Below are 56,693 nucleotides of genomic sequence, written 5' to 3'. Positions count from 1 at the left end.
GTGCGCCCGCACGGGCAGCCAGGCACGCCAGCACATGATACAGAACGCCGCGCGATCGGGCCGATGGCCCGCGTCGCAAACCGGCGCACAAAAAAAGACGCCCATCCGCCACTCGGCGATGGGCGCTTCAACAATTGATCCATCGGGGTAGTGGATCAACTGACAGCACAATTTCGCGGCGCCCGCCATGCCGCGGCCGGCGAACGCTTCCCCTGGACTGCATGTATTCCGCGGTGCCGGACACATCGATGCGCTGCCGGCTTTCCGGTGCGACACGGTGCGTTCCGGTTCGGGCCCGTCGCGCCGACGCGATACGCGGCGCACGAACACCTGCGCCGCGCGACGACTCGCGTTGCGCGCGCCAGCATGACGATCCGGGTTCCGGGCCGGGCCATCCACGGATATTCGAAGTTCGTCCCCGACGGCCGACCGGCACCAGTCGGCCTCGTGCGTCACACCTGCACGTCGTCGTTCAGAACAAACCCGATTGCTCGGATGGAACGGAAAGCCGCGCGCTCACGTCGCCTCGATCAACGGCGAAGCGAATACCCAGGCAGGTCGGCGATTCATGTTTGCAACACGGCATGTTGCGATTCGGTCTGTTTTCATTCTCTTGTCCCCGTCTCCGATACGTCCGACCCACTGAAGCGATCGCCGGACCGACTGCGTCCGCGACCGCGCTCACGGCACGTACAGATATGCAAGGAGCGCACCATGCTTCATGCCGCAAGGCCGCGCGGGCCGAAGCGGGGCCATCGCGGCGAATCGCGCACCGGCAAGCAGCGCGAACGTTTCGAAACTGAAACGCGTACCGGATCGGCGACCGTCGGCCGGGCATGCCGCGATGTCGTCATGCCGCGCCGGGACGGTCCGCGCCGATGCCGCGTCGTTGCATCCGCGCGCGATTGCCGACCGGCTTACAATCGCCCCACAGTGCCGCATACGCACGAACGGACGCGCGGGCCCGCCCCGGCCTGCTTCGCGCAACTCGCCGCCACCTGACGGGAGCCACCGGCCCGACCTATGCCTGACACACACGACTGGCTGGAAATCGACTACCGGACGCTGTTCCGGCTGCATCCGGATCGCCGGATCGAACGCGAGAACGATCCCGACTGCTCGCCCGGGCCCCGCTTCTGGCTCGGCAGAGGCGCAAAACGCAACCTGGCGGGCGTACGCGCCGACGTGCCCGTTCCTGTCGCAGAAAAACTGGCGCGCCTGGCCGACAGCGAAACGCCGTCGGCGGACTGCACCCAGCCCGCGCATCTCGAACGCTATCTGTCGCTGCTCGCCCCCGTTCCGCACTGGAACATCGGCCTCGTCTACGCGCTGCCGCACGCACTCGGCTTCGACACCGACGCACACGTCGAACTGATCGACGGCGACAGCGACGCGGGCCGGCATCTGCTGCACGCACTGTCGACGCGCGGGATGCCCGAAGGCCTGTTCTCGATGGGGTTTCAAGGCGCCGCCGATCTGTGGGCGCCGTGGTGCGCGGCCGTCGTCGACGGAGAAGTCGCCTCGGTCGCATTCGCCGCGCGGCTATCCGAAGTCGGTGCCGAACTCGGTCTCGCGACGGCCCCTGCATTCCGGGGGCGCGGCCTCGCGGCGGCCGTGACCGCCGCGTGGTCGCGGCTGCCGTCGCTTCGAACCCGCACGCTGTTCTACAGCACCGCCAGCGACAACCGCGCGTCACAACGCGTGGCGTCACGCCTCGGCCTCACGCTGCGCGGTACGACGCTGCGGGTGGCATAGCGCCGGGGCCTGCGCGACACCTCAACGAAAGGCCTCGATGACCTTCACGCGGCGTTCGGTTTCGCCGACGAAGCAACTGTCAACCTCCACGAGCCCGAGCGTACCGCCTGCATCGGGCTGCCGCGATTCGGCGCAGGCAGCATCCCGCGCCTTGAGCCAGCGGCGCTCGTCGTCGCGCAACCTCGCCTTGCCCTGTGCATCCAGGCTCGCCATCTTCGTCTTGTAGACGGCATTCAACCGTCGGTCGGCCTCGTCGTATTTCAGCCGCAGGCAATTGCGGATGTCGGCCGTGTAGCCCGTTTCCTCGGCGGTCTTGCAGATAGCGGTACGCTGCGCATCGTCAGCGCGCGCGCCGGACGCAACCGTGAAAAGCATCGCGCTCGCCGCCAGACCGATCACCGCGTGTTGAAGCGCATTCATCCGGATTCGCTGTTCTCGATGATTGAAGGCACCGATTATGCCCGGCCCGCTGCCCGCATGGCTCCCGTTGCCTCGACGTCACCGGTCAAGCCCGATCGGGCGCTGCGCATGCCGTGCCGCGCAGCCGGCGCGCAAACACGCTAGCATTCGGACACGCAACGTCGCGCGCCCGCTTTGCCCCGCCTCCAAGGACCCGACATGACCACGCCCGCCCCTGCCCGTCCCGACGTCGCGCATCGCGTCTTTTCGGCCGGGCAGCTGTCGATCGGCCTCACGTTGCCGCTGCTTCGCACCGGCCATGTCGTCGCCGACTTCGACGAGCAACTAGAACTCGCGGCGCTGGCCGACATGCTCGGCTTTCGCGCGCTGTGGATTCGCGACGTGCCGCTGAACAGCGCCGACTATCCCGACCCGGTCGGCCACCTCGACCCGTGGGTCCTGCTCGGCGCACTGGCGTCACGCACGCGCCGGATTGCACTCGCCAGCGGCGCGATCGTGCTGCCGTTGCGCCATCCGCTGCATATCGCGAAAGGCGCGCTGTCGGTCGCGACGCTGTCGGGCGGACGCTTCATCCTCGGGCTCGGCTCCGGCGACCGGCCGCCCGAATATGCGGCGTTCGGCGTCGACGCGGAAACGCGCCGCGACCGGTACCGCGCGCACTGGGACGTCGTCGCGGCCGCGCTCGGCGTGCCATCGCGCGTGCTGCCCGACGAAGCGCCGCCCGATGCGCCCGACTTCACGCTGCTGCCTCGCGGCGCCGACGCGGTGCCGATGCTGGCGGTCGGCTCGGGCGGTCAAAGCGTCGACTGGATCGCGCGTCACTCGATCGGCTGGATGACGTACCACCGCGATCCGGACACGCAGCGCGCACGGTATTCGATGTGGCGCGCGGCGGTTGAAAGGCTCGCGTCGCCGGCCTTTCGCGCGTTCGGCGTGTCGATGCGACTCGACCTCGTCGAGGATCCCGATGCGCCGGCTACCGCATTGCCGCTCGGTTATGCAACCGGACGCCGCGCATTGATCGACATCCTGCGGAACATGCGCGCGGCAGGCACGCATCACGTCACGCTGAATCCGGGCTCGGACCGGCCCGTGCGCGACGTCATCGAAGAAATCGCGGAACACGTCCTGCCGGTTTTTCACGACGGGGAAGCGTGATTTGGCAGGATTCCGGATGAATTCGGCGCGATGCGCGCGGCGCTCGCCGTTGCCCGCAAGCGGGCATTACGCGAGCCTTACACACCGGCAATCGAGTCGCCTCCCCCCCCTGCGTCAGCCACATGACCGCGGAAACGCGCCGCAAACGGCCGCGCCGCGTCGTGCATGCCCGATTCGAATGATCGTCGACGGAACTATTCGGTTCCGGGCGCGATCATGTTAACTTCCCGTCCATCGTTCAGCCCGGCGGGCCGCGCGCCGATGCGCGCCCGCATGCCCACTCCATGCGACATATCCTCCTCGGCTGGCTGCTTGCCGCCGTCGTCACGGCCGCTCACGCGGCCGCTCCCGCCCCGGCCGCCGCGTCGGCCGCTTCCGGCACCGCGCCGGCGCTGACGCCGCAACAGGCTCAGCAGGCACTCAACGTGCTCGAAAATCCCCGCGATCGCGCGCAGGTCGAAACGACGCTGCGTGCGATCGCGGCCGTCGGCGCGCTGAGCGCACCCGCGGTCGTTGCCAGCGATGCGGCGGCGGCCAGCGGCGCATCGGCGGCCGCGGCCCCGGGCGCGCTCACGTCGAACGGGCTCGCGTCGATGCTCGTCCGGCAGGGATCGCGCTGGGCCACCGAAATCGGCGGCGCGCTGAAGGAGTCGCTGCGCTCGCTGCTCGATGTCGGCTCGGTCGGAAGCTGGTGGCACGACAGGCTGGTGCGAGCCGACGAGCGCGCGGATCTCGCGCACGCGTTCTGGATTATCGTCGCCGTGCTCGTGCCCGCGCTCTTCGTCGAATGGTTGGCAAAGCGGTTGTTGCGACGCGCGCTGGCCGCAGTGGCCGCACGGCGTGCCGACACGTCGCCCCGCACCGCGCCGGACTCCACCTCGCCCGATGACGACGACGCGCCGCCGGACACCCTCGCCAAACCCGACGCCGCCGATCCCGCCGATGCCCCTGACACCGCCCCCGCATCGTCACAAGGCCGAGGCCACGCGCGCCGCCACACCACGCTGCTGCACCGGATGCCGCGCGCGCTCGTCAGCCTCGCGTTGCGGGCCGTGCCGCTGCTCGTGTTCGTCGGTGTCGCGAGCCTGACGATGTCGGCGATCGGAGAGACGGGCACCCCGATCGAATCCGCGCTCGAAGCGCTGATCGACATCTACGTGATCTGCCGGCTCGTCACGATCGTCAGCCGGCTGTTCTTCCAGCCCGATGCGCGGCAATTGCGGTTGCTGCACATCAGCGATGCGTGGGCCGATTTCGCGCAACGTTCGATCGCGCGGATCGTGATCGTGGTCGGCGCCTGCACGGCCGCTGTCGAGATCGCCGCGAGCTTCGGGCTAAGCGAGGCCGGTCATGTCGCCCTGCTGAAAGCCGTCGCGCTCGTCGGGCACCTGATGGTATCGGCGCTGATCCTGCGGAGCCGCCAGCCGGTCGCCGCGCGGATCCGCGCGGCCGGCGACGACCGTGCGTCCTTCGAGATGGTCGCGAATGCGCTCGCGGACGCGTGGGCCCCCGTGTCGGTATTCATCGTGATGGCGCTGTGGTTCGTGTGGGCGCTCGACGTCCACAACGGCTATCGCGTGCTGATCACGCTCGGCGGCCGCTCGATCGCCGTGATGATCGGCATGCGGATGGTCTCGATCGTCGTGTTCGGCGCGCTCGCGCGGCTGTTCCAGGGCCGCGACGAAGACCGCACGCTCGTCCACCTGCACGCGTACCGCTACTACCCGCTGCTGCGCCAGATCGTGTCGGGCGCGATCGGCATCGTGACCGTCGTGTTGCTGCTGCAGATCTGGGGGGTACCGATCTTCCGCGCGTTCGAAACCGGCACCATCGGCCACCGGCTCGCGTCGGCGCTGGTGACGATCGCGATCGCAGCCATCGTCGCGCTCCTCGTGTGGGAAGCCGCGAACATCGCGATCGAGCGCCGCCTGCAGCGGTGGACGCGCGAAGGCAATCTCGTGCGCGCGGCGCGACTGCGCACGTTGCTGCCGATGTTGCGCTCGCTGCTGTTCGTGATGATCGCGCTCGTCGTCGTGCTGACGGGCCTCAGCCAGCTCGGCGTGAACGTCGGCCCGCTGCTTGCCGGCGCGAGCATCTTCGGTGTCGCGCTCGGCTTCGGCTCGCAGAAGCTCGTGCAGGATTTCATCACCGGGATCTTCCTGCTGATGGAAAACGCGATGCAGGTCGGCGACTGGGTCACGCTCGCGGGCGTGTCGGGTACGGTCGAGTACCTGTCGATCCGCACCGTGCGGCTGCGCGCGGGCGACGGGTCGCTGTACACGATCCCGTTCAGCTCGGTGACGACCGTCAACAACACGAACCGTGGGCTCGGCAACGCCGCTGTCAAGATCAGTATTGCCTACGGCGAGGATATCGATCGCGCGATCGCGACGCTGAAGGAAATCGGCGCGGCGTTGCGCGACGATCCGAAATACCGCGACGGCATCCTGTCGGACTTCAGCTACTGGGGGATCGACCAGGTCGACGGCGCGGCACTCGCGCTGTCCGGACAGATGCAATGCACGGACGCGACGCGCTGGAGCGTGCAGCGTGAATTCAACCGGCGGATCGCGGAGACGTTCCGCGAACGCGGCATCCGGATCGCCGATCCGCAGCGCAGCGTCGTCGCCTATGCGGACGGATCGCGGCCTGTCGTCGAAGGCGAAATCGGCGGCAATGGCGGCGACGGTGGCAACAACGGCAACGACCATGCTGCAGAACCGGCGGCCCGGCCGCCGTCGCCCGCCGAACCGGAGCGCAAGCCGGGTTGACCGGCCGGGGGCGATGCCGCGCCGCGCTCAACGCGCGGCGGGCTTGTTCACGCGCCGCGTGCTTTTCGCGGCGGGCGCCGATGCCCCCGCCTTCGCCTTGACCGCACGTTTCGCCGCCGCGCCCTGCCCGCGCTTCGCGCCGGCTTCCGGATCGGCAGCCGATGCATCGCGCTGCGCATGCCATTGCTCGAGCAGCAGGCGTGTCTGGTCGGCGATCGTGTCGACCAGCAATGCCGCGCGCTCGCCCTCGAACGCCTCCCATTCGAGCAACTGCAGCGCCGAACGCTGCGCGATGTGGAACACCGTGATCTGCCCGAACAGGCTCAGCGCGCGCAATCGGGTGACGGGATCGTTGGCCGGCCGGCCCGAGATACGGCCGATCAGTTCGGCGCTCACGTCGTTGAGCGGCTTGCGCATGCGCTTCATCAGGATCTCGCTCGCGCTCGCCGGCTCCTGGCCGCCTTGCTCGCGTGCAAAGAACATCCGCTGGTTCATCGTCTTCGGCGCGGTGAACATCCGGTCCGACAGCGCGCGCAGCAGCCCGATGAAGGCGTCGATCAGCACGTCGACGTCCGCGTCCGCATCGAGCATCGCCCTCGCATGGCCGACCGACGGTGCGAACACTTCCCTGCCATTCTCCGCGATCGCCTCGACGCACGCGCGGTACACGCCCTCCTTGTTCTCGAAGTAGTACTGGAGCGCCGGCGCGTTCACGCCGGCCATCGCGGCGATCTCGCGTGTCGATGCACCCGCGAACCCGCGCTCGCCGAACAGTTCGATCGCCGCCTCGATGATCCGCTGGCGCGTTTCGTCGCCGCGGGCGTAGCCGCCCGCCGACGTCCGGCGCAGCTTCTTCGCTTCGTTCATGCCTTCCCCGTCATTCGATCGATCGATATTCTACTTGACACAATTTTATCAACTGGAATAATTCTTCCACTTGGAATAAATTGGACACCGGAATGTCGACGCCGCAAGACCCGCCACAGCAAGCAGATCGTCAGGAAAACGGAACAACACCGCGAAACGGAAGCAAATCCGGAAACGGATCGAAACGGCGCATCCTGCTTGTCGTCGCCGTGCTCGCGGCGATCGGCGGCGCCGTCTGGCTCGGCCGCTGGTGGACGGTCGGCCGTTTCATCGAAAGTACCAACGACGCGTATCTGCAGGCGGACAGCATGACTGCCGCGCCGAAGGTCGCCGGCTACGTGACCGATGTGTATGTCCGCGACAACCAGGCCGTGAAGGCCGGCGATCCGCTCGTGCGACTCGACGTCCGCCAGTACCAGGTTGCGCTCGCGCAATCGCTTGCGACCGTCGATGCACGCCGCGCGGATATCGCACGCGCCGAGGCCGACATCAGCCAGCAGCGTGCGAATCTCGAACAGGCCGACGCGCAGGCGAAGGTGTCGCGGATCAATGCGCAGCACGCCGGCGACGAATACGCGCGTTATGCGCCACTCGCGGCAACCGGTGCGGAGACGCACGAACGTGTGGCAGACCTGAAGAGCACGCGCGATCAGGCGGTCGCGACGCTCGCCGCGAACAATGCGTCGATCGCGGCCGCACGCACGCAGATCGCGTCGTTCACAGCCCAGCTCCAGCAGGCACGCGCGCAGCTCGAAGCCGCGCAGGCCAGTGCCGCACAGGCCCAGCTCGACCTCGACAACACGATCGTGCGCAGCACCCTCGCCGGCCGCGTCGGCGATCGCACGGTGCGCGTCGGTCAATACGTGCAGCCCGGCACGCGCCTGCTGACAGTGGTGCCCGTCGATTCGATCTACCTCGTCGCGAACTTCAAGGAAACGCAGATCGGCAACATGCGTATCGGCCAGCCGGTCGAACTGCATGTCGACGCCTTGCCGGACGGTGCGCTGTCCGGCGTCGTCGACAGCTTCGCACCCGGCACCGGCGCGCAGTTCGCCCTCCTGCCGCCCGAGAATGCGACCGGCAACTTCACGAAGATCGTCCAGCGCGTGCCGGTGCGCATCCGCCTCGCCGCGAACGCCCGCGCGCAGCGCATGCTGCTGCCGGGGCTGTCGGTGACGGTCGACGTCGATACACGCTCGGCCCGCGACGAGACGCATCATGGCTGAACCGTCCGCCACGATGCCCGCGGCGCCGCATGAAGGCCGTGCGAGCGTGACCGACTGGATCGCGGTCGCGGCCGGCGCGCTCGGCGCGCTGATGGCGACGCTCGACATCTCGATCACGAATTCCGCGCTGCCGCAGATCCAGGGTGAAATCGGCGCAACCGGCACCGAAGGCACGTGGATCTCGACCGGCTACCTGATGTCGGAGATCGTGATGATCCCGCTCGCCGCGTGGCTCACGCGCGTGTTCGGGCTGCGCAATTTCCTGCTGACGAACTCCGCGCTGTTCATCGCGTTCTCGATGATGTGCGGCTGGTCGCATTCGCTGCCGATGATGATCGCCGGCCGGATCGGCCAGGGCTTCACCGGTGGCGCGCTGATCCCGACCGCGCAGACCATCATCCGCACGCGGCTGCCGCTGTCGCAGTTGCCGGTCGGCATGACGCTGTTCGGCCTGATCGTGCTGCTCGGGCCGCTGTTCGGCCCGGTGCTCGGCGGCTGGCTCGCGGAAAACGTGAACTGGAGCTGGTGCTTTTTCCTGAACCTGCCGGTGTGCCTGCTGTTGATGGGGCTGCTGTGGTTCGGGCTGCCGTCCGACCGTCCGCAATGGAGCACGTTCTTCAACGCGGACTGGCTCGGGATCGCCGGCCTCGCGATCGGGCTGAGCTCGCTCACCGTCGTGCTCGAGGAAGGCCAGCGCGAACGCTGGTTCGAATCGCAGATGATCGTCACATTGAGCCTGGTGTCGCTCGCCGGGATGATCCTGATCGCGCTGTCGCAACGCTTCGCGAAGCGGCCGATCGTGCGGCTGTCGCTGATGCGCAACCCACGCTACGCGAGCGTGATCGTGATCGTGTCCGCGGTCGGTGCCGGCCTGTACGGCGTGTCCTACCTGCTGCCGCAGTTCCTCGCGATCGTCGCCGGCTACAACGCGGAACAGGCGGGCGCAATCATGCTGCTGTCGGGGCTGCCGGCCTTTCTCGTGATGCCGATCCTGCCGCGCCTGCTCGGCAAGGTCGATTTCCGCATCCTCGTGATCTCCGGGCTGCTGCTGTTCTGCCTGAGCTGCATGCTCGACATCAGCCTGACCGCGCAGAGCGTCGGCCACGACTTCGTCTGGTCGCAACTGATTCGCGGCGTCGCGCAGATGCTCGCGATGATGCCGCTCAACCAGGCATCGATGGCGGCCGTCGCACGCGAAGACTCCGGCGATGCAGCCGGGCTCTACAACATGGCACGCAACCTCGGCGGCTCGATCGGGCTCGCGATCATCGGCACCGTGATCGACCGGCGCACGACCTTCCACACGGCCGCGCTGCGCGAATCGGTGACGGCGAACTCGCTGATCGGGCAGGACCGGCTGTCGGCCTACGCGGCCAACTGGTTCGCACACACCGGCGATCTCGCGTATTCGAACATGCGCGCGCTCGGACAGCTGGCGCAGCAGATCCAGGTCCAGGCCGTCGTGATGACCTATTCCGAAACCTTCTATCTGCTGGGCCTTGCACTGCTCGCCTGCGTGCCGCTCGCGCTGCTGCTGAGAACGCCGCGCGGGCCGCAGCCGATGTCGTCCGGCCACTGAACCGTCTTACGCGATGAAACCCTTCTCCCTGCCCCGCCGCCCCATGCTCACGCTGTGTGCGGCCGCGTGCCTGCTCGCCGGCTGCACGGTCGGCCCCGACTACCGCGGCGCGCCCGCCGCACCGGATGCGCCGGTCTTCGTGCGCGCGCCGGCCTCCGGTGTCGACACCACCGCACCCGCGCCAAGCGCGTGGTGGCACGCACTCAACGATCGCCAGCTCGACGACCTGATCACTGCGGCGCTCGCGTACAACCCCGATCTGCACGCTGCGCAGGCACGCTTGCGCGCATCGCGCGCGCAGCTCTCGCAACAGCGCGCGGCGCAGTTGCCGAAATCGTCCGCCACCGTCGCCGCCATCCGCATGCGCGAGCCGGACGTCAGCGCGCTCGGTTCGCTGCTGCCGTCGAACGGCTCGAACCAGTCGGGCAGTGCATCGCCGTCGCTGGGCGGCTCGGGTCCGCTGCAGCTCTATTCGGCAGGCTTCGACGCAACCTGGGAGATCGACCTGTTCGGCGGCACGCGCCGGGCGGTCGAAGCCGCGTCCGCTCAAGCGGAAGCAGTCGACGCCGATCTCGCCGACACGCAGGTGTCGATCGCGGCAGAAGTCGCGAACGCGTATGTCGACCTCCGCGACCAGCAGCAGCGGCTTGCACTGTCGCGACGCACCGCCGAGTTGCAGCAGAAGATGCTTGAACTCACGCAGCAGCGCCGCGCGCGCGGCGTCGCGGCCGATGCCGACATCGAACGCCTGACGACACAGGTCGAGAACACGCGAGCCTCGCTGATCCCGCTCGACGCGCAGGTGACGGAATCGCTCGACCGGCTCGCGATCCTGACGGGGCGCGCGCCGGGTGCGCTCGACGCGACGCTGACGACACCGGCCGCGCCGCTGCCGACGCTGCCCGGCAGCGTCGCGATCGGCGATCCGGCCACGCTGCTGAAACAGCGCCCCGACATTCGCGCGGCCGAGCGCCGGCTCGCATCGAGCAATGCGCAGATCGGCGAGCATGTCGCCGATTACTTCCCGAAGGTGACGCTGCTCGGCGATCTCGGCTTCAGCGCGGCGGACCCGGGCCACCTGCTCCGCAAGCAGAACTTCACGTGGGTCGGCGCGCCGTATCTGCAATGGAACATTCTCGACTTCGGGCGCACGCGTGGCGCGGTGCGCGCGGCCGAAGCATCGCGCGACGAAGCGGAAGCGAACTATCAGAAGGCGGTGCTCGGTGCGTTGCAGGACGCCAACACGGCATTGCAGCGCTACGGACACCAGCGCGAGCACGTCGTTGCGCTCACCAAGGTTCAAACCTCCGCCGTGCATTCGCGATCGCTGATGGATGAACGCTATCGCGCGGGCGTCGCGTCGATGATCGACCTGCTCGATACGCAACGCGAAGCACTTTCCGCGCAGCAGAACGTGATCGCCGGACAGGCCGAACTGATCAAGGACTACGTGTCGGTGCAGAAGAGCCTCGGGCTCGGGTGGCAGACGGGTGCGGGTTGATGGTGAGTCGAGCAGTGCCGTACGGCCGGGTTTGTCGCGGCTGCAACGCATCGACAACAGCGATGCGCGGGACAGAAAAACGTTTCGCGCGGCGCCCGTGACCACCCGATAAATCAGAAAAACTCGTCGAGCAGCCGGTAGAAAGCGATCCGGCCCGGATCGGGCTGCTCGATTCCGTACCGGTCGAAGAAAGGCGCGACCCATTCACTGACGAGATCGGCTTCGATATCTCGCATCGGCGATTCGAGTCGCGCCTCGAACACGGTCGACGCAGTCGTGCCAATTACGCATCGAACCGGAAACGATCGGCGAACCGCATTCAGCATTACTTTCTTCGTTGGCGTCGAATATTACAAATTACTGCCAATATTTTCAAAAACATTGCATTTATTCGCTTTAAATTTGTTTCATATAACCAAAAAAAGTTTGACACCCCGCTTTCGTTCTTGATAACGTCCGATGCAAGCAATCTGACAAATTGCTCACTGCCCAATCGCTTCCGCTCCACGTTTTTTTCGCTTCCGCCGCACCGAAGTGCCAGCCGCCGGCCGTATCGTTCGCGCGCCGGCCATGCAACATCCCGATGCATTTCATTGGACGACTGCCATCCGGCAGCGGGCCGAAGGATCGAATCAAATGAGCAGGACAACGAAACTGTTGCTCTAGCAATCCCGCCCGCGCCCAGTCCGCGCGACTGCGCCGTATCGCGACGCAGCCCTCTCGCTACCGCATTTCCCGAATTTCGCCCCCGGAGAAAAAACACCTGTCCGGATCGGGCGAAAGGCCCTGTCGCGTCCGCGCCATCCGCACGCATGCGACAGAAACCGGCGGTGCATGATCCGCGCCGCTGTCGACCGTTGTTGTTCGTGCCGTTCGATGTTCAACCGGAGGGGTAATTCAAATGAATCAGGTTGCAGACAAGAATCAAAAGCACAATCGCTTCATCAAGCTCGCCTTCGCCGCCGCGGCAGCCGCATCGTTCGGCATCGCGACCGTCCACGCCGCGCCCGCGGCCGGCTGGACGGAAACGCGCACCAAGGGCTTCCTGCCGCTCGTGCAGCAGAACGAAGCCGGTACGGCCGGCGCGCCTGCCGCAAGCACGGCCGCCGCTGCCACGGCAGCCATCGAGATGGCACCCGGCGAATCGGTGGACATCGTGCTCGGGCTGAACCTGCGCAACGAAGCACAGCTCGACCAATACCTGCACGACCTGCATACGCCCGGCTCGCCGCACTACCGGCAATTCCTTACGCCGGCGCAGTTCGCCGCGCAATATGCGCCGACCGACCAGCAGGTCGCCTCGGTCGTCGCGCACCTGCGCAAGGAAGGCTTCGTGAACATCGTGGTCGCACCGAACCGCCTGCTGGTATCCGCGTCCGGCACCGCGGCGACCATCAAGTCCGCGTTCCGCACGACGCTCAAGCGCTTCACGCGCAACGGCCGCAGCGTCTATGCGAATACCGACGCCGCGCAAGTGCCGAACGCGATCGGCGGCGTCGTGGGCGCGGTGCTGGGCCTGCAGAACGTCGAACTGATGCACACGGGCGCGGGCAGCAAGCCGCAAGGCAACACCAGCAACCTGACGATTCCGGCCGGCGCATCGGCGGTGCCGCACAACCCGACCGAGTTCTCGTCGATCTACGGCGGCAACGGTACGCCGACGGCCTCGCAGACCACCGTCGGCATCATCTCCGAAGGCGACCTGTCGCAGACGGTGAGCGACCTCAACACGTTCGCCGCAAACAACAGCCTCGGCACGATCAGCAGCAGCATCGTGAAGACAGGGCCGTCCGGCAGCTCGTACACCGACACCGACGGCACCGTCGAATGGAACCTCGACAGCCAGTCGATCGTCGGCGCGGCTGGCGGCAGCGTGAAGCAGGTCGTGTTCTACGTCGCACCGTCGATGACGCTCACGGCGATCACCGCCGCGTACAACAAGGCCGTGACCGACAACGTCGCGAAGGTAATCAACGTGTCGCTCGGCGTGTGCGAATCGTCCGCGAACAGCACCGGCTCGCAGGCAACCGACGACACCATCTTCAAGCAGGCGATCGCGCAGGGGCAAACCTTCTCGGTATCCGCCGGCGACCACGGTGCATACGAATGCGCGGGTGGCACGCCGTCGCGCTCGACCTACACGGTGAGCGAGCCGGCAACGTCGCCGTACGTGATCGCAGTGGGCGGCACGACGCTGTTCACCAATACGTCGACCAACGCTTACAACAGCGAGATCGTCTGGAACGATCCGAGCTGGCAGCCGGGCACCGTGTGGTCGACGGGCGGCGGGTACAGCAAGTACGAAGCCGCGCCGTCGTGGCAATCGTCGAGCCTCACGGGATCGACCAAGCGCGCGCTGCCCGACGTCGGCTTCGATGCCGACCTGCGCACCGGCGCGATTCTCGTCGTGAACGGCCAGACGTCCGACACGCTGTGGGGCTCGGGCTACCTGAACAACGAAGGCGGCACGAGCCTCGCCGCGCCGATCTTCACGGGCATCTGGGCGCGGCTGCAGTCCGCGAACAACAATGCGCTCGGGTTCCCCGCGTCGAGCCTCTACAAGTACTTCCCGAGCAACGCGGCGCTGCTGCACGATGTCACGTCCGGCAACAACGGCAGCGGCACCTATGGCTACAAGGCGAAGGCCGGCTGGGACGCGACGACGGGCTTCGGCAGCGTGAACATCTCGAAGCTGAACGCGTTCATCCAGAGCACGCCGGATTTCGCGCGCTGATGGACCGATGACTGCCCCGGTTCCGCGTGCGCTCCGAGGCGCACGCATGGAACCGGATGCGGTCGTTCAAATCACCCGCGATGACCGCCAGGCCGTCGCGGTTTTTTTTGCGTTCCGCGCGATCTCGCGGGGCAGCAGCCGGTGCGACGACGCACTCGCCAGCCTTTCAATCGTTGCGCAAGCGACTTTAACGTCCAATACCCGTGCATGAGCATCGCACCGAGTGAAACGCACCCCGTCACGGCAGCGCGGTATTCGCGCTGCCTGCCGGCAAAACGCGCGTCGTGCCGCCATGCGACGCGAGCACGACTCAAACGCCGTACCCCGCCGTCTTCCACGAAGCCGCGCGGCCTTGCCGCACAACTCACTCGGCCCAGTTCCGGACGTAGTCCGGCACCGGCATGTTGCCGTCGGCATGAACCGGTGCGCCACGCGTCGTCTTCAGCGGCAGGATCCCCGTCCAGACAGCAAGCGCGAGATCTTCATCCTTGTCGGAAGGCAGCGAATCGCTGACTTTCACCGCCGCTTCCGCAAGGGCAATCCGCAGCACGCTGGTCGCATTGATTTCCTTCTCGTTGCCGGGCCGCGCGTCATGCTTGCGACCGGGTGCGATCTTGTCCATCAACGCATCCAGCGCCGCCAGCTTGTCGTCACGGCCCTCCACGACGTCGAACCGCCCGTAGATCACCGCGGATCGATAATTCATCGAATGGTTGAAGGCCGACCTGGCCAGCACGAGCCCGTCCAGCAACGTAATCGCGACGGAGGCCGGCGCGCCCGCCGACAGCGCCTTGATCATCCGGCTACCGTTGGAACCGTGAATATAGAGGTCATCGCCCCGTCTCCAGTGCGCTGTCGGGATGCAGTGCGTGTCCTCGCCTGCAGCGAACGCGATGTGGCAGACGTACGCTTCGTCCACGATGCGATGAAGCATCGTGCGATCGCGATTCGCCAATTCCGGCAGGCGGCGAATGGTGGTGCGGGGTGTGGAAGCGATGACGGTCTGGTCTTTCATGTTTCGTTTTCCTGTTCGCGCGCCCTTGCGCACATCGAGCGGCCCGCGTTCCGGCAGGGCTCAATGATCCGCCCGGAATATATTTGTACTGCGAATTTAATCGAATTGAACACGTGCAGCTTCCAAGCCTGAAAAATCGGTCGATCGGCCCATCGACAGCCGCGCTTCAAATCGATCAAAATACGCGCGTGCCGCAATCGGGGACGATCGCCGGAAGACCCCGCGCACCGGCCGGCACCGCGAGAACGTGAACGATACGATGCGCGCCGAATCTTCAAAAGAACCAGCTCACCGAAAAATTCTGGAACCAGCCCATGGATCTCGCGCTGCTCCTCTCATCGCTTTCCAGACAGGAGGGCACGACGCGCCACAGCCAGCAGGAAGCCCTCTACCGGAGCCTGCGCAACATGCTGCTGGACGGGCACATCCCGTCCGGCACTCGGCTCGTGTCGACCCGCGTGCTCGCGGCGGAATTGGGCATCGCGCGTAATTCGGCCGTCTATGCGTACGAGCGACTTGCCGAGGAAGGCTTCGTGGCGGCCACGCGCAACGGTACGATCACGCGCTGGGACGGATGCGGCCGTTCGAGCACCGGGCTCGAGAGCGGGCCGGCCACGGTTCGCTTGTCCGAGCGCGTGCACGGGCTGGAGAACGCCGATCCCGAACCCGAACGCATGCTGCCGTTCGTCCCCGGTCTTCCGTCGCTCGATGAATTCCCGGTTGCCCAATGGCGCCGTTGCATCGAGCGCGCATGGAAAGTCATCAAGCCCGCGCAGCTCGCATACGGTCCGGTCGAAGGGCTGCCCGAATTGCGGCGTGCCGTGGCGGCCTACATCCGCGTCTCGCGAGGCGTGCGCTGCGAAACAGGCCAGGTATTCATCACCGACGGCACGCAAGGCAGCCTCGAACTGTGCGCGCGTATGCTGGCGAATCCCGGCGAACCCGGCTGGCTCGAGAACCCCTGCTACAACGGCGCCCGTACCGCATTCCGCTCGACCGGCCTCGATATCGTGCCGATCGAGGTCGACCGCGAAGGAATGGCGCCCACCGACGAACAGTGGCGCTCCCGGCCACCCCGGCTGATCTATACGACGCCATCGCATCAATACCCGCTCGGCGCGCTGATGAGCCCCCGGCGGCGAGCGGCGCTCGTCGAGCACGCACGTGCGTGCGGCGCGTGGATCATCGAGGACGACTACGACAGCGAGTTCCGCCACGACGGCGAGCCGCTGCCCGCGATCCAGGGCCTGCATGCCGACGCACCGGTCTGCTATCTCGGCACCTTCAGCAAGACGATGTTTCCCGCCCTTCGGCTCGGCTTCATGGTGGTTCCGCCGGTTCTGGTCGAGCGCTTCACCCGAACGCTGCGCGAACTCGTTCATCGCGGCCACTCGGCCGATCAACTCGCGATGGCCGAGTTCATCGACACCGGCCTCTTTGCGCGGCACCTGCGCAGGATGAGGACGCTGTATGCCGAGCGGCGGAACAACCTGGAAACGGCACTCGCCCGCCACCTCGGCACCGCGCTGTGCGTTCGGGAAAGCCCGGGCGGCATGCATCTGTCGGCGGACCTCGCGCTCCCGCTGCGCGATACCGACGTCGCCCGCGCCGCAGCCGCGCGTGGCCTGCTGCTTCAGCCGCTGAGCAGCTACCGGGTCGGCGACGGCCGGCCGTACAACGGCTTCGTGCTGGGATACTCCGGGCTGAGCGATACGACGATCGAGACCGCGACGATGCAGCTCGCTGCCGTCATCGACGCGCAGGGCTGCACGCGCGGCTGAGCGTCACACGCGGCATCGTCGCTTACAGTTGCGACTCCAGCGGAAACAGCCCGAGAAACCAGACTTCCATCCGCCGCCCGGCCGACACTTCCGGTTCGTGATCGAGCTCGGTGACCTTCCCGTTCGAATCGGTCTGAATCCACTTGAGCTGCCCCTTGCCCGCCGCATCGGTCCTCGGCTCGACGCGCCACGCGATTAGATCGAGCCGCGCTTCCAGATCGTTCGCCACCTGCGACGCAATCGCCGGGCTCTCGCAGTAAACGCCGATCTCCGTATTGAGGTTCAGCGAACGCGGATCGAGATTCATCGATCCGATGAAAATGCTCTTGTGGTCGAACACGTAGGTCTTCGCATGCAGCGACGCACGCGACGATCCGATGATGACCTGCTTCGAGATGCTCTTGTCGCCCGACGGCCGCCGTTCGTAAAGCCGCACGCCGGCTGCCACGAGATCGCTCCGGTAATGCCGGTAGCCCGCATGCACGGCCGCCACGTCGGTCGACGCGAGCGAGTTGGTCAGCACCGTGACGCGCACGCCGCGCGCCGTGAGCGCGCGCAGCCGCTCGACGACATCCTTGCCCGGCACGAAATACGGCGACACGATCAGCAGGTCATGTTCGGGCTGCAACGCGAGCGCCCGCAATTGCGGCATCAAATGCCCGTCGCTGTCTTTCGGCGCGTGCGCGATCTTCGACGGATCGTCGTACAGCACCGTTGCGCGGCCCCACGACAGTTCCGTGCCCTGCCCGTGAACGATCCGGTCGAGTCGCTGCCTGGCCTCGAGCACGTACGGATTGTCCTCCATGGCCCTCAGGTAGTCGCGCAACCGTTCACGCTCGCGGTCCAGCCCGCCCGGTGCCGCCTCGTGCCCGACCAGCGCGCTGATCGGATACGCGTACGGGGAATTCCAGAACGTGTCGAATTCGGTCGAGATGTCCTTCACCACCGGGCCGTGGACGACGACATCGAGATCGCCGAACTCCAGCATCGACGATGCGCCGAAATACTCGTCGCCGATATTGCGGCCGCCGATGATCGCTGCCTGGTTGTCCGCGATCATCGCCTTGTTGTGCATGCGCCGGTTGACGCGCGCGAACTCGAACACCGTGCCGATCTTCTTGAACCGCCGCGTGGCGACTGGATTGAACAGCCGAATCTCGATGTTCGGGTGCGAACTGATCTCGAGCAGCTTGCGGTCGTCCGCGTTCGTGCCGAGATCGTCGAGCAGCGCACGGACGCGGACGCCGCGATCCGCCGCGCGAATGATCGCATCGGCCAGTTCGTGCCCGGTCAGGTCGTCGTGCCAGATGTAGTACTGAAGGTCGAGCGACCGGTCCGCGCGATCGGCAAGCAACACACGCGCATCCAGCGCGTCGACCGGATCGGTCAGCAGGTGAAACGCGTCCTGCCCGGGATGGGCGCTGGCTTGCTGCCGGAACGCTACGCCCAGCCGCGTGTTGTCCGTATCGGTGTACGCGTGCGTCGGCGCGCGATCGGCCTGCGGCGGCAGGCTCGCGCATGCGACGAGCGCCAGCAACGAAAGAATCGCACCCCACGAACGCAGCATGGTCATGATTGCCGTCCCGCTCCCGGCCGAAGTCTGTTTGTTCTCGCCGCCGGATGGATCGCGGGGCTGCCTGGTTTTCGTTCGGCCGTACCCGGTGTCGCGTGTGGAACGGCCGCGCTACAGCATACTTCGATTGACAGCGGCGCGGCACCCTCTCGGTACTTTCCTGATCGCGGCACGCGTCCATACAAAGAAAAACCCGCGATGCATGAAGCCATCGCGGGTTTTCGGCATGCGGCGCGAGCGCGCGCATGAAATCTGGTGGGCCCGGCGGGGTTCGAACCCGCGACCAATCGATTATGAGTCGACTGCTCTAACCGCTGAGCTACAAGCCCTGAAAAGAATCGAAGCGTGTCACACGCTGCCCCGGCAAAGAAGCCGGGCCGGCATTGTAACAACAAAGGAGACAAACGCCACCGGCATCACGCGGATACCGGCGGCGTTCGCAGGAGAGACGCTGGAAATCAGTTCCCTTCGAGGAACGACTTCAGCTTGTCGGAACGGCTCGGGTGACGCAGCTTGCGCAGCGCCTTGGCCTCGATCTGACGGATCCGTTCACGCGTGACGTCGAACTGCTTGCCGACTTCCTCGAGCGTGTGATCGGTGCTCATCTCGATACCGAAGCGCATCCGCAGCACCTTCGCCTCGCGCGGCGTCAGCGAATCGAGCACGTCCTTCACGACGTCGCGCATGCTCGCATGCAGCGCGGCATCCGCCGGCGCGACTGTGTTGGTGTCCTCGATGAAGTCGCCAAGATGGGAATCGTCGTCGTCACCGATCGGCGTTTCCATCGAGATCGGCTCCTTCGCGATCTTCATGATCTTGCGGATCTTGTCTTCCGGCATCTCCATCTTCTCGGCGAGCGTTGCCGGATCCGGCTCGAGACCGGTTTCCTGCAGGATCTGCCGCGAGATGCGGTTCATCTTGTTGATCGTCTCGATCATGTGAACCGGAATACGGATCGTGCGCGCCTGGTCCGCGATCGAGCGCGTGATGGCCTGGCGGATCCACCACGTCGCATAGGTCGAGAACTTGTAGCCGCGACGGTATTCGAACTTGTCGACCGCCTTCATCAGGCCGATGTTGCCTTCCTGGATCAGGTCGAGGAACTGCAGGCCGCGATTCGTGTACTTCTTCGCGATCGAGATCACGAGACGCAGGTTGGCCTCGGTCATTTCACGCTTCGCCTGGCGCGCCTTCAGTTCGCCGGCCGCCATCTGGCGGTTGGTTTCCTTCAGGTCCTTCAGCGGCAGCACGACACGCGCCTGCAGGTCGAGCAGGCGCTGCTGCTGTTCGCGGATCGCTGGAACGTTACGCGACAGCACCGCGCTGTACGAATGGCCTTCAGCCATGATCTTCTCGGCCCAGTCGAGGTCGGTTTCGCTGCCCGGGAAGCGCGCGATGAATTCCGAACGCGGCATGCCGCACTTGTCGACGACGATGTGCAGGATCTGGCGTTCGACCTGACGCACTTCGTCCACCTGCGCACGCAGCGTGTCGCACAGGCGTTCGACGGTACGCGCGGTGAAGCGGATCGTCATCAGTTCGGTCTGGATCGTTTCCTGCGCCTTCAGGTAGGCCTTCGACTTGTAGCCTTCCTTTTCGAACGCGCGGCGCATCTTGTCGAACCACTCGCTGATCTGCGAGAACTTCTCGAGCGACGCACGCTTGAGGGCTTCGAGCTGGGCGGCGTTGGCCGATGCCTGTGCGGCACCGTCGTCTTCCTCCTCTTCCTCTTCTTCCTCTTCCTCTTCGGCTTCCTCGTCCTCGTTCTCGATGGCTTCCGCTTCCTTCGCGGAGAAGCCGTCGGTATCGGCGGAGTCCGAAGCATTCGGATCGAGCAGGCCGTCGACGAGCTCGTCGACACGGATCTCTTCGTTCGCGACGCGTTCGGCCATCGCGAGGATGTCGGCGATCGTCGTCGGGCACGCGGAGATGGCCATCACCATGTGGCGCAGGCCGTCCTCGATCCGCTTCGCGATCTCGATTTCGCCTTCGCGCGTGAGCAGCTCGACCGTGCCCATTTCGCGCATGTACATCCGGACCGGATCGGTCGTGCGGCCGAATTCCGAATCGACGGTGGACAGCGCGACTTCCGCTTCCTCTTCGACTTCATCGTCCGACGACGCGGCGGGCGCGTTGTCGTTCAGGAGCAGCGTTTCCGCGTCCGGCGCCTGCTCGTAGACCGCCACGCCCATGTCGTTGAACGTGCCGATGATGCCTTCGAGGGCTTCGGTCTCGGTGAAGTTGTCCGGCAGGTGGTCGTTGATTTCGGCGTACGTGAGGAAGCCGCGCTCCTTGCCGAGCTTGATCAGCGCGCGCAGCTTCACGCGGCGCTCTTCGAGCTCCTCGGCCGTACCCGGCGTGCTCGTCGCGAACGCTTCCTTCAGCAGCGCCTTTTCCTTGGCGCGACGGTCGCGCACCTTGGATTTGCCCGGTGCAGCCGCTGCTGCTGCTGCGGGCTGCTCGTCGCTCTGATTTGCGTCGTCTTCGACGGATACTTCGTTCAGCTTTTTGGTCATGGAGTTCGCCGTACCGGCTATATCGACTCGCGGCTGCTGGACGACAGCCGGTTGAACCGTGGGTGCATGAGTAGTACGTACTGCCGTTTCGTCCGCAGCGGCAGTCGTGTCCCTTGCGCTTTTCGCACTTGCCCGCTTCGCCGCCGGCTTGGCCGGCCCGGAGTCGGGTCTGGCGGCAGCCCGTGTTCTGGCTGCCGGCGCCGGCGCAGCCTGAGCAGTGCCGGCCGCGGTTTTTTTTCCTGCTGGGGCTGACGTGGCTGAAGACGTTGTCCTGGTGGAAGAAGCAGACTTGGCCGCTGTGACCTTCTTGGTCGGCTCCGTCGAGCCCTTGCCTGTTGCTTTCTTTCCGCCTGTCGTCTTTGCCATCGCGATTCTCGCCTCTGCTTAGAAAACAAACCGCTGGAAACCTTATATTATAGCACGCTGGGGAACCCTCTCTAAGCTCCCCGGCCGCCTACAGCCCAAGCCGACGCTTCATGTCGGTTCGCTGCTGGTTCAATTCCGTCAATTCGGCCAATTCCTCGGGTGTGAAGGTGGATTGCCGCGCCAGCCTGTCAAGCCGGTCGCAGCAAGCGTCGTAACGCATCTTGAGCACCGCGGCCTGCAACTCCTCCCCCGCGATCCGTTCCTGCTCACGCTGCCGCTCGGGCACCGTCTCGTCTTCCGGATTCTGTAACAGCAAATCGCGGACGTTTTCATCATAGTCCAGAATTTCGCGGAAGATTTCCTCGTAAGTCGCTCCATTCGAGGACGTCCGCAGGACATCGGAAAGCAGCCGGAATTCTGCGCCATCGCCCAGCGCGCGGGCATGATCGACGACCTCCGCGAACAGTTCGCCGATGCGCGGCAACGCACGCAGGGTCGCAAGCTGTTCATCGTCGAGCTGCGACGCGATGCGCGGATGCATCACCAGCGTGCGCAACGCACGCTTTTCGCTGTCCGTCACGCGGCGCCGCTCGCTGCGTGCAGGCGCCTGGCGCGGCGGCGCCGCGATCCGCGTATCGACGTCGGACAGCCCCGCAACCTCCTCGAACGGGATATCGAGGCGGTCGGCGAACATGTGCATGATCTGCGCGCGCAACGCGTTCGCGGGCAGCGCCTGCAACATCGGCTTCGCATCGAACAACGCCTTCGCGCGGCCTTCCGGCTGATCGAGCGCCTTGCCGGCAATTGCTTCGTTCAGCAGAAATTGCGACAGCGGCATCGCGCGCTCGACCTGTTCGGAGAACGCATCCGCGCCGAATTCGCGCACGTAGCTGTCCGGATCGTGCTCGGCCGGCAAAAATAGGAACCGGATCGTACGGTTGTCGCCGGCATGCGGCAGGCATGCCTCGAGCGCGCGCCGGGCTGCCCGCCGTCCTGCCGAATCGCCGTCGAAACTGAAAATGACCGTATCGGTCTGGCGCAGCAGCTTCTGCACGTGAATCGGCGTACACGCTGTGCCGAGTGTCGCGACCGCGTTCGGGAACCCGAGCTGCGCGAGCGCGACGACGTCCATGTAGCCTTCGACGACCAGCACGTACTTGCGCTCGCGAATCGCGAGCCGCGCCTCGAACAGGCCGTACAGCTCGCTCCCTTTGTTGAACAACGGGGTTTCAGGCGAGTTCAGGTACTTCGGCTCGCCGCTGCCGAGCACGCGGCCGCCGAAGCCGATCACCTGCCCCTTCACATTGCGGATCGGGAACATGATCCGCTCGCGGAACCGGTCGTAGCGGCGCGCGACGCCCTGCGCATCGGTCTTCTCGCTGACGATCACGAGCCCCGACTCGACGAGCGACTCGTCGCGATAGTCGGGGAACGCAGCTTCGAGGTTCTGCCAGCCGTCCGGCGCATAGCCGAGCCCGAAGCGCGCGGCGATCTCGCCGGTCAGGCCCCGGTTTTTCAGGTACTGGATCGCGACGGTCGCGCCACGCAACTGCTTGCGGTAGTAGTCGCACGCGGCGGTCATTGCATCGGACAGCGCGGTCGCAACCGATTTCGACACCGGCGCCGGATAGTCGCCGCCACCGCCACCCCCACCGCCGCCGCCACGCATCGACGGCTCGTGCGGCACGGTCAGGCCGACCGACTGCGCGAGCTCCTGCACGGCTTCCGGGAACGTGAGCCCCGCGTGTTCCATCAGGAAGCCGATCGCCGTGCCGTGCGCGCCGCAGCCGAAGCAGTGATAGAACTGCTTGGTCGGGCTGACCGTAAACGACGGGCTTTTCTCGTTATGGAACGGGCACAGCCCCATGAAGTTGGCGCCGCCCTTCTTGAGCTGCACGTACCGGCCCACCACGTCGACGATATCGACGCGGTTCAGCAAATCCTGCAGGAACGAATGCGGAATCACCGTGGGATCGAGCGAAAAAAGACAATACGACACCCCGGCGCACGCACCGCGCGCGCCGGGGAGACAGGTGTTACTTCGAAAGCGCGGCCTTGACCAGTGCGGAAATGGCCGTCATGTCGGCACGGCCGGCGAGCTTGCCCTTCAGGACGCCCATCACCTTGCCCATGTCCTGCGGGCCCGCGGCGCCCGTCTGCGCGACCGCGGCCTGGACTTCGGCGGCCACCTCGGCCTCCGACAGCTGCTCGGGCATGTAGCCGCTCAGCACGACCAGTTCCGCCTGCTCCTTCGCGACGAGGTCGTCACGGCCGGCGGCCTGGAACTGGCTAATCGAATCCTTGCGCTGCTTGATCATCTTGTCGATCACGGCCGTGATGCCCGCGTCGTCGAGGGTGATCTGATCGTCGACTTCGCGCTGCTTGATCGCGGCCATCAGCAAGCGAATCGTTGCCAGGCGCTCGCTTTCCTTCGCGCGCATCGCGGCCTTCATGTCTTCGCTGATCTGCTCTTTCAAACTCATCTTTCACCCGGGAAGGAAACGTGAATCCGACGCCCGCCATACGGGCGTCAACACAAAAACCCGCTTGGGACTGTGTCTCAAGCGGGTTGCTCGAATCCGGCATCGGCGGCTCGCCTGATCGGTCGCACGATCATGCTCGATCTTCCGCGATCGCCCGATCGCGCGGAGTCGCCGGTGCGCCGCTCAGCGAACCGCGCGGCGCCCAATCGTTCAGTACAGCTTCTTCGGCAGCGTCTGGCTGCGGATACGCTTGTAATGACGCTTCACCGCTGCCGCCTTCTTGCGCTTGCGCTCCGCGGTCGGCTTCTCGTAAAACTCGCGCGCGCGAAGTTCGGTCAACAGCCCGTTCTTCTCGATCGTGCGCTTGAAGCGACGCATTGCAACTTCGAACGGCTCGTTCTCTTTAACGCGAATGATCGTCATGATCCGACACGAATAAAGGTTTGCAGGGAAAGACTACCGAGTATAGCAGAGCGATTGCCCAAAGGCACGGGGCCTGGTCCCGCCAAAACGGCGTCGGCCCGGCATGTCAGGCGCCACGCGAATACTCCGCGGCAGCCTGCCCGGCCGCCGTGCCGGACGCCCACGCCCACTGGAAGTTGTAGCCGCCGAGCCAGCCCGTCACGTCCACCGCCTCGCCGACGAAGAACAGCCCCGGCACACGCGTGCTCATCATCGTCGCCGACGACAGGTCGCGCGTATCGACCCCACCCTTCGTCACTTCGGCTTTCTTGTAGCCCTCGGTGCCGTTCGGCGTCAGCGTCCAGCCGGACAGCGCGTCGCCGATCTGGCGCAGTGTCTTGTCGGGCAGGTCCGCGAGCCGCGCGTCGGCTGCAACGCGATGCGTGTCGAGCCACGCATGCGCGAGGCGCGACGGCACCCAGTCCGCGAGCAGCGAACCGATCTGGCGCTTCGACGTGCGCTTCGCGTCGAGCAGGTCGGCTACCGTATCGCGTTGCGGCAACAGGTCGACGCGGATCGGGTCGCCCGGCTGCCAGTAACTCGAAATCTGCAGGATCCCTGGCCCGGACAGGCCGCGATGGGTCAGCAACAGGTCCTCGACGAATTCTCCGCCGCGCTTCTTGTCGCCGGTCGATACGCGCACTTCGAGCGATACACCGGACAACGCCGCGAACGGCTCCCAGTCCTGCTGCGCGAACGTCAGCGGCACGAGCGCGGGCCGCGTGTCGATCAGCTTATGGCCGAACTGCTTGGCGAGCCGGTAACCGAAGTCGGTCGCGCCGATTTTCGGAATCGACAGGCCGCCGGTCGCGATGATCAGTGCACGCGCGCCGATCGTCCCCGCCTGCTGCGTGTCGAGCGCGAAGCCGTCGGCCGGCGCGTGGCGCACCGCGTCGACGACGACGGGCCTGCGCCACGCGATGCCGCCCGCGTCGCACTCGTGCTTCAGCACGTCGATGATCGCGTCGCTGCCGTGGTCGCAAAAGAGCTGGCCCTTGTGCTTTTCGTGCCAGGTCACATGATGGCGCTTGAGCAGCCCGAGGAAGTCGCGCGGCGTATAGCGCGCCAGCGCCGAGCGCGCGAAATGCGGATTCGCCGACAAATAGTTGTCGGGGCCTGCGTAAAGATTCGTGAAGTTGCAGCGGCCGCCGCCCGAGATGCGGATCTTCTCGGCGAGCCGCGGCGCGTGGTCGATCAGCACGACGCGGCGGCCGAGCTGCCCGGCAACCGCGGCGCTCATCATCCCGGCGGCGCCCGCGCCGATCACGGCGATGTCATAGGTTTCCATGGCGCGGATTGTACCTGCCCAGCCTCCGGCCCGGGCTGCCTGCGACGACGACCTGCCCCCGCCTGCTATAATTTCCGGTTACGTTGACCTTCCCGCGGCGCGCTCGATACGGCGCGCCCTGCCCGCACCCATGCTCGTTCTCGGCATCGAAAGCTCCTGTGACGAAACCGGCCTCGCGCTCTACGACACGCAGCGCGGCCTGCTCGCGCACGCGCTCCATTCGCAGATCGCGATGCACCGCGAGTACGGCGGCGTCGTGCCCGAACTCGCGTCACGCGACCACATCCGCCGCGCGCTGCCGCTACTCGAGGAAGTGATGGCGCAAAGCGGCACGCGCCGCGACGACATCGACGCGATCGCGTTCACCCAGGGCCCCGGCCTCGCCGGCGCGCTGCTGGTCGGCGCAAGCATCGCGAATGCGCTCGCGCTTGCCTGGAACAAGCCGACCGTCGGCATCCATCACCTCGAAGGCCACCTGCTGTCGCCGCTGCTCGTCGACGAGCCGCCGCCGTTCCCGTTCGTCGCACTGCTGGTGTCCGGCGGCCACACGCAACTGATGCGCGTGACCGACGTCGGCGTGTACGAGACGCTCGGCGAAACGCTCGACGACGCGGCCGGCGAAGCATTCGACAAGACGGCCAAGCTGATCGGCCTCGGCTACCCGGGCGGCCCGGAAGTCTCGAAGCTCGCCGAAACCGGCACGCCGGGTGCGGTCGTGCTGCCGCGCCCGATGCTGCATTCGGGCGATCTCGACTTCAGCTTCAGCGGCCTGAAGACGGCCGTGCTCACACAGATGAAGAAATTCGAAGCGGCGAAGCTGGAGGGCGAAGCGCTCGAACGCGCGAAGGCCGACCTCGCGCGCGGCTTCGTCGACGCGGCCGTCGACGTGCTCGTCGCGAAGTCGCTCGCCGCGCTGAAGAAGACGAAGCTCAAGCGCCTCGTGGTCGCGGGCGGCGTCGGCGCGAACCGCCAGTTGCGCGCCGCGCTGTCGGCCGCCGCGACCAAGCGCGGTTTCGACGTGCACTACCCCGACCTCGCGCTCTGCACCGACAACGGCGCAATGATCGCGCTCGCGGGCGCATTGCGGCTCGGCCGCTGGCCCGAGCAGGCGAATGCCGACTATGCCTTCACGGTGAAGCCGCGCTGGGATCTCGCGTCGCTCGCACGCTGAGCGACGCCCCGCGACACAACGCCACACCGACAAACGAAAAGGCCGCTCATACGAGCGGCCTTTTTCATCGGCGCGGCAAAACGACGCAGCGTTATGCAGCCTGCCGCTTGTCGCGTTCGATCAACGCATACGCGCTGTGATTGTGGATCGACTCGAAGTTCTCGGCTTCGAGCACATACGCGACCACGCGCTCGTCCGCGTCGAGACGCTGCGCGACGTCGCGCACGAGATCCTCGACGAACTTCGGGTTCTCGTATGCGCGCTCGGTGACGAACTTCTCGTCCGGACGCTTCAACAGGCCCCACAGCTCGCACGATGCCTCTTCCTCCGCGATGCGGATCAGCGCCTCGACCGGCAGGTCGGCCGCGAGCTCCGCGTCGATGGTCACGTGCGAGCGCTGGTTGTGCGCGCCGTATTGCGAGATCTTCTTCGAGCACGGGCACAGGCTCGTCACCGGCACGAGCACCTTGAGGAACAGGCGCGTGTCGCCGTTGCGGCTTTCGCCCGCGAGCGTCACTTCATAGTCGAGCAGGCTCTGCACACCCGACACCGGCGCCGTCTTGTTCACGAAGTACGGGAACGTGACCTCGATGCGGCCCGCCTCGGCTTCCAGCTTCTCGAGCATCGACGCAAGCATCGCGCGAAAACGCTCGACCGTCAACGGCGCACGGTTCTCTTCGAGCAGCGCGACGAAGCGCGACATGTGCGTACCCTTCTGGTCGGCCGGCAGGCGGACGTCGAGATTCCAGACGCCGACGGTCGGCTGCACGTCGCCGCCTTCGGTACACACCGTCAACGGATGCCGGACCGCCTTCACGCCCACGCGCTGAATCGGAATCTGGCGGGTATCCACCGTGCTCTGCACGTCGGGCATCACGAAGGCGGGATTCATCTGGTTCATCTTGTTCAATCCTTGTAAGCCGCGCGTTCGATGACGCGCACGCCGCGTCATGCGGCAGCCGGAAAAGCAACATGGGCCCGCAGGCCCATGTTTTCCGCATCAATGAAGACCGGTCGCGCCAGTCGCACCGGCACCGCCCGCGGGCGGCGCCAGCTTATGCGACGCGCTTCGCCTGACCGGCGACATCGGCCGCCGGATTCAGAAAGCGTTCGCGAATCGATTTCGCGATACCCGCGCCGTCGAGGCCGCATTGCGACAGCAGCTTCGCGGGGTCGCCGTGATCGATGAACAGGTCAGGGAGGCCCAATTGTAGTACGGGTCGGATAACCCCACTCTCCATCAGGGCTTCCACGCAGGCCGAGCCCGCGCCGCCCATCACGCAACCTTCCTCGACCGTGACGAGGTAGTCGTGCGTCTCGGCGAGTTCACGCACGAGCGCAGCGTCGACCGGCTTCACGAAACGCATGTTCGCGACGGTTGCATCGAGTTCCTCGGCGGCGGCAAGCGACGGTGCGACCATCGTGCCGAACGCGAGGATCGCGACGCGCTTGCCTTCCGGCTGCGACGTGTGGCGACGCACTTCACCCTTGCCGAGCGGGATCTCGGTGAACTCCTTCACCGTCGCCACGCCCGTACCCGCGCCGCGCGGATAACGCACCGCGGTCGGGTTCGGCTGTTGCAGCGCCGTGTGCAGCATCTGGCGGCATTCGTTCTCGTCGGATGCGGCCATGATCGTCATGTTCGGAATGCAGCGCATGAACGCGAGATCGTACGCGCCCGCATGCGTCGCGCCGTCCGCGCCGACGAGGCCCGCGCGGTCGATCGCGAACACGACCGGCAGGTTCTGCAGCGCAACGTCGTGGATCAGCTGATCGTACGCACGTTGCAAGAACGTCGAGTAGATCGCGACGACCGGCTTGAGCCCTTCGGTCGCGAGGCCGCCCGCGAACGTCACCGCGTGCTGCTCGGCGATGCCGACGTCGTAGTAGCGATCCTTGAAGCGCTTCTCGAATTCGACCATGCCCGAGCCTTCGCGCATCGCCGGCGTGATGCCGACCACGCGCGTGTCGCGCTCGGCTTCATCGCACAGCCACTCGCCGAACACTTGCGTGTACGTCTTCTTCGCGGGCGTGGCGGACGGCTTGATGCCTTCGGCCGGATTGAACTTGCCCGGGCCGTGGTAGAGCACGGGATCGGCTTCGGCGAGCTTGTAGCCCTGGCCTTTCTTCGTCACCACGTGCAGGAACTGCGGGCCGCGCAGTTCGCGGATGTTCTGCAGCGTCGGGATCAGCGAATCGAGATCGTGACCGTCGATCGGGCCGATGTAGTTGAAGCCGAACTCTTCGAACAGCGTGGCCGGCACGACCATGCCCTTCGCGTGCTCCTCGAGCTTGCGTGCGAGTTCGAGCACCGGCGGTGCAACGCTCAGCACGCGCTCGACGCCCGCGCGCGCAGCCGCATAGAAACGGCCCGACATCAGGCGCGCGAGATGGCGATTCAGCGCACCGACCGGCGGCGAGATCGACATGTCGTTGTCGTTGAGGATCACGAGCACTTTCGCGTCTTCCGACACGCCCGCGTTGTTCATCGCCTCGAACGCCATGCCGGCCGTCATCGCACCGTCGCCGATCACGGCGATCGAGAAGCGGTCGTCGCCGTTCAGCTGGCTGCCGATCGCCATGCCGAGCGCGGCCGAGATCGACGTGCTCGAGTGCGCGGTGCCGAATGTGTCGTATTCCGACTCCGAACGGCGCGGGAAACCCGAGATGCCGTCCTGCTGACGCAGCGAATGCATCTGGTCGCGACGCCCCGTCAGGATCTTGTGCGGGTAGGTCTGGTGCCCCACGTCCCAGACGATGCGATCGTTCGGCGTGTTGAACACGTAGTGCAACGCGATCGTCAGCTCGACCGTCCCGAGATTGGACGACAAATGGCCGCCCGTCTTCGACACACTGTCGAGCACGAACGCGCGCAGTTCATCCGCGAGCGGTTGAAGTTGGCGACGATCGAGGCGGCGCAAGTCCGCCGGGTCGTCGATGGTTTTCAGCAAGTCGTACATCGTCGTTCCATTGTAGGAAATCAAACGCGCCCGCATTCTGTTGCACGCACCGTAGCATGTGCGCGGCGGCGGGCTTTCGCGTCAGCTGACCCGGTTCACTACCAGGTCGGCAAGTTCGGCGAGACGCTGAGCGCGTGCGCCGAACGGTTTCAGCGCGTCGTGCGCTTCGGCGCGCAGTTGTGCTGCGAGCTCGCGCGACGCCTCGAGGCCGAGGATCGATACATAGGTCGGCTTGTCGTTCGCCGCATCCTTGCCGGCCGTCTTGCCGAGCGTCGCCGAATCGGTCGTGACGTCGAGAATGTCGTCGACGACCTGGAAGGCCAGACCCACGGCCCCTGCGTACACATCGAGCGCCGCCATCGTTTCCGCCGACGGCGTCTCGCCGGCCAGCGCGCCCATCCGCACGGCCGCGCGCAACAGTGCGCCCGTCTTCATCCGGTGCATCGTCTCGAGCTGCTCGCGCGTCAGCTTGAGGCCGACGCTCGCCAGGTCGATCGCCTGCCCGCCGGCCATGCCGATCGAGCCGCTCGCCAGCGCCAGCTCGCGCACGAGCGCGGCCTGCTGCACCGGCGACAGCGCAGCGGCGTCGGTCAGCGCAACGAACGCCTGCGACTGCAGCGCGTCGCCGACCAGCAGTGCCGTCGGCTCGTCGTACTGCACGTGCACGGTCGGCTTGCCGCGACGCAGTGCGTCGTCGTCCATGCACGGCATGTCGTCGTGCACGAGCGAGTAGACATGGATCATCTCCAGTGCCGCCGCCGCCGCATTGCGCGCCGCTTCCGTCGCGCCGGTCAGTTCGCCTGCTGCATGGCACAGCAGCGGGCGAACGCGTTTGCCGCCGCCGAGGACCGCGTAGCGCATCGCCTCGTGGAGTTTCGCCGGCACCGCGGTTTCAGCGGGCAAATAGTGGCCGAGTGCGTCCTCGACACGGTCAAGCACGGACCGCATCCATTGTTCGAATGTCATAGATCGTCGTCTTCGCCGTCCGTGGCGGCCGTTCCGGACGAAAGCGGCTTCAGCGTCGCGCCGTCGAGCACGCGAACCTGCTGTTCCACTTTCTCAAGCTGCTGTTGGCAAAACGCAACGAGGGTCGCACCGCGGCGATACGCCGTCAGCGAATCCTCGAGGCTCAACGCGCCGCCTTCCATCCGGGCAACCAGCGTCTCGAGCTCCGCGAGCGCCGTCTCGTAATTGTCCGGCAACGGTTCGGTGCCATTGCCGGGCGGCGTGGCGCCTGGGGATGCGGTTTTCGCCATGGACGAGGGTGTCAAATTTCAAAACAAGTCGGACATTCTACGGCAAAAGAGAATTTTCCGACCTGCCGTCTTGGGCACCCGGCTACATATTCCGGCCCCACCTTCGACGCACATTGTGCGCCTTCCGATTCCCGCCCGACAAAAAATTGACACAAATCAGGCACTTAATCCTGGCCTTGCGAGGCGAACCGGGTATAATTCCGCGTTTCCCTAAATCGATTTTTCGATGGTTGGGTTGTTCACTGCTTTCACGCTAACACCGGGAGTGGGAATGTCCAATCTGAGCGATGCGCTTCAGTTGAAGTCGGCCCACAGCCAGCTTCCAGTCACTGCATACTTCGATGAGGCGCTACTCGAGCGCGAGATCGAAACCCTCTTCAAGAAAGGACCTCGTTACGTCGGGCACGAGTTGATGGTGCCCGAGGCGGGGGATTATTTTGCGCTGCCGTCCGAGAAGGAAGGTCGCGTGCTGGTCCGCAACCCCGCGAACCAGATCGAACTGCTGTCGAACGTCTGCCGTCACCGGCAGGCGATCATGCTCAACGGGCGCGGCCACACGCAGAACATCGTGTGCCCGCTGCACCGCTGGACGTACGACCTGGACGGCCAGTTGCTCGGCGCGCCGCACTTCCCCGACAAGCCGTGCCTGAACCTCGGCAAGAGCCCGCTGCAGAACTGGCAGGGGCTGCTGTTCGAAGCCGAAGGCCGAAACGTCGCGCGCGATCTCGCCCATCTCGGCACGAAGCATCACTTCGACTTCTCCGAATACCACTTCGATCACGTCGAAGTGCACGAGTGCGATTACAACTGGAAGACGTTCATCGAGGTCTACCTCGAGGATTACCATGTCGTCCCGTTCCACCCGGGCCTCGGCAGCTTCGTGTCGTGCGACGACCTCAAGTGGGAGTTCGGCGACTGGTACAGCGTGCAGACGGTCGGCGTGCACAACGCCCTCGCGAAACCGGGCAGCGCGACTTACCAGAAATGGCACGAGCAGGTGCTCAAGTTCCGCAACGGCGTGCCGCCGGAGTTCGGCGCGATCTGGATGGTCTACTACCCGGGCCTGATGATCGAGTGGTATCCGCACGTGCTCGTCGTGTCGTGGCTGATCCCGCGCGGCCCGCAAAAGACGACCAACATCGTCGAGTTCTATTACCCCGAGGAAATCGCGCTGTTCGAACGCGAATTCGTCGAGGCGGAACGCGCCGCCTATATGGAAACGGCCGTCGAGGACGACGAAATCGCGATGCGGATGGACGCAGGCCGCCGTGCGCTGATGGCACGCGGCGAGTCGCAGGTCGGCCCGTACCAGAGCCCGATGGAAGACGGCATGCAGCACTTCCACGAGTTCCTGCGCCGCCACCTCGGCGACATCTGACAGCCGGTGCGGCGCTTTGACGCCGCACGGCATCCGGCAGACGAAAAGACGGGCTTCGGCCCGTCTTTTTTTGTTTAGACTTGGAATGTCAGGCCATTCGCACTCCAGGGAGCCGTCATGCCACACACCCACTACACCACACTCATTTCCGCCGCCAATCTCGCCGAGCGCCTGGCGGCGGCGCCCGGCAGCGTCGCACTGTTCGATTGTCGCTTCGATCTCGTCGATCCCGCCGCCGGCGAAGCCGCGTATGCGGCCGGTCATATCCCCGGCGCACAGTATCTTCATCTCGACCGCGACCTGTCCGGCCGCAAGACGGGCACCAACGGCCGCCATCCACTGCCGACCCGCGACGCACTCGCCACGCTGCTCGCGAGCCGAGGCCTCAAGCAGGGCCAGCAAGTCGTCGCGTACGACGCACAGGGCGGCGCCTATGCGGCGCGCCTGTGGTGGCTGCTGCGCTGGCTCGGCCACGATTCGGTCGCCGTGCTCGACGGCGGCCTGCAGGCCTGGGAAGCAGCCGGCCAGCCTCTGGCGACCGACGTGCCGCACCCGGCCGCCGGCGATTTCCGCGCGGCTGCGCCGCTCGAATCGACGGTCGACGCGGCAGCCGTGCTCGCCAACGTGAGCACACCCACGCGCGTCGTGATCGATGCACGCGCACCCGACCGCTACCGCGGCGAAAACGAAACGATCGATCGTGTGGGCGGCCACATCCCCGGTGCGCGCAACCGCTTCTTCAAGGACAACCTCGCCGCGGACGGCCGCTTCAAGACCGGCCATGAGCTGCGCGAAGCGTTTTCCGCGGTGCTGGCTGGCACCGAACCGAACCGCGTGATCCTGCAATGCGGCTCCGGCGTCACCGCCTGCCACAATGCGCTTGCACTGGAGGTGGCGGGTCTGCACGGCGCGTCGCTGTATCCAGGCTCGTGGAGCGAATGGAGCGCCGATCCGTCGCGACCGATCGCAACCGGCCCGACACCGTAAGCGCGGTCGCAACGCAGCGGCGGCATGTGCCGCCGCTTGCCGGTTACATCACGCCGTACTTGTGGAACCACGCGATCGCGCGCTTCCAGCTCTCCTCCGCATCGGCCTTCACATAGCTCGGCCGGTAATCGGCAAAGAACGCGTGGCCGGCATCCGGATACACGACGATCTCCGATTCGCGCGCGAGCTTCGAATCGCTCGCCTGGATCGCCTTGCGCATGTCGGCGAGCGATGCCTGCGTGATGTTCGCGTCCTTCTCGCCGTAGAGCCCGAGCACGGGCACCTTCAGCAACGATGCATGATCGACCGGGTTGAACGGCGTCATCTCGTCGGTCTTGCCTTCGACGAACCCGTACCATGCAACGGCCGCACGCACGTGCGGGTTGTGCTCGGCATACAGCCAGCTCTGACGGCCGCCCCAGCAGAACCCGACCACGCCGAGACGCGACAGGTCGCCGCCGTTCTTGCCGGCCCACGCGACGGTCGCATCGAGATCCTCGGTCACCTGCCGGTCCGGTACCTTGCTGATGATGTGCTCGGACAGATCCTTGATCGTCGGATACTTCGCCGCATTGCCCTGCCGTACGAACAGGTCGGGCGCGATGGCGAGATAACCGAGCTTCGCGAAGCGGCGGCAGACGTCGGCGATGTGCGCGTGCACGCCGAAGATCTCGTGAATCACGATGACGACCGGCAGGTTCGTCTTGTCCTTCGGCTGCGCGCGATACGCGGGCACGCTCGCGTCTCCCGAGCGGATCTCGACGGTGTCGACGTCCAGCCCTTCGCTGTCGGTCGTGACCGTCTGCGCCGACACGGGCAGCACCGCCGCTGCGAAGGCACCGCCCAGCGCGGCCTGCATGAACTTGCGGCGCGAGAACGGAACGTGGGGAACCAGGCTGTCGACTTCGGGTTTCAACATGAATGCACTCCTCGATTGGGCGCCGCCGTCACGATCGCGGATACGGCATGACGTGGCATCGCGCCGGCATGCGGCGCGGATGTCGCGGCGGTTGGCACCCCNCCCCGCCGCAAACGGAAACCCGGACAAGATGCCCAATAATCCGTTGTCACGTCAACTGTCGGATATGTAAGACTCGATTACGGCGTGTTGCTTCGACACGCCGATCGCCGCGCAAAAAACCGCAGGCGCCCCATCGAATCGCGATGCAACAAGCCGCATGTCGATCGCCGTCGAGCGATCGGATGCTGGCGAATTGAAACGAAAAACACGCGATCGATGTTGCCCGTCACACGCCGGCACGGCAGCCCGCAAAGAACGACGGGCAGGGACTACGCACGACGTGCGCTCCCCGCCCGCTTCCCGCGCGAACGTGCGCTCAGTGCAACTTGACGCGCGGCAGCGTCGTGCGCCGCAGCCAGTGCGCAACCGTGTCGAGCATCATGCGCGGATAGCCGTGCAGCGCGGCGATGTGCATCCGGTACAGCGACATGTACATGAAGCGCGCGAACAGCCCTTCGATCAGCATGTTGCCGCCGATCAGCCCGCCCATCAGGTTGCCGACCGCGCTGAAATGGCCGAGCGACACGAGCGAGCCCAGGTCGCGATAGGTGAATTCGGGCAGCGGGCGCCCGTCGAGCCGACAGCCGATTGCCTTCAGCAGGAAGCTCGCCTGCTGGTGCGCAGCCTGCGCGCGCGGCGGCACGTTGCGCTCGTTGCCGGGCCATGCGCATGCCGCACAATCGCCTAGCGCGAACACGTTGTCGTCGGTAAAGGTCTGCAGCGTGCGGCGCACGTCAAGCTGGCCGAGCTTGTTGACCTGAAGGCCATCGAGATTGGCGAGCACGGACGGCGCCTTGATGCCTGCGGCCCAGACCGTCAGGTCGGCACGCACCGTCTTGCCGCTCGCCGTGTGGACAGCCCCGGGCGCCACCTCGGTCACGCGCTCGGCAAGCATCAGCCGCACGCCGATCTTTTCGAGCAGTTCGGCCGTCGCCGACGACACGCGCTCCGGCAACGCCGGGAGAATTCGCGGCCCCGATTCGATCAGCACGATGCCGACGTCGTGCCGCGGGTCGAGCTTGTGCAGCCCGTAGGCCGACAACACCTGCGCGGTGTTGCGCAACTCGGCGGACAACTCGACGCCCGTCGCGCCGCCACCGACGATCACGACCTGGATGCGCGGCTCGGCCGCCTCGCCCGGCGCAGTCGGCGCCGGCGCCTGATGTTCCGCACGCATGCACGCGGCGATCAGCCGCTTGCGGAAACGCTCGGCCTCGCCGACCGTATCGAGCGCGATCGCGTTTTCCGATGCGCCCTGCACGCCGAAGAAGTGGGTCGTGCTGCCGATCGCGATCACGAGCGTGTCGTATTCCAGCTCGCGCGCCGGCAGCAATTCCTCGCCGTCGCTGTCGTTGATGGGTGACAGCGTCAAGCGTTTCGCCGCGCGGTCGAGCCCGGTCAGTTCGCCCTGCTGGAATTCGAAGCCATGCCAGCGCGCCTGCGCTGCATATTCGAGCTCCTGCGTGAACGGATCCATGCTGCCGGCCGCGACCTCATGCAGCAGCGGTTTCCAGATGTGGGTCGGATTGCGGTCGACGAGCGTGACAAGCGCACGCGCGGGACGATTGCCGCGCGCGCCGTAACGGTCGCCGAGCCGCGTCGCCAGTTCCAGGCCGCCCGCGCCTCCGCCTACGATAATGATCCGATGCATCTGTTCCCCCTTTGCGATTCGAAACTGCTGCCGCCGGACAGTGCGAACGCGATGCATTCGCGCCACCCGTTGGATTAACCGGTTCGGACATCATCGATGTGCAGTTCGAAGCACTTCGATACGACCGCCCCGGGAACGCGGGGCGCGCAAGCCCCCGTGTCCATGACATGCATTGTCCGGGAGCTTGCGCGTTGACCACAAGCAAACCATCTCGATATTCAGCATCCCTGCAACAATATGCCGCAGGAATCGGGAACCGCGTGGCGGTGCGTCAGTGTGCCTCTTCCCAGTTCGCGCCGGCACCCACTTCGGCGACGAGCGGCACCTTGAGCTTCGCCACGCCGCACATCATTTCCGGCAGTTTCTCGCGCACCAGCGACAGCTCGCCGTCGGGTACCTCGAGCACCAGTTCATCGTGCACCTGCATGATCATCCGCGACGCAAGCTTGTCGCGCGTGAGCCAGTCGTCAACCGCGATCATCGACAGCTTGATCAGGTCGGCCGCCGTGCCCTGCATCGGCGCATTGATCGCCGCGCGCTCGGCTGCCTGGCGGCGCGGCCCGTTGCCGCCGTTGATCTCGGGCAGCCACAGGCGGCGACCGAAAACGGTTTCGACGTAGCCCTTCTCCTTCGCCACCGAGCGCGTGTCTTCCATGTACTGCGCGACGCCCGGATAACGGGCGAAATACCGGTCGATATAGAGCTTCGCCGCATCACGCGTAATGCCGAGGTTCGATGCGAGCCCGAACGCGCTCATCCCGTAGATGAGCCCGAAGTTGATCACCTTCGCGATCCGGCGCTGGTCGGAATTGACCTCCAGCGGCGTCACGCCGAACACCTCGGCGGCCGTTGCGCGGTGAATGTCTTCGCCCTGCGAGAACGCGCGCAGCAGCGACGCATCGCCCGAAATATGCGCCATGATCCGCAGTTCGATCTGCGAATAATCGGCCGACACGATCCGGTGGCCCGGCGAGGCGATGAACGCCTCGCGGATCCGCCGGCCCTCGGCCGTGCGCACCGGAATGTTCTGAAGATTGGGATCGTTCGACGCAAGACGGCCCGTGACCGCGACGGCCTGCGCGTAGTTCGTGTGCACGCGGCCCGTGGACGGGTTCACCATGCGCGGCAGCTTGTCGGTATAGGTCGACTTCAGCTTCGACAGCCCGCGATGCTCGAGCAGCAGCTTCGGCAGCGGGTAGTCCTCGGCCAGTTTCTGCAGCACTTCCTCGTCGGTCGACGGCGCGCCGCTCGGCGTCTTTTTCACGACCGGCAGTTGCAGCTTCTCGAAGAAAATCTGCCCGATCTGTTTCGGCGAGCCGAGATTGAATTCGCCGCCGGCCAGTTCGTACGCCTGCCCTTCGAGCTCGATCAGGCGCGTCGCGATTTCGGTGCTCTGCGCCTGCAGGCGCGCATCGTCGATCAGCACGCCCGTGCGTTCCATCTTGCGCAGCACGAGCGACACGGGCATTTCGATCTCGCGATACACGCGCTCGAGGCCCGGTTCGCGTGCAACCTGCGGATACAGCACGTGATGCAGCTGCAGCGTGATGTCCGCATCTTCGGCCGCGTATGCGGCGGCCTCCGCAAGCGCCACTTCGTCGAAACCGATCTGCTTCGCGCCCTTGCCGGCCACGTCTTCGTACTTGATCGTCTTGACGCCCAGATGACGCAGCGCGAGGCTGTCCATGTCGTGCGTGCGGTGCGATTCGACGACGTACGATTCGAGCAGCGTGTCGTGCTCGATGCCGTTCAGTTCGATGTCGTAGTTCGCGAGCACCTGCGCGTCGTATTTCAGGTGCTGGCCGACCTTCTTGCGATCGGCCGATTCGAGCCACGGCTTCAGGCGCGCGAGCACTTCGTCGATCGGAAGCTGTTCGGGCATGTCGGGACCGCGGTGCGCAACCGGCAGGTATGCCGCCTTGCCCGGCTCGATCGAGAACGACAGGCCGACGAGCCGGGCGAGCATCGGGTCGAGCGAAGTCGTCTCGGTGTCGAACGCGGTCAGCGCGGCCGTGTCGATCTTGGCGAACCACGCGTCGAACTGCTCCCAGGTCTGGATCGTGTCGTATTCGCGGACGATGTCGGCTGCCACCACCGGCGCCGGCTCGCCTTCCGGCGCATCGGCGCCGCCGCCTTCGGCCGGCGCGCTGTCGACTTCGCGCAGCCAGGTCTTGAAGCCGTAACGCGCGAAGATGTCGCGCATCATGTCGCGGGCTTCGCCGTCCGTCTTCAACGACGCCTCGATCGATTCGAGGTGCGGCGCGAGATCGCAGGCCGTCTCGACGGTCACGAGCTTGCGGCCGAGCGGCAGGAAGTCGAGCGCGCGGCGCAGGTTGTCGCCGACCACGCCCTTGATGTCGCCCGCATGCTCGATCACGCCGTCGAGGCTGTCGTATTGGGCCAGCCATTTCACGGCCGTCTTCGGCCCGCACTTCTCGACGCCCGGCACGTTGTCGACGGTGTCGCCGATCAGCGCGAGGTAATCGATGATCCGCTCGGGCGGCACGCCGAACTTCGCGATCACGCCGTCGCGATCGAGCGTCTCGTTGGTCATCGTGTTGACGAGCGTGACGCGGTCGGTCACGAGCTGTGCGAGATCCTTGTCGCCCGTCGACACGATCACGTTCATCCCGTGCCGCTCGGCTTCGCGCGCGAGCGTGCCGATCACGTCGTCGGCCTCGACGCCTTCGACCATCAGCAGCGGCCAGCCGAGCGCACGCACGGCGCCGTGGATCGGCTCGACCTGCAACGCAAGATCGGGCGGCATCGACGGACGGTTTGCCTTATAGTCGGCATAAAGGTCGTCACGGAACGTCTTGCCCTTTGCATCGAACACGCAAGCGCTATACTCTGCACTGACTTCCTTGCGCATACGGCGCAGCATGTTGATGATTCCGTAGAGCGCTCCGGTCGGCTCCCCGCCAGGGCCACGCAAATCAGGCATCGCATGGTAAGCCCGATACAGATAGCTCGAACCGTCAACCAATAGCAGGGTCTTACCTTCCAGATTTCGTTCTTCAGGCATTATGAACAAGAGAAAAGTGATTCCGAGTCTGCGTTCGCTCGCAGATCAAGAACGCGCGACGGCCAAGAAGGCGCGCGCATCGTGGCAGATGTTCACGATTATGGCAGAGTTTATCGAGGCGACCGAGTACCTGTCGGAGATCCGCCCGGCCGTCAGCATCTACGGTTCTGCTCGCCTCAAGCCCGACACGCCGCACTACAAGCTCGCCGTGCAGATCGCACGCAAGCTGTCCGACGCCGGCTTCGCCGTGATCTCCGGCGGCGGCCCCGGCATCATGGAAGCCGCGAACAAGGGCGCGCACGCCGGCAAGGCGCCGTCGGTCGGCCTGAACATCGAGCTGCCGCACGAACAGGCCGGCAACCACTACCAGGACATCTCGCTGCGCTTCCGCCACTTCTTCACGCGCAAGGTCACGTTCGTGAAGAATTCGGATGCGGTGATCGTGATGCCGGGCGGCTTCGGCACGCTCGACGAGCTGTCGGAAGTGCTCACGCTGATCCAGACGAAGAAATCGCGCCTCGTGCCGATCATCCTCGTCGGTAGCGAGTTCTGGAAGGGGCTGCTGCAATGGTTCCGCGACCAGTTGATCCCGATGGGCCTCATCAATCCGGAAGACATGAACCTGATGCAGGTGATCGACGATCCCGACCAGGTGCTCGACGCCGTGCTCGCGTTCTACGAGGACAGCGGCGAGGAAGAAGGTTCGGACGACGATGGCCATCCACCGCGCCCCGAAGAAGACCGGATGTTCTACCTGTAACCGTTGGATGAAGACCGCCGGCCCGAGGGCCGGCTTCCCGCTTTCTGCGCGGCAGGCGTGGCGATCCCGCCACCTGCCGTGTGTCACTTTGTAACGCGCCATTAATCGCGCTTGGCGTGCCATACGCCGTCGAATGTCAAATTCGCAAGGCCGGTGCCGTGCGACGCGCGCAATCATCCGCAAACGCGGGCCGCCATTGTCAAATGACGCGACCCGACGCCCGTACCCTGCGCCTGCCGGCCGCCAATCCGCCGTAACAAACCCGCCTCGCGTTTTCCGTCGCGCACCAGCACACTGCATGTGTCGGTGCGGCGTTTCCCCCGGTGGAACGATCCCCCCTCGCTTCCATCGCGTCGCGCCGGCCTTTTACAACGACATCACGGAAAAGAACATGCAACGCTCGCTGATCGCCCTTGCCTTCGCCGGCCTCGGCCTTTCGCTGTCCGGCCTCGCCCACGCCGTCAACGTCGACGTCAACATCGGCACGCCCGCACCGGTCGTCGTCGCGCCCGCGCCCGTCGTGGTCGCCCCGGCGCCCGCGGTCATCGTCGGCTGGCACGGCGACCGCTACTGGGACGGCCACCGCTACTGGGAACGCCGCGAATGGGAAGATCACCAGCGTTATCGCGGCCGCGAACATGGCCCGGATCGCCGCGGCTATCACTGCCCGCCGGGGCACGCGAAGAAGGGCGAGTGCTGAGCGACAGCGCAATCGCCTGACCGGCAAGGCCGCCCGTGCGCTTCAGCGCCGGGCGGCCTTGTCGCTTTCAGCGGCACGCTCCGCGCCATCCCTGCTCCCCACCGGCGATGCGAGCGGCAAGCCCGACTGCCGCGCACGCCGCGGGCCGGTGCAGCGCGTGCCTGCAACCGCCCGCACGACCGTGGGAACCAATGGTAGGATCGGCCCTGTTCATGGCCATTCCCGCCACCCATGCCACTCATCCGGATCTGGGCTGTCGACCATGCCCTTGCATCTGGCATCGCCGCGCCGACCGACATCTTCACGGCAGCCAATCATCTCGCCCCGTCATTACGTATCGGCCGGCCGCAAGCCCCGTTTCGCTGGCGCATCGAATCGATCGACGGCAAGCCGGTACGCACGGCTTCCGGCCAGGCCGCCGCGGTCGACGGCACGATCGACGGTCACGGCACCGCCGATGCGATCTGGCTCACCGCTCCGTTCGTCGCCGATCTCGAGCGGCTGCTCGCCCGGCCGGCGTCACTCGCGCCGCTGTTCGACGCGCTGCGCCGGCAACATGCGCGCGGCACACTGATCGCGACGTACTGCACGGGCGCGTTCCTGCTCGCGGAAGCCGGGCTGCTCGACGGCCGCGTCGCCACGACGCACTGGTCGAAAGCATCGAGCTTCCGCGTACGCTATCCGGACGTGGCATTGCGCGCGTCGGACGTCCTGACCGAACAGGACGGCATATTGTGCGGCGGCGCCGTCACGTCGTATCAGAATCTCGCGTTGCGGGTCGTCGACAAACTGGCGAACGCGCGCCTTGCCGCGGCCGTCGCCAAGGTCATGCTGATCGACGTGAACCGCGTGTCGCAGGATTCATTCATCGATCTCGGCCGGATGGGGCATGACGGGCACGACGATGCGGCTATCGCACGCGCCCAACGCTGGATGGAAAAGCACCTGCGCGAGCCGTTCAGCCTCGCCCGGCTGAGCGATCACGTCGCGATGAGCGAACGCACGCTCCATCGCCGCTTCAGGGACGCCGTGGGCGCGCCGCCGCTCAGGTATCTGCAGACGCTCAGGATCGAAGTCGCGAAGCGGCTGCTCGCGGAAACGACGCTCGCGATCGACACCGTCTGCGAACGCGTCGGCTATGCGGACATCAGCGGCTTCCGGCAACTGTTCAAGCGCGAGACCGGCATTTCCCCCGGCGAGTATCGCCGTCGCTTCACGCGATAAACGCGCGCAACCGTCGTCGGGTGCAGTGTCGGAAATGGCATCGTCGAATGGCAGTTTCGCCACTCCGCGTGGCGGCATGCGGTTCGTACACTGGATTCACGTCGCCCAGCATCGGAGCGACGCCATCCTCACCGAACCAGGACACCATCATGCCGATGATCGACGTCTACATTCCCGAAGGTGCGCTCGCACCGCAGGCCGAAGCCCAACTGATGGAAGAACTGACCGGAACGCTGATCCGTCACGAGGGACTCGATCCCGACGATCCGCGCACGCGGGACGTGACCTGGATCTTCGTCCATCGGCCGGCAGCCGTGTATCGCGCAGGGGCTGTCGCGCCTGCGCCGATCTACCGGATCGTGCCGACCGTGCCGGAAGGTCAGTACACGGATGCCGCGCGTGCCGGGCTGATCGCGGACGTGACCGCTGCCGTCGCGCGCGCGGAGGGCCTGCCGGTCGACGCCGTCGCGACGCGCGTGTGGGTCTTTCCAACGGAAATCGACGACGGCTGCTGGGGCAGCCGCGGCGTCGTGCGCCGCCTGCCGGACATCATGGAATATTTCGGTGGCGCCGAACTGCGGGCGCTCGGGGAATGGCGGCTGGCGATCAAGCGACAGGCGGATGCGGGTCGGGTCGTCGATGCGGTGCGAGATTCGATGTTGGAAACGGCTCGGAGTGGATCGCACGAACCGGCCGCCAAAGCCGCGCGCTGACCCCGGCGCGCAGCTGCTTGTCCGACACGCACAGCAGCGTGCCGGACGGCACGAAAAAGCAATACGCGGACGAGATGCGCCCAAGAGCGAGCGCACCTGTTTAATCACTTATTCGGTCAATAGCACGGACACTTTTTGACAGGGCCGGGACCAATCACCGCGACGGGTTTGCAGGGGTTGGACGGACCGATTACTGCGACGGGTGCACAAGGATTGGACGGGCCGATCACCGCGGTTGCGGCCATTGCCGACAGAGATGTGGTGAACATCAGGGAAGCCAGCAAGAGATTGATTTTCATCAGGTATGCCCTCTTTCATTTTGATAGGAATCGATCGGATCGACTGTTCGCCGTTCCTTCGTACGGGCGTCGAATAACGCCGCGCAGGAGAGCATATTCTCGATGACAGGGGCAACCAATAGGACAACTTCCAAATTGCAGAAAATGATCGAGTTCCAGTACTAAGGCCGCGACGCGCGCCACCGCGAGTGGCTACGCACGGCCAGACGGAGCGGTACAAGTGCACGCCTGCCGCCTTGAAGCCCGTCATGCCCCTGGTCGCGATTGCGCCTGACATCGCGACGCACACCGCACCCGGGGCCGCCGTTCACATCACTGGAACGCCACCTCCGCAAAGCTCCGCAGTTTCCGGCTATGCAGCTTGTCGAGCCCGTTCGTGCGCAGGATCTCCATCGCCTTCACGCCGATCTGCAGATGCTGGTCGACCTGCCCGCGATAGAACGTATCGGCCATGCCCGGCAACTTGAGCTCGCCGTGCAGCGGCTTGTCCGACACGCAGAGCAGCGTGCCGTACGGCACGCGGAAGCGGAAGCCGTTCGCGGCGATCGTCGCGCTTTCCATGTCGAGCGCGATCGCGCGGCTCTGCGACAGGCGCTGCACGGGTTCGCGATGATCGCGCAGCTCCCAGTTGCGGTTGTCGACGCTCGCGACGGTGCCCGTGCGCATCACGCGCTTCAGTTCGACGCCATCGAGCCGCGTGACGTCGGCCACCCCGCGCTCGAGCGCGAGCTGCACCTCGGCGAGCGCCGGAATCGGCACCCACAGCGGCAGGTCGGCATCCAGCACGTGATCCTCGCGCACGTAGCCGTGTGCGAGCACGTAGTCGCCGAGACGCTGCGTATTGCGCAGCCCCGCGCAGTGACCGAGCATCACCCACGCGTGCGGACGCAGCACCGCGATGTGATCGGTGATCGTCTTCGCGTTCGACGGACCGACGCCGATGTTGACCATCGTGATCCCGCTGCCGTCCGCGCGCTTCAGGTGATACGCGGGCATCTGCGGCAGGCGCGGCGGCGCGGCGCCCTCGGCCGGCTCGCTGCCGAGGTTCGCGTTGTAGGTCACGACATCGCCCGGCTCGACGAACGAGCTGTACTGGCTGCGATACGCGCGCACCTCGGGATCGTCGCTCTCCGTCATCACCGTGCGGCCCAGCTTCACGAACTCGTCGATGTAGAACTGGTAGTTCGTGTAGAGCACGTAGTTCTGGAAATGCGTGGGCGACGTCGCCGTGTAGTGGCGCAACCGGTGCAGCGAGAAGTCGACGCGCGCGGCCGTGAACAGCGCGAGCGGATGCGGCTCGCCCGGCGCCGGCTCGAACGTGCCGTTGACGATGCGATCGTCGAGATACGACAGGTCGGGCGTATCGAAGATGTCGCGCATCGCGAGCAGGCGGTCGCGGTCGAGCTCGCCCTCGAGATGGATGCCTTCGGGAAACGCGAAATGGATCGGAATCGGCTGCGACGACACGCCGATCTCGATCTTCACATGGTGGTTCTTCGCCAGCAGGCGCAGTTGCTCGCGATAGTAGTTCGCGAAGAGGTCGGGGCGCGTGACCGTCGTCTCGAACACGCCGGGGCCCGCGACGAAACCATACGAGCGGCGCGAATCGACGTGCGTGTTGACATCGGTGCGGATCCGCACGAACGGGTAGCACGCGCGCACGTGCTCGGTGATCGGTTCGTGGCGGCGATAGCGCGCGAATGCGTCACGCAGGAAACCCGTGTTCGTGTCGTAAATGGCGGACAGCCGCGCGACGGCGGCGACCGGATCGTCGAAAGCCTCGACCGACGGGCTCTCGGGCGTCAGCACACGGTGCCGGCGGCTCAAATCGTTCTTCATTTTCATCACCTCGTCTGATCCGACGACATTACCACGGAACCCGGTCGCCCTTGTGGCTGCCCCCACGCACGCGAGGGCCGGATGGTGCGCAGTATTTGCTAAAATTGGTGGGTTCACTGGAGACTCATCATGAAGCCGCTCATTCTCGTCGTCGCTGCCGCCGCGTTTGCCGCCGCCAGCGCCGCTTACGCCGCCGGCGGCACGCCTGACGCCGACGCGCAGGCACGGGCCGAGGCCAACGAGGCCGCCGGCCTGCCCGATCTCCGCAAGATCAACCGGCCGGGCGCCGAAGTCACGTCGAAAGTCGACTTCGCCGACATCCGCCGCACGCCGAGCTTCCACGAAAAGAGCAAGAACGGCACCGAAGTCACCGAGTACCGCGATCGCGGCAAGCCGGTCGAGATCGACGTGAAGTCGAACTTCGGCACGCGCTACCAGATGAGCTCGACGCCCGACACGTCGCCGAAGCCGCACGACGCGGGCATCCCGATCACGCGCCTGCCGTCGCTGAACCTGCGCTACTGATTCCGTGGCGCGCCGCACCGAACGCCGCGCGCCGCTTCCCTTCACCTGCTGTCGCGACGCACGCCGCCCGCGTGCCGACACCCTGACCTGACGCATCCCGCATGGCCGTTTTCACAGCTGTTTCCGACTCCGATCTCGCGCAATGGATGCGCCACTACGAACTGGGCGACGTGCTTGCGTTCCGCGGCATTCCGTCCGGTATCGAAAACAGCAATTTCTTCCTGACGACGACGCGCGGCGAATACGTCCTCACGATCTTCGAAAACCTGACGGCGCAGCAACTGCCGTTCTACCTCGACCTGATGCGCCATCTGGCCGGCCACGGCGTACCGGTGCCGGATCCGATCCCGCGTGACGACGGCGCGTTGTTCGGCGAGCTGCACGGCAAGCCGGCCGCGATCGTCACGAAGCTCGACGGCTCCGCCGAACTCGCGCCGGGGGTCGAACACTGTATCGAGGTCGGGCAGATGCTCGCGCGCATGCACCTCGCCGGCCGCGACTATCCGCGCAACCAGCCGAACCTGCGCAGCCTGCCGTGGTGGCAGGAGAACGCGCCGGCGATCTCGCCGTTCATCACCGACGCGCAGCGCGCGCTGCTGGAAAGCGAACTCGCGCATCAGGCCAGCTTCTTCGCGTCAGACGATTACGCGGCACTGCCGGCCGGACCGTGCCATTGCGACCTGTTCCGCGACAACGTGCTGTTCGCGCACGCGGCGCCCGGCACCGGCCATGACGTGCGGCTCGGCGGCTTCTTCGACTTCTATTTCGCGGGCTGCGACAAGTGGCTGTTCGACGTCGCGGTCACGGTCAACGACTGGTGCGTCGACCTCGCGACCGGCGTGCTCGACGTCGCGCGCGCCGATGCGCTGCTGCGCGCGTACCAGACCGTGCGGCCGTTCACGGCCGAGGAGCGCCGCCACTGGAGCGACATGCTGCGCGCGGGTGCGTACCGCTTCTGGGTGTCGCGCCTGTACGACTTCTACCTGCCGCGCGCGGCCGAGATGCTCAAGCCGCACGACCCCGGCCATTTCGAACGCATCCTGCGCGAGCGTATCGCGCATACGCCCGCGCTTCCCGAGATCCAAACCGCATGCAACTGATCGAAGTGCCCGCGAAAACGGGCTATGTCTGGTTCCGCCAAGGCATCTGGCTGTTCCGCCGGAACCCGCTCGCGTTCATCACGCTGTTCTTCACGTACCTGCTGGCGATCACGCTGGTGTCGCAGGTGCCCGTGATCGGCTCCGCGCTGCCGCTCGTGTTCATTCCCGGCATCGCGGTCGGCTTCATGGCCGCATGCCGCGACACGGTGGCCGGGAAGCCCGTGATGCCGACGATCCTCATCGACGGCTTCCGCTCGTACGGCACCGTCGCGACCCAGCGGCTGCTCGTGCTCGGCGTGATCTACGTCGCGTCGATGGTGCTCGTGTTCGCTGCCTCGTCGTTCGTGGACGGCGGCGCGCTGTTCCACGTGATGATGGGCGCGGCCGACGAAGCGAGCGCGACGCCGGAAACGCTCGCCGCGCAAGGCACGTTCGGCGCGCTGATGTTCGCGACGCTGCTCTACCTGCCGGTCGCGATGCTGTTCTGGTTCGCGCCGGTGCTGGTCGCGTGGCATGACGTGCCGCCCGCCAAGGCGCTGTTCTTCAGCGTCGTCAGCTGCTGGCGCAATCGCGGCGCGTTCGTCGTGTACGGCGCGCTGTGGTTCGGCGTCGCGCTCGGCACGTCGCTCGCCCTGTCGCTGCTGCTGCAGGCGCTCGGCGCCGGCGCCTATGCGCTGACGATCATGATGCCGGTGACGATCGTCATCGTCACGATGCTGTACTGCTCGTTCTACGCGACCTATCGCGGCTGCTTCGGCATCCAGGAGCCGGGCGCGACGACCACCACGTCGGGTCGCTGAAGTCTCCCCGGCCGGCGCGTGTCGCCGGCCCGCCGCGCTCGCGCCGGGTTACCGCCCGGCGCCTCCTCCGTTCCCCGCCTCCGTCGGCCGCCTCCCCGCGCCGGCCGCCCCCTGTTCATCCCGATCTTTTGCGCGCAAAATGATTTGCGTACAAATTGTTCGCGCGTTCGACGCGCCGCCCGAATGATGGACCGCCCGCCCCCGCTGCCCCAGACGCTCGACGAGCAACTCTGCTTCGCCCTCTATTCGACTTCGCACGCGATGACGAAGGCGTACAAGCCGCTGCTCGACAAGCTGTCGCTGACCTATCCCCAATATCTCGCAATGCTCGTGCTGTGGGAGCGCGATGACATCGCCGTGAAGGACATCGCCGCGCGGCTAGACCTCGACCCGGCCACGGTCACGCCACTGCTGAAGCGGCTGGAGGCGCTCGGCTACGTCGAGCGCGTGCGCAGCGCAGCCGATGAACGCGTCGTGAACGTGCGCGTGACACCGGAAGGCCGTGCACTGAAGGAGCGCGCTCGCTCGGTACCCGCCGATCTGTTCTGCGCGATGCAGCAGTCCCCCGAGTTCCTGGTCAGGCTGCGCGCCGATCTCCACCAGTTGCGCGACGCGCTGTCGGCCGCCAACGAACGCTGACGGGAAAGCATCGACGAACCGGCCCGGCACTGTCGGGCCTTTTCTTCAAAATTTCATTTGCACACTAATCATTTGTGTTCTATATTTTCGTCGTGGCCGGCGACACCCCGTTCGACCGGGCCGCTTTCCTCCCTTTTCCCGACAGGAGCTGCACGATGAACATTCTGTACAAGACCAGCGCCACTAGCACGGGCGGCCGCGACGGCCGCGCGGTATCCGCCGACAACAAGCTGGAAGTGAAGCTGGCCGCGCCGCGCGAACTCGGCGGCACGGGCGCGGAAGGCACGAATCCGGAGCAGCTGTTTGCCGCAGGTTACTCGGCCTGTTTCCTGAGCGCGATGAAATTCGTCGCCGGCCAGGACAAGAAGGCGCTGCCGGCGGACACGCAGGTCACGGCGGAAGTGGGCATCGGGCCGAACGACGCAGGCGGCTTCGGGCTCGACATCGAGCTGCGCGTGTCGCTGCCGGGGCTCGACAAGGCCGACGCGCAAGCGCTGGTCGAAAAGGCGCACCACGTGTGCCCGTATTCGAACGCGACGCGCAACAACGTACCGGTGCGCCTGACGGTCATCTGACGCGACGCACCGCCACACATGCAAAAAGGGCGCGTGCGGCATGTAGCCGCACGCGCCCTTTTCTGCTGCGTGACTCGCCGGAATGGCGGACCGGCCGGCCCGCCCTGCGCTGCTTAGCGCGCGCCGAACGAATACGGGCGGTTCATCGCCGATTCGCGATCGATCTTGCGCATGCGGAATTCGAGATCGTAGATATCGGTGGCTTCGGACAGGTACGCCTCGGCGCGCTCTTTACGGGCCGTTTCAGCGTTCTTGGTCAGCATCAGGAAGAGGTGGCTCAGCAGGTACATGGTCGATCTCGCAATCCAAGGGTTCTTTGACTAGGGTTTTCCCGGATTATAGGGAAAACCCTAGTTCTTGGCCAGCGTCGATCAGACGATGCGTCGTTCGGTCGCCACAGTGCGCCGCTGTGCCTCGAAAAAGGCCCAGATCATCGCGCTCGCATCGGGACCGACCGCCGCATGAAACGGCACGGCTTCATCGCCGCCGGCCCACGCATGATCGAGCCCTTTCACATGACAGAGCCGCACGACAGGCTGGCCGTCGCGGCAGACATCGGTGATCTGCGCGCCCGCGTCGCGCGTCTCGACCCGCTCGCCGCCGCGCAGTGCGCCGCGGCTGTCGGCAAGCCCGTTCAAGCGCATGAACTGAACCGTCAGCTGGTCGGCATTCTTCGGGGCGACCACGTGGTCGCCGTCGCCCTGGACGATCAGCGCGGGCATGCCCGGGTACGCGGCGGCATCGACCAGCGCATCGACGGCTGCAGCCGGGTTCTGCCGCACGCCGCGCCGCATCACGTCCATCGCGGTAATGCCGGAATTCGCCTCGCCGAGCGCGGGGCCCGAGTGCAGCGCCACCGCCGCGAAGCGGTCGGGATGGTGCAGTGCAAGAAGCGATGCAAGGCCCGCGCCGGCCGACAGTCCCGCGACATAGACACGCGATGCGTCGAAACCGTGTTCGTCGACGAGCGCGTCGACGAGCGACGCCACCGCGTTCGCCTCGCCGCGGCCCGCGCGGTCGGTATCTTCATACCAGTGCCAGCAGCCATGTGCATGGGCGCGCAGCGACTGCTCCGGATACAGCACCGCGAAACCATGCTTGTCGGCCAGCAGGTTCATCCGCGTGCCTTGCGCGAATTCGTCGACGGACTGCTGGCAGCCGTGCAGCATCACGACGAGCGGCATCGCGCCGCGCCGGCGGCCGGGCGGCACGTAGAGCCCGTAAGCGAGATGCTGGACGAGGCGCCCGAGCGCGGGTGCCATCGGATGTTCGCCACGCGTCCACTCGCCTGCCGCCCATGCGGCCGCGCGCGGGCGCACGCGCGATTCACGCGGCGGGGACAGATCGGATACGGCGGGAGACGCCGCAGCCTCGAGTGCGTCGCGTGTGATGCGCTGCGCATCGCGCGCCGCGCGTTTGGCGGCCGGAGACAGCATGCGTTTCATGCCGCCCAGCCACACCTTGGTCAGACTTTTGGTCATCGATCGGGCTCGCAGTCAGGAAAAATAGGGGCACCACAGCGGATGCAGCGTTCGACTTTGTGCAATGCACCATAACATTGTTTCCGGGATTTTTCCTGCACGCGGATATTTCCCGGCCGCGCAAAAAACGGGGCTCGGGCGCACGCGGCGCTATACTGGGGCTTCGCCGCTTGTATCCGTTGTAGTCGTTCTTTCCGGCTCGCGCGTTGATTTAAGCATCTTCCCCGCCTTCGTTCGTCCCCTTCCCGATGTTCGACCTGTCGTCTCACCTGTGGATCATGATCACCGCGTTCGGCGGCGCCGGCCTGACCTTGCCGCTCGCGATCACGATCGCCGTCTGGCTCGCGCTCGGCTACTCGTGGCAGCGCGCGGCCGCATGGCTCGGCGTGCTCGCGGCCGCGATCGGCGTGGTCGCGCTGACGAAGATCGCGTTCCTCGGCTGGGGCATCGGCATCCGCAAGTGGGATTTCACCGGGTTCAGCGGCCATGCGATGCTGTCGACGTCGGTTTATCCGGTCGCGATTTTCCTGGCGCTGATCCGCACGCGCACGCCGGTGCGGATCGCCGGCATCGCGCTCGGGCTCGCAGCCGGCGTCGCGGTCGGCGTGTCGCGCGTCGCGCTCGACGCGCATTCGCCGTCCGAATCGATCACCGGCTGTATCGTCGGCGCGATCGCCGCGCTCGCGTTCATCGCGGGTTCGTGGCGCGCGGTGCCGCACCGCTGGTCGGTGCCCGCGGTCGTCGCGAGCCTCGCGCTCGTCACCGTGGCGCTGCACGGCATCACGGTGCCGTCGCATCGCTGGGTCACCAAGGTGGCGCTGCAGTTGTCGGGCCACGAGCGCCCGTTCGTCCGCGCGCGATGGAAGGCCAACCCGAACTACCGCCCCGCATCGCAGCCGTCGTCGCTGCAGCGCACCCAGTCGTCGTCGCAGACGCTCCGTACATGACCGGCCGCCCGGCCGGCCCTCCTTTTCAGGTCTGACCATTCCATGCGCGCCGTCGCATGTGCGGTATGTCGAGCGTTATAACCCGCCCTATATTACGATTACGGTTTCCACCCATTCGAACGAACTCGCCATGCGCTCAACCGTCCGTCCGCTTCGCCGCACCCTGCTTCGCCTGCTGCCGATCGCCACGCTTGCCGCCGGAGTCGCGTTCAGCGCGCCCGCTTCCGCCGCCGATGAACTCGTCGTGTCGGCCGCCGCCAGCCTGACGAACGCGTTCAAGGCCGTCGGCGATGCGTACGAGAAGCAGCATCCGGATACCAAGGTGCTGTTCAACTTCGGCGCGTCGGACGTGCTGATGCAGCAGATCGCCAAGGGCGCGCCGGCCGACGTGTTCGCGTCGGCCGACCAGAAGGCGATGGATCGTGCGGCCAGCGAAAAGGTGATCGTGCCCGGCACGCGTCGCGATTTCGCGGCGAACTCGCTCGTGCTGATCGTGCCCGCGGACAGCCACGCGGCCGCGCCGACGTCGCTGAACGACCTGACCGCATCCGGCGTGAAGCGCATCGCGTACGGCGACCCGGCGTCGGTGCCGGTCGGCCGCTACACCGAAGGCGCGCTGCGCGCGGCCGGTGTGTGGGACGCCGTCAGCGCGAAGGGCGTGCTGGCCGCCAACGTGCGCCAGAGCCTCGATTACGTCGCACGCGGCGAAGTCGACGCAGGCTTCGTGTTCGGCACCGACGCGGCAATCATGCCGGGCCGCGTGAAGGTCGCACTGACGGTGCCGACCAAGACCGCCATCACCTACCCGATCGCCGTGGTCAAGGACAGCCGCCACGCCACGCAGGCGCAGTCGTTCATCGACTTCGTCGCGTCGCCGCAAGGCCAGGCCGTGCTGTCGACGTTCGGCTTCAAGCCTGCGGGCAAGTGAGCGTAACGCGATGCAAGACGCCTGGGTCCCGCTGCTGCTGTCACTGAAGGTTGCCGGCTGGGCGACCGCGCTCGACATCGTGCTCGGCGTCGCAGCCGCGTTCATGCTCGCGCGCTGGCGCTCGCCGCTGCGCGACGTCGTCGATTCCGTGCTGACGCTGCCGCTCGTGCTGCCGCCGACGGTGCTCGGGTATTACCTGCTCGTGCTGCTCGGCCGGCGCGGCGTGTTCGGCGCGTGGCTCGACAGGCTCGGCATCGAGCTCGTCTTCACGTGGCAAGGCGCGGTGATCGCGTCGATGGTCGTCGCGTTTCCGTTGATCCTGAAATCGGCGCGGGCGGCGTTCGAAGGCGTCGATCCGCATCTCGAACGCGCCGCGCGCACGCTCGGGCTCGGCGAAGCGGCGGTGTTCTTCCGCGTGACGCTGCCGCTCGCCACGCGCGGCATTCTCGCGGGCGCGCTGCTCGCGTTCGCACGCGCGCTCGGCGAGTTCGGCGCGACGCTGATGATCGCGGGCAACCTGCCCGGCCGCACGCAGACGCTGTCGGTCGCGATCTACGCGGCCGTGCAGGCCGGCGACGACAGCACGGCCAACTTCCTCGTGCTGGTGACGTCGATCACCTGCGTGCTCGTACTGCTCGCGACCGGCTGGCTCGTGCCGTCGCGTGCCCGGCGGAGCCAGCTGACATGACACGCCTGCCTCGCCCATCGTCGTGCGTGGCCGGCCGGCTTCCGCGGAGGCCTGCATGAGCCTCGTCGTCGACATCCGCAAGACCTACGCGAATGCCGAGCGCCGCTTCACGCTCGACATGTCGTTCACCGCGACGATGCAGCGCGTCGTGCTGTTCGGGCCGTCCGGCGCGGGCAAGAGCATGACGCTGCAGGCGATCGCCGGCCTGTTGTCGCCCGACGAAGGCACGATCGTGCTGAACGGCGAACCGCTGTTCGACGCCGCGCGCCGCATCGACGTGCCGACCCGCGAACGCCGCGTCGCGTATCTGTTCCAGGACTACGCGCTGTTTCCGCATCTGAACGTGCGCCAGAACATCGCGTTCGGGCTCACGCCGGGGCTGCGCAACCCGCGCGCAAAAGCAGTGCCGCCGGAAGTCGCGTACTGGCTGCAAGCGTTCGATCTCGAGGCGCTCGCAGGGCAGTATCCGTCGCAGCTGTCCGGCGGGCAGAAACAGCGCGTCGCACTCGCGCGCGCACTGGTCGCGCAGCCGCGAATCCTGCTGCTCGACGAACCGTTCGCCGCACTGGACGGCGCGATGCGCCAGCGCATGCGTCACGAGCTCGCCGAGCTGCAGGCGCGGCTCGACATCCCGATGGTGCTGATCTCGCACGATCCCGACGACGTCGCCGCGTTCGGCGACCAGGTCGTGCAGTTGAGCGAAGGACGCGTGCAGGCGGCGACGCCGCACGCCGAGTGGCCGACGCGCGTCGCTTGAGTGCGCGTGGCCGTGGCCGTGGTCGTCGTGGCAAGCACGTTGGAGCCTGAGAGAAGCCGCCAGCAGCGGCACAAGGCGAAAGCGGAAACGAAGCCGGCGCCGTACCGATACAGCGGCGACGCCGGCTTCGCTCCGTCCGTCACACGGCAGCCGAAGCGCGCCGGTACGCCGCCGCTCAGCCCGTCACCGCAAGAATCACGCTCGACGCCTTGAACAGCGCGATCGCGGGCCGGCCGGCACCGAGCTGCAGCGCATCGACGCTGTCGTTGGTCACGACGGCCGTCAACGTCCCGCCGCCGTCGAGCGCCAGTGTCACCTCGCTGTTCACCGCGCCCGCTGCGACGGTTTCCACGTGGCCGCGCAGCTGGTTCCGCGCGGACACCTTCAACGCGTGCTCACCATCGTCGGCCGCGAGCACGACCCAGGACGCCTTCACGAGCGCGCAGGCATCCGCGCCAACCTGCAGGCCGAGCGCATCGGCGCTCTCGTGCGTCAGCACGGCAACGACCGGCTGTCCGCCGGGCAGCGTGAGCGTGACCTCGTCGTTGACGGTGCCGCGCACGATCGCCGCGACCTTGCCGAACAACTGGTTGCGCGCGCTGGTCTTCATCCCGATCCGGCCGATCAGCGCCCAGTCGACGTCGAACCCGGCCACGGCCGCGCTCGCGGCCTCGATGAACCGGCGATGCTCGCGCTCGATCGTGCGGAACGCGGCGATCAGCGACGTCGCGCGCGGCGTCAGCGTCGTGCCGCCGCCGCCCTTGCCGCCCGTCGAACGCGCGACGAGCGGTTCGCCCGCGAGATTGTTCATCGTATCGACGGCATCCCACGCGGCCTTGTAGCTGAGGCCGACGGCCTTCGCCGCGCGCGTGATCGACCCGGTGTCGCCGATCGCCGCGAGCAGCGCGATGCGCGTGGCGCCGCCGAGCGTCTGCTCGCCGGCGCGCAGCCACAGCTCGCCGCCCAGTTCGAGCGGTTCGGCGGACGGGGAAGAATGCGGTGCGTCGGTCATCGGGATACGTGCGGGAATTGGACCGGAGCCGGAATCGGGCCGGAATCAGGCGGCCATTATAGTCGGCGCGTGCCGCTCAACCCGGCTTGCCGTCGAGCTTCGGCGGCCGCAGGCTGGCAAGCAGCGTCTCGGCGTCGCGCGCCGCGCGCTGCTCGAGCGCCGCGCCGTAGCCGCGCACGAAACCGAGCTGATACGGCGGCGCCGCCAGTTTCTCGAGATGATGCAGCGCGACTATCGTGTCGTTGGCTTCGCCGAGCACGCTCTGCACGCGCGCGAGCGTCTTGACCGTCTCGGTGCGCGTGCGGCGCGACGCCAGCGACGCGAAGAACTCGAGCGCATAGCGCAGCCGCTTCGCATCGATCCGCACCTGGTGGCGCGCAGCCGTGTCGAGCGACGTGAGCGATGGCGACGCGTACAGATGGCCGAACAGCCGCCGCACGCGCTTCGTCGCGTGGCGCCGCAGCGAGGGTGCGTCGCCGTCTTCGGCGTGCGGCATCGCAAGCGAGCCCAGCCATTCGAGCCAGCCGAGCGTCAGCCGCGCGTAGCGGGCCGAATGCAGCGCCTGCCGCAGCTCGCCCCGTGCCGCGACGCACTGTGCGCGCGCGGCGTCGAGCGTGCCGTTCCATTCGCCGTCGCCGCCGTCGGCTGCGATCAGCGCGGGCAGGCTCTCGGTCGCGAACACGTCCCAGTCGCGCACCGTGCCGAGCAGCGCGGCAAGCCAGTGCATGTCCACGCCGAGCGTGTCCCGCCACTGGCGGTCGGCAAAGCGCGGGAAGAAGCGCATCAGCGTACGCAGGCGGCGCAGCGCGACCCGCATCTGGTGCACGAATTCGGGATCGTCGTACTCGAGCACGCCGCCCTCGTTGCCGAGCCATTGCGCGGTGATGTCGCCGGACAACGCGAACAGCGCGGCGCGCTGCGTGCGCACGCCGGTCAGGTCGACGGGCTGCGCCTTGACGGGCCCGCTGGCGGCCGGCTCGTCCGCACATGCGCGATCGATCACGCTCGTCAGCTGGACGAATGCGGGCCACGCGCCGCTCAGTTCGCGCGCCGCGGCAAACAACGCGTGCAGCGCGGCCGTGCGCGCGGCCCGGGTTTCCCAGTCCGGCGCGGCAAGACGCAGTTCGACATAGCGGCGCGGCGGCTCGCCGCCGCGATGCAACGTGACGTCGTCGAGCGTCATCTCGACCACGACGCCGCTGTCGTCGGCCCACCGCCCGCGCCGCCGCTCGCTGACGAGGCGCAGCGCCGACGATTCCGGCTGCATGCCGGCCTCTGCGCGCCCGGTCGTATCCGGCGCGACGCCGTCGACTTCGCCTGTCACCTCGGGTACGGGCAACGGCATCGCGACGACGATGCCCGCATGCTCCGCGTCGAACAGTTCACGCGTCGTGACCCCCGGCGCAAACACCTTCGTGCGCGACGCGACGACCCGCCTTCCATGCGCATTCGACTCGACCCACGTCCACCAGCTTGCGCCGGGGCTCGGCTCGGCCTCCTCGATCTGGCACGGCTCGATCGTCACGCGCTCATGGCCGCGGCGCATCCGGACCTGCGGGCAGATCCGCCACGCGCGCACGAGTTCGGCACCGAAATCACGCTGCGTGCCGCGGGCGCGACCCGCAGCCTTGGCCGGCCACCCTTCCAGCGACAGCGACAACACGATTTCCAGCACACGCGACATGGAGGCTCCTGCACATGAAGAAGCGCCGGCGGGTCTTCCGATCGCGCCGGCGTCGTCCGTGAAGCTGCTTCCATAGTACACGCCGCAAAAACGGGCAGGCAACGATCTGGCCCTGTCGCCCTGTCGCAGGTCAAACGGCGTACTGCGCGAGGCCGTTGCCGAACGACCAATCCTCCTTCAGCACCTCGACGAGACTGATGAAGACGTCCTGCTGCCGCACGCCGGGCTGCTGCGCGAGGTTGTCCGCGATCGCCCGGTACAGCGCGCGCTTCTGCTCGAGCGTGCGCGTGTTGTTCGCGGTGATCTGGATCATCACGAGATCGTCGCTGCGTTCGATGTCGAGGTAGTGGCGGCCGTACACGAAGTTCTCGGCCGCATGCTCGGTGACGACCATGAAGATGTCGTCCTCGGGCACGTTGAACGTGTGCATCAGCGCGCGATGCACGCCATCGACGAGCGCCGCGCGGTACGCGGCCGGTTTGCCTTCGCGGACTGCGATACGGGTGAATGGCATGGTCCTGCTCCTGTCGGTGAAGTTGACGTTGACGAACGGAAACACAGCGTCAGGTTAGGCGCGCCGAACTATAATGAACAGTCATTGATGAATATTTCATCCATTTAAATCGAAAATGAAAGTCCTCGACCTCGATGCCGTACGCGCGTTCGTGCTGGTCGCCGATCTCGCCAGCTTCACACGCGCCGCCGATGCGCTCGGCACCACGCAGTCGGCCGTGAGCCTGAAGCTGAAACGGCTGGAAGCGCACCTCGGCAAGCCGCTGCTCGCGCGCACGCCGCGCGTGGTCAAGCTGGCCGCCGACGGCGAGAATTTCCTGCCGGCCGCCCGTGCGCTGCTCGACGCGCACGACCACGCGCTCGGCGCGATCTCGGCCGGCACGCACCGGCTCGCGCTCGGCGTCAGCGAGCATGTCGCCGTGCCCGACCTGCCGGCCGTGCTCACGAGCCTGCATCGGCAGGACCCGGGGCTGTCGCTCGAAATGCATCTCGGAACGTCGACGAACCTGCTCGCGCAATACGACGAACGCCGGTTCGATGCGGTGATCGTGCGGCACGAGCCGGG

At 66.4% G+C, this 56,693-nt stretch carries 48 protein-coding genes, 1 tRNA gene and 1 pseudogene; 26 read left to right on the top strand and 24 right to left on the bottom strand.

Annotated elements, in window-relative coordinates; genetic code table 11:
• Positions 1–1,023: 1,023 nt before the first annotated feature.
• Positions 1,024–1,755 (top strand): GNAT family N-acetyltransferase, encoded by a 732-nt coding sequence (locus ABY44_RS25405; RefSeq protein ID WP_060173141.1) that lies wholly within the window; start codon positions 1,024–1,026, stop codon positions 1,753–1,755.
• A gap of 21 nt (positions 1,756–1,776) precedes the next feature.
• On the opposite strand, the gene ABY44_RS25400 is transcribed toward ABY44_RS25405, so the two are convergent.
• A complete protein-coding gene (locus ABY44_RS25400; protein ID WP_185735964.1) occupies positions 1,777–2,154 on the bottom strand; it encodes a lysozyme inhibitor LprI family protein in 378 nt (125 codons plus the stop codon).
• Between the two features lie 3 nt (positions 2,155–2,157).
• Here ABY44_RS25400 and ABY44_RS25395 point away from each other — a divergent pair, with 3 nt between their 5' ends.
• The 3 genes from ABY44_RS25395 (at position 2,158) to ABY44_RS25385 (ending at position 6,104) form a co-directional block, all read left to right on the top strand.
• Entirely contained in the window at positions 2,158–2,319 is a 162-nt protein-coding gene (locus tag ABY44_RS25395) for a hypothetical protein (protein WP_196487979.1), read from the top strand.
• A gap of 54 nt (positions 2,320–2,373) precedes the next feature.
• Complete coding sequence (locus ABY44_RS25390) at positions 2,374–3,333, top strand: LLM class oxidoreductase (RefSeq protein ID WP_060173140.1); 960 nt, start codon at positions 2,374–2,376, stop codon at positions 3,331–3,333.
• Positions 3,334–3,617: 284 nt separating this feature from the next.
• Complete coding sequence (locus ABY44_RS25385; protein WP_060173139.1) at positions 3,618–6,104, top strand: mechanosensitive ion channel family protein; 2,487 nt, start codon at positions 3,618–3,620, stop codon at positions 6,102–6,104.
• 27 nt (positions 6,105–6,131) lie between these two features.
• Here the strand turns inward: ABY44_RS25385 and ABY44_RS25380 are convergent, their stop codons facing one another.
• The gene (locus tag ABY44_RS25380) at positions 6,132–6,971 is read right to left on the bottom strand and encodes a CerR family C-terminal domain-containing protein (protein ID WP_060083416.1); all 840 of its coding nucleotides are present in this window, start codon (positions 6,969–6,971) and stop codon (positions 6,132–6,134) included.
• A gap of 92 nt (positions 6,972–7,063) precedes the next feature.
• Between ABY44_RS25380 and ABY44_RS25375 the strand changes: the two genes are divergently transcribed.
• The 3 genes from ABY44_RS25375 to ABY44_RS25365 are packed head-to-tail and all read left to right on the top strand — an operon-like array spanning position 7,064 to position 11,277.
• Positions 7,064–8,197 (top strand): HlyD family secretion protein, encoded by a 1,134-nt coding sequence (locus tag ABY44_RS25375; protein ID WP_060083415.1) that lies wholly within the window; start codon positions 7,064–7,066, stop codon positions 8,195–8,197.
• Entirely contained in the window at positions 8,190–9,776 is a 1,587-nt protein-coding gene (locus ABY44_RS25370) for a DHA2 family efflux MFS transporter permease subunit (protein ID WP_060173138.1), read from the top strand. Before ABY44_RS25375 ends, ABY44_RS25370 begins: the two co-directional genes overlap by 8 nt.
• 13 nt (positions 9,777–9,789) lie before the next feature.
• On the top strand, positions 9,790–11,277 hold the full coding sequence (locus ABY44_RS25365) for an efflux transporter outer membrane subunit (protein ID WP_060173137.1): 1,488 nt from the start codon (positions 9,790–9,792) through the stop codon (positions 11,275–11,277).
• A gap of 113 nt (positions 11,278–11,390) precedes the next feature.
• Here the strand turns inward: ABY44_RS25365 and ABY44_RS25360 are convergent.
• Positions 11,391–11,510 (bottom strand): annotated as a pseudogene (locus ABY44_RS25360) (APH(3') family aminoglycoside O-phosphotransferase); the annotation flags it as partial.
• A gap of 668 nt (positions 11,511–12,178) precedes the next feature.
• On the opposite strand from ABY44_RS25360, the gene ABY44_RS25355 reads away from it, so the two are divergent.
• Positions 12,179–14,011: a S53 family peptidase gene (locus ABY44_RS25355; protein WP_059693972.1), complete on the top strand. Its 1,833-nt coding sequence runs from the start codon at positions 12,179–12,181 to the stop codon at positions 14,009–14,011.
• A gap of 364 nt (positions 14,012–14,375) precedes the next feature.
• Here ABY44_RS25355 and ABY44_RS25350 read toward each other — a convergent pair whose 3' ends face one another.
• The gene (locus tag ABY44_RS25350; RefSeq protein WP_060173135.1) at positions 14,376–15,026 is read right to left on the bottom strand and encodes a pyridoxamine 5'-phosphate oxidase family protein; all 651 of its coding nucleotides are present in this window, start codon (positions 15,024–15,026) and stop codon (positions 14,376–14,378) included.
• Between the two features lie 314 nt (positions 15,027–15,340).
• On the opposite strand from ABY44_RS25350, the gene ABY44_RS25345 reads away from it, so the two are divergent.
• A complete protein-coding gene (locus tag ABY44_RS25345) occupies positions 15,341–16,807 on the top strand; it encodes a PLP-dependent aminotransferase family protein (protein WP_060173134.1) in 1,467 nt (488 codons plus the stop codon).
• 22 nt (positions 16,808–16,829) lie between these two features.
• Here ABY44_RS25345 and ABY44_RS25340 read toward each other — a convergent pair whose 3' ends face one another.
• The 7 genes from ABY44_RS25340 to ABY44_RS25310 form a co-directional block, all read right to left on the bottom strand.
• Positions 16,830–18,380: a phospholipase D family protein gene (locus ABY44_RS25340; RefSeq protein ID WP_059693970.1), complete on the bottom strand. Its 1,551-nt coding sequence runs from the start codon at positions 18,378–18,380 to the stop codon at positions 16,830–16,832.
• Positions 18,381–18,633: 253 nt separating this feature from the next.
• A tRNA-Ile gene (locus tag ABY44_RS25335) sits at positions 18,634–18,709 on the bottom strand.
• A 129-nt stretch (positions 18,710–18,838) separates the two neighbouring features.
• On the bottom strand, positions 18,839–21,262 hold the full coding sequence (gene rpoD, locus ABY44_RS25330; RefSeq protein ID WP_081064669.1) for an RNA polymerase sigma factor RpoD: 2,424 nt from the start codon (positions 21,260–21,262) through the stop codon (positions 18,839–18,841).
• An 88-nt stretch (positions 21,263–21,350) separates the two neighbouring features.
• Entirely contained in the window at positions 21,351–23,228 is a 1,878-nt protein-coding gene (gene dnaG, locus ABY44_RS25325; RefSeq protein WP_059694334.1) for a DNA primase, read from the bottom strand.
• 70 nt (positions 23,229–23,298) lie between these two features.
• Positions 23,299–23,745 carry a GatB/YqeY domain-containing protein gene (locus tag ABY44_RS25320; protein WP_021160855.1) on the bottom strand — a complete coding sequence of 149 codons (447 nt, stop codon included), beginning with the start codon at positions 23,743–23,745 and terminating at the stop codon, positions 23,299–23,301.
• Positions 23,746–23,955: 210 nt separating this feature from the next.
• On the bottom strand, positions 23,956–24,168 hold the full coding sequence (gene rpsU, locus ABY44_RS25315; RefSeq protein WP_006479415.1) for a 30S ribosomal protein S21: 213 nt from the start codon (positions 24,166–24,168) through the stop codon (positions 23,956–23,958).
• Between the two features lie 106 nt (positions 24,169–24,274).
• Positions 24,275–25,495: an NAD(P)/FAD-dependent oxidoreductase gene (locus tag ABY44_RS25310; RefSeq protein WP_027791082.1), complete on the bottom strand. Its 1,221-nt coding sequence runs from the start codon at positions 25,493–25,495 to the stop codon at positions 24,275–24,277.
• A gap of 130 nt (positions 25,496–25,625) precedes the next feature.
• On the opposite strand from ABY44_RS25310, the gene tsaD reads away from it, so the two are divergent.
• Positions 25,626–26,666 carry a tRNA (adenosine(37)-N6)-threonylcarbamoyltransferase complex transferase subunit TsaD gene (tsaD, locus tag ABY44_RS25305; protein WP_027791081.1) on the top strand — a complete coding sequence of 347 codons (1,041 nt, stop codon included), beginning with the start codon at positions 25,626–25,628 and terminating at the stop codon, positions 26,664–26,666.
• 91 nt (positions 26,667–26,757) lie between these two features.
• Here the strand turns inward: tsaD and folE2 are convergent, their stop codons facing one another.
• From folE2 to ABY44_RS25285, 4 genes are all read right to left on the bottom strand, one after another.
• A complete protein-coding gene (gene folE2, locus ABY44_RS25300; RefSeq protein ID WP_021160853.1) occupies positions 26,758–27,567 on the bottom strand; it encodes a GTP cyclohydrolase FolE2 in 810 nt (269 codons plus the stop codon).
• Positions 27,568–27,721: 154 nt separating this feature from the next.
• Complete coding sequence (gene dxs / locus ABY44_RS25295) at positions 27,722–29,626, bottom strand: 1-deoxy-D-xylulose-5-phosphate synthase (RefSeq protein WP_021160852.1); 1,905 nt, start codon at positions 29,624–29,626, stop codon at positions 27,722–27,724.
• 81 nt (positions 29,627–29,707) lie between these two features.
• On the bottom strand, positions 29,708–30,592 hold the full coding sequence (locus tag ABY44_RS25290; RefSeq protein WP_027791080.1) for a polyprenyl synthetase family protein: 885 nt from the start codon (positions 30,590–30,592) through the stop codon (positions 29,708–29,710).
• Positions 30,589–30,882: an exodeoxyribonuclease VII small subunit gene (locus tag ABY44_RS25285; RefSeq protein ID WP_027791079.1), complete on the bottom strand. Its 294-nt coding sequence runs from the start codon at positions 30,880–30,882 to the stop codon at positions 30,589–30,591. The genes ABY44_RS25290 and ABY44_RS25285 overlap by 4 nt, the downstream gene beginning before the upstream one ends.
• A 271-nt stretch (positions 30,883–31,153) precedes the next feature.
• Here ABY44_RS25285 and ABY44_RS25280 point away from each other — a divergent pair, with 271 nt between their 5' ends.
• Both ABY44_RS25280 and ABY44_RS25275 read left to right on the top strand, forming a co-directional pair.
• The gene (locus ABY44_RS25280; RefSeq protein WP_027791078.1) at positions 31,154–32,260 is read left to right on the top strand and encodes an aromatic ring-hydroxylating oxygenase subunit alpha; all 1,107 of its coding nucleotides are present in this window, start codon (positions 31,154–31,156) and stop codon (positions 32,258–32,260) included.
• Between the two features lie 117 nt (positions 32,261–32,377).
• The gene (locus ABY44_RS25275) at positions 32,378–33,247 is read left to right on the top strand and encodes a sulfurtransferase (RefSeq protein WP_059693931.1); all 870 of its coding nucleotides are present in this window, start codon (positions 32,378–32,380) and stop codon (positions 33,245–33,247) included.
• A 43-nt stretch (positions 33,248–33,290) separates the two neighbouring features.
• Here ABY44_RS25275 and ABY44_RS25270 read toward each other — a convergent pair whose 3' ends face one another.
• From ABY44_RS25270 to polA, 3 genes are all read right to left on the bottom strand, one after another.
• Entirely contained in the window at positions 33,291–34,166 is an 876-nt protein-coding gene (locus ABY44_RS25270; protein WP_021160848.1) for a dienelactone hydrolase family protein, read from the bottom strand.
• 418 nt (positions 34,167–34,584) lie between these two features.
• Positions 34,585–35,919 carry an NAD(P)/FAD-dependent oxidoreductase gene (locus ABY44_RS25265; RefSeq protein WP_042975832.1) on the bottom strand — a complete coding sequence of 445 codons (1,335 nt, stop codon included), beginning with the start codon at positions 35,917–35,919 and terminating at the stop codon, positions 34,585–34,587.
• A gap of 271 nt (positions 35,920–36,190) precedes the next feature.
• Positions 36,191–38,944, bottom strand: a complete 2,754-nt coding sequence (gene polA, locus ABY44_RS25260) for a DNA polymerase I (protein ID WP_060173133.1) — start codon at positions 38,942–38,944, stop codon at positions 36,191–36,193.
• 1 nt (position 38,945) lies between these two features.
• Here polA and ABY44_RS25255 point away from each other — a divergent pair, with 1 nt between their 5' ends.
• The 4 genes from ABY44_RS25255 to ABY44_RS25240 all read left to right on the top strand — a co-directional run bounded on the left by ABY44_RS25255 (position 38,946) and on the right by ABY44_RS25240 (position 42,341).
• On the top strand, positions 38,946–39,704 hold the full coding sequence (locus ABY44_RS25255; RefSeq protein ID WP_027791073.1) for a TIGR00730 family Rossman fold protein: 759 nt from the start codon (positions 38,946–38,948) through the stop codon (positions 39,702–39,704).
• 391 nt (positions 39,705–40,095) lie between these two features.
• Positions 40,096–40,404 (top strand): hypothetical protein, encoded by a 309-nt coding sequence (locus ABY44_RS25250; protein WP_027791072.1) that lies wholly within the window; start codon positions 40,096–40,098, stop codon positions 40,402–40,404.
• A gap of 231 nt (positions 40,405–40,635) precedes the next feature.
• The gene (locus ABY44_RS25245) at positions 40,636–41,628 is read left to right on the top strand and encodes a GlxA family transcriptional regulator (protein ID WP_027791071.1); all 993 of its coding nucleotides are present in this window, start codon (positions 40,636–40,638) and stop codon (positions 41,626–41,628) included.
• A 149-nt stretch (positions 41,629–41,777) separates the two neighbouring features.
• Entirely contained in the window at positions 41,778–42,341 is a 564-nt protein-coding gene (locus ABY44_RS25240) for a tautomerase family protein (protein WP_059693927.1), read from the top strand.
• A gap of 611 nt (positions 42,342–42,952) precedes the next feature.
• Here the strand turns inward: ABY44_RS25240 and ABY44_RS25235 are convergent.
• The gene (locus ABY44_RS25235; RefSeq protein WP_027791069.1) at positions 42,953–44,479 is read right to left on the bottom strand and encodes an AMP nucleosidase; all 1,527 of its coding nucleotides are present in this window, start codon (positions 44,477–44,479) and stop codon (positions 42,953–42,955) included.
• Between the two features lie 129 nt (positions 44,480–44,608).
• Between ABY44_RS25235 and ABY44_RS25230 the strand changes: the two genes are divergently transcribed.
• The 5 genes from ABY44_RS25230 (at position 44,609) to ABY44_RS25210 (ending at position 48,118) form a co-directional block, all read left to right on the top strand.
• Positions 44,609–45,004 (top strand): hypothetical protein, encoded by a 396-nt coding sequence (locus ABY44_RS25230; protein ID WP_021160838.1) that lies wholly within the window; start codon positions 44,609–44,611, stop codon positions 45,002–45,004.
• Positions 45,005–45,105: 101 nt separating this feature from the next.
• Positions 45,106–46,104, top strand: a complete 999-nt coding sequence (locus ABY44_RS25225; protein WP_060173132.1) for a homoserine kinase — start codon at positions 45,106–45,108, stop codon at positions 46,102–46,104.
• The gene (locus ABY44_RS25220; RefSeq protein ID WP_027791067.1) at positions 46,095–46,904 is read left to right on the top strand and encodes a BPSS1780 family membrane protein; all 810 of its coding nucleotides are present in this window, start codon (positions 46,095–46,097) and stop codon (positions 46,902–46,904) included. Before ABY44_RS25225 ends, ABY44_RS25220 begins: the two co-directional genes overlap by 10 nt.
• 186 nt (positions 46,905–47,090) lie before the next feature.
• A complete protein-coding gene (locus ABY44_RS25215) occupies positions 47,091–47,543 on the top strand; it encodes a MarR family winged helix-turn-helix transcriptional regulator (RefSeq protein ID WP_048022285.1) in 453 nt (150 codons plus the stop codon).
• Between the two features lie 155 nt (positions 47,544–47,698).
• The gene (locus ABY44_RS25210) at positions 47,699–48,118 is read left to right on the top strand and encodes an organic hydroperoxide resistance protein (protein WP_027791065.1); all 420 of its coding nucleotides are present in this window, start codon (positions 47,699–47,701) and stop codon (positions 48,116–48,118) included.
• Positions 48,119–48,231: 113 nt separating this feature from the next.
• On the opposite strand, the gene ABY44_RS25205 is transcribed toward ABY44_RS25210, so the two are convergent.
• Together ABY44_RS25205 and ABY44_RS25200 are read right to left on the bottom strand one after the other, a co-directional pair.
• The gene (locus ABY44_RS25205; RefSeq protein ID WP_021156289.1) at positions 48,232–48,408 is read right to left on the bottom strand and encodes a DUF3563 family protein; all 177 of its coding nucleotides are present in this window, start codon (positions 48,406–48,408) and stop codon (positions 48,232–48,234) included.
• 81 nt (positions 48,409–48,489) lie between these two features.
• Positions 48,490–49,599: an extracellular catalytic domain type 1 short-chain-length polyhydroxyalkanoate depolymerase gene (locus ABY44_RS25200; protein WP_027791064.1), complete on the bottom strand. Its 1,110-nt coding sequence runs from the start codon at positions 49,597–49,599 to the stop codon at positions 48,490–48,492.
• A gap of 248 nt (positions 49,600–49,847) precedes the next feature.
• Between ABY44_RS25200 and ABY44_RS25195 the strand changes: the two genes are divergently transcribed.
• From ABY44_RS25195 to ABY44_RS25180, 4 genes are all read left to right on the top strand, one after another.
• The gene (locus tag ABY44_RS25195; RefSeq protein ID WP_060173131.1) at positions 49,848–50,546 is read left to right on the top strand and encodes a phosphatase PAP2 family protein; all 699 of its coding nucleotides are present in this window, start codon (positions 49,848–49,850) and stop codon (positions 50,544–50,546) included.
• Positions 50,547–50,676: 130 nt separating this feature from the next.
• Positions 50,677–51,474, top strand: a complete 798-nt coding sequence (gene modA, locus ABY44_RS25190) for a molybdate ABC transporter substrate-binding protein (RefSeq protein ID WP_060173130.1) — start codon at positions 50,677–50,679, stop codon at positions 51,472–51,474.
• 10 nt (positions 51,475–51,484) lie between these two features.
• Positions 51,485–52,162, top strand: coding sequence for a molybdate ABC transporter permease subunit (gene modB / locus ABY44_RS25185; protein ID WP_021156293.1), 678 nt, complete (start codon positions 51,485–51,487; stop codon positions 52,160–52,162).
• Positions 52,163–52,217: 55 nt separating this feature from the next.
• Positions 52,218–52,919, top strand: coding sequence for a sulfate/molybdate ABC transporter ATP-binding protein (locus ABY44_RS25180; RefSeq protein ID WP_027791060.1), 702 nt, complete (start codon positions 52,218–52,220; stop codon positions 52,917–52,919).
• A 175-nt stretch (positions 52,920–53,094) separates the two neighbouring features.
• Here the strand turns inward: ABY44_RS25180 and ABY44_RS25175 are convergent, their stop codons facing one another.
• From ABY44_RS25175 to ABY44_RS25165, 3 genes are all read right to left on the bottom strand, one after another.
• Positions 53,095–53,931 (bottom strand): TOBE domain-containing protein, encoded by an 837-nt coding sequence (locus ABY44_RS25175; protein WP_060173129.1) that lies wholly within the window; start codon positions 53,929–53,931, stop codon positions 53,095–53,097.
• 76 nt (positions 53,932–54,007) lie between these two features.
• On the bottom strand, positions 54,008–55,615 hold the full coding sequence (locus ABY44_RS25170) for a CHAD domain-containing protein (protein ID WP_060173128.1): 1,608 nt from the start codon (positions 55,613–55,615) through the stop codon (positions 54,008–54,010).
• Positions 55,616–55,745: 130 nt separating this feature from the next.
• Positions 55,746–56,129, bottom strand: coding sequence for a tautomerase family protein (locus tag ABY44_RS25165; protein WP_059521475.1), 384 nt, complete (start codon positions 56,127–56,129; stop codon positions 55,746–55,748).
• 115 nt (positions 56,130–56,244) lie between these two features.
• Between ABY44_RS25165 and ABY44_RS25160 the strand changes: the two genes are divergently transcribed.
• On the top strand, positions 56,245–56,693 hold a 449-nt coding region (locus ABY44_RS25160; RefSeq protein ID WP_431642539.1), incomplete at its 3' end, for a LysR family transcriptional regulator.

The sequence above is a fragment of the Burkholderia sp. ZZQ-2 genome, from assembly GCF_050768715.1.
In the GTDB taxonomy this organism is placed as follows: domain Bacteria; phylum Pseudomonadota; class Gammaproteobacteria; order Burkholderiales; family Burkholderiaceae; genus Burkholderia; species Burkholderia cepacia.
The sequence above is the reverse complement of the archived record's forward strand: the minus strand, read 5'-3'. Positions and strand labels throughout refer to the sequence as shown.

Bases quoted from the DNA above. Each gene is read 5' to 3' on its own strand.
- modA (WP_060173130.1), top strand. From the start codon at position 50,677: ATGCGCTCAACCGTCCGTCCGCTTCGCCGCACCCTGCTTCGCCTGCTG.
- tsaD (WP_027791081.1), top strand. From the start codon at position 25,626: ATGCTCGTTCTCGGCATCGAAAGCTCCTGTGACGAAACCGGCCTCGCG.
- ABY44_RS25390 (WP_060173140.1), top strand. From the start codon at position 2,374: ATGACCACGCCCGCCCCTGCCCGTCCCGACGTCGCGCATCGCGTCTTT.
- ABY44_RS25345 (WP_060173134.1), top strand. From the start codon at position 15,341: ATGGATCTCGCGCTGCTCCTCTCATCGCTTTCCAGACAGGAGGGCACG.
- ABY44_RS25285 (WP_027791079.1), bottom strand. From the start codon at position 30,882: ATGGCGAAAACCGCATCCCCAGGCGCCACGCCGCCCGGCAATGGCACC.
- ABY44_RS25350 (WP_060173135.1), bottom strand. From the start codon at position 15,026: ATGAAAGACCAGACCGTCATCGCTTCCACACCCCGCACCACCATTCGC.
- ABY44_RS25180 (WP_027791060.1), top strand. From the start codon at position 52,218: ATGAGCCTCGTCGTCGACATCCGCAAGACCTACGCGAATGCCGAGCGC.
- ABY44_RS25215 (WP_048022285.1), top strand. From the start codon at position 47,091: ATGGACCGCCCGCCCCCGCTGCCCCAGACGCTCGACGAGCAACTCTGC.
- ABY44_RS25310 (WP_027791082.1), bottom strand. From the start codon at position 25,495: ATGGAAACCTATGACATCGCCGTGATCGGCGCGGGCGCCGCCGGGATG.
- ABY44_RS25245 (WP_027791071.1), top strand. From the start codon at position 40,636: ATGCCACTCATCCGGATCTGGGCTGTCGACCATGCCCTTGCATCTGGC.
- ABY44_RS25235 (WP_027791069.1), bottom strand. From the start codon at position 44,479: ATGAAGAACGATTTGAGCCGCCGGCACCGTGTGCTGACGCCCGAGAGC.
- ABY44_RS25385 (WP_060173139.1), top strand. From the start codon at position 3,618: ATGCGACATATCCTCCTCGGCTGGCTGCTTGCCGCCGTCGTCACGGCC.
- ABY44_RS25405 (WP_060173141.1), top strand. From the start codon at position 1,024: ATGCCTGACACACACGACTGGCTGGAAATCGACTACCGGACGCTGTTC.
- dxs (WP_021160852.1), bottom strand. From the start codon at position 29,626: ATGTACGACTTGCTGAAAACCATCGACGACCCGGCGGACTTGCGCCGC.
- ABY44_RS25165 (WP_059521475.1), bottom strand. From the start codon at position 56,129: ATGCCATTCACCCGTATCGCAGTCCGCGAAGGCAAACCGGCCGCGTAC.
- ABY44_RS25370 (WP_060173138.1), top strand. From the start codon at position 8,190: ATGGCTGAACCGTCCGCCACGATGCCCGCGGCGCCGCATGAAGGCCGT.
- ABY44_RS25365 (WP_060173137.1), top strand. From the start codon at position 9,790: ATGAAACCCTTCTCCCTGCCCCGCCGCCCCATGCTCACGCTGTGTGCG.
- ABY44_RS25340 (WP_059693970.1), bottom strand. From the start codon at position 18,380: ATGACCATGCTGCGTTCGTGGGGTGCGATTCTTTCGTTGCTGGCGCTC.
- ABY44_RS25380 (WP_060083416.1), bottom strand. From the start codon at position 6,971: ATGAACGAAGCGAAGAAGCTGCGCCGGACGTCGGCGGGCGGCTACGCC.
- ABY44_RS25240 (WP_059693927.1), top strand. From the start codon at position 41,778: ATGCCGATGATCGACGTCTACATTCCCGAAGGTGCGCTCGCACCGCAG.
- rpsU (WP_006479415.1), bottom strand. From the start codon at position 24,168: ATGACGATCATTCGCGTTAAAGAGAACGAGCCGTTCGAAGTTGCAATG.
- ABY44_RS25255 (WP_027791073.1), top strand. From the start codon at position 38,946: ATGAACAAGAGAAAAGTGATTCCGAGTCTGCGTTCGCTCGCAGATCAA.
- ABY44_RS25220 (WP_027791067.1), top strand. From the start codon at position 46,095: ATGCAACTGATCGAAGTGCCCGCGAAAACGGGCTATGTCTGGTTCCGC.
- ABY44_RS25195 (WP_060173131.1), top strand. From the start codon at position 49,848: ATGTTCGACCTGTCGTCTCACCTGTGGATCATGATCACCGCGTTCGGC.
- ABY44_RS25280 (WP_027791078.1), top strand. From the start codon at position 31,154: ATGTCCAATCTGAGCGATGCGCTTCAGTTGAAGTCGGCCCACAGCCAG.
- ABY44_RS25205 (WP_021156289.1), bottom strand. From the start codon at position 48,408: ATGTACCTGCTGAGCCACCTCTTCCTGATGCTGACCAAGAACGCTGAA.
- folE2 (WP_021160853.1), bottom strand. From the start codon at position 27,567: ATGAACCAGATGAATCCCGCCTTCGTGATGCCCGACGTGCAGAGCACG.
- ABY44_RS25230 (WP_021160838.1), top strand. From the start codon at position 44,609: ATGAAGCCGCTCATTCTCGTCGTCGCTGCCGCCGCGTTTGCCGCCGCC.
- modB (WP_021156293.1), top strand. From the start codon at position 51,485: ATGCAAGACGCCTGGGTCCCGCTGCTGCTGTCACTGAAGGTTGCCGGC.
- ABY44_RS25270 (WP_021160848.1), bottom strand. From the start codon at position 34,166: ATGTTGAAACCCGAAGTCGACAGCCTGGTTCCCCACGTTCCGTTCTCG.
- ABY44_RS25210 (WP_027791065.1), top strand. From the start codon at position 47,699: ATGAACATTCTGTACAAGACCAGCGCCACTAGCACGGGCGGCCGCGAC.
- polA (WP_060173133.1), bottom strand. From the start codon at position 38,944: ATGCCTGAAGAACGAAATCTGGAAGGTAAGACCCTGCTATTGGTTGAC.
- ABY44_RS25290 (WP_027791080.1), bottom strand. From the start codon at position 30,592: ATGACATTCGAACAATGGATGCGGTCCGTGCTTGACCGTGTCGAGGAC.
- ABY44_RS25375 (WP_060083415.1), top strand. From the start codon at position 7,064: ATGTCGACGCCGCAAGACCCGCCACAGCAAGCAGATCGTCAGGAAAAC.
- ABY44_RS25275 (WP_059693931.1), top strand. From the start codon at position 32,378: ATGCCACACACCCACTACACCACACTCATTTCCGCCGCCAATCTCGCC.
- ABY44_RS25170 (WP_060173128.1), bottom strand. From the start codon at position 55,615: ATGTCGCGTGTGCTGGAAATCGTGTTGTCGCTGTCGCTGGAAGGGTGG.
- ABY44_RS25355 (WP_059693972.1), top strand. From the start codon at position 12,179: ATGAATCAGGTTGCAGACAAGAATCAAAAGCACAATCGCTTCATCAAG.
- ABY44_RS25225 (WP_060173132.1), top strand. From the start codon at position 45,106: ATGGCCGTTTTCACAGCTGTTTCCGACTCCGATCTCGCGCAATGGATG.
- rpoD (WP_081064669.1), bottom strand. From the start codon at position 21,262: ATGGCAAAGACGACAGGCGGAAAGAAAGCAACAGGCAAGGGCTCGACG.
- ABY44_RS25265 (WP_042975832.1), bottom strand. From the start codon at position 35,919: ATGCATCGGATCATTATCGTAGGCGGAGGCGCGGGCGGCCTGGAACTG.
- ABY44_RS25320 (WP_021160855.1), bottom strand. From the start codon at position 23,745: ATGAGTTTGAAAGAGCAGATCAGCGAAGACATGAAGGCCGCGATGCGC.
- ABY44_RS25250 (WP_027791072.1), top strand. From the start codon at position 40,096: ATGCAACGCTCGCTGATCGCCCTTGCCTTCGCCGGCCTCGGCCTTTCG.
- ABY44_RS25175 (WP_060173129.1), bottom strand. From the start codon at position 53,931: ATGACCGACGCACCGCATTCTTCCCCGTCCGCCGAACCGCTCGAACTG.
- ABY44_RS25200 (WP_027791064.1), bottom strand. From the start codon at position 49,599: ATGACCAAAAGTCTGACCAAGGTGTGGCTGGGCGGCATGAAACGCATG.